The sequence below is a fragment of the Streptococcus pseudopneumoniae genome (assembly GCF_001072925.1).
Lineage (GTDB): Bacteria > Bacillota > Bacilli > Lactobacillales > Streptococcaceae > Streptococcus > Streptococcus pseudopneumoniae_Q.
In genome coordinates, this window is the sequence record NZ_JVHE01000125.1 from 1 (window position 1) to 40,888 (window position 40,888).

At 40.7% G+C, this 40,888-nt stretch carries 26 protein-coding genes and 3 pseudogenes; 16 read left to right on the top strand and 13 right to left on the bottom strand.

Annotated elements, in window-relative coordinates:
- A partial coding sequence (locus ADH81_RS09845) for a DUF389 domain-containing protein (RefSeq protein WP_049528746.1) occupies nt 1-882 on the top strand: 882 nt, incomplete at its 5' end.
- A gap of 206 nt (nt 883-1,088) precedes the next feature.
- Here ADH81_RS09845 and thrS read toward each other — a convergent pair.
- From thrS to ADH81_RS09855, 3 genes and pseudogenes are all read right to left on the bottom strand, one after another.
- The gene (gene thrS, locus ADH81_RS09850) at nt 1,089-3,032 is read right to left on the bottom strand and encodes a threonine--tRNA ligase (protein WP_049528748.1); all 1,944 of its coding nucleotides are present in this window, start codon (nt 3,030-3,032) and stop codon (nt 1,089-1,091) included.
- Nucleotides 3,033-3,105: 73 nt separating this feature from the next.
- A pseudogene (locus ADH81_RS11645) lies at nt 3,106-3,233 on the bottom strand (AAA family ATPase); the annotation flags it as partial.
- Nucleotides 3,234-3,354: 121 nt separating this feature from the next.
- The gene (locus ADH81_RS09855) at nt 3,355-3,729 is read right to left on the bottom strand and encodes a hypothetical protein (RefSeq protein ID WP_049528751.1); all 375 of its coding nucleotides are present in this window, start codon (nt 3,727-3,729) and stop codon (nt 3,355-3,357) included.
- A gap of 205 nt (nt 3,730-3,934) precedes the next feature.
- Between ADH81_RS09855 and rpsO the strand changes: the two genes are divergently transcribed.
- The 6 genes from rpsO to ADH81_RS09885 all read left to right on the top strand — a co-directional run bounded on the left by rpsO (nt 3,935) and on the right by ADH81_RS09885 (nt 10,171).
- Nucleotides 3,935-4,204, top strand: coding sequence for a 30S ribosomal protein S15 (gene rpsO / locus ADH81_RS09860; RefSeq protein ID WP_001018251.1), 270 nt, complete (start codon nt 3,935-3,937; stop codon nt 4,202-4,204).
- 954 nt (nt 4,205-5,158) lie between these two features.
- Complete coding sequence (locus ADH81_RS09865) at nt 5,159-6,205, top strand: FecCD family ABC transporter permease (protein WP_049528754.1); 1,047 nt, start codon at nt 5,159-5,161, stop codon at nt 6,203-6,205.
- 1 nt (nt 6,206) lies between these two features.
- Nucleotides 6,207-6,962, top strand: coding sequence for an ABC transporter ATP-binding protein (locus ADH81_RS09870; RefSeq protein ID WP_049528757.1), 756 nt, complete (start codon nt 6,207-6,209; stop codon nt 6,960-6,962).
- Nucleotides 6,963-6,984: 22 nt separating this feature from the next.
- Nucleotides 6,985-7,995 carry an ABC transporter substrate-binding protein gene (locus ADH81_RS09875; RefSeq protein WP_049528760.1) on the top strand — a complete coding sequence of 337 codons (1,011 nt, stop codon included), beginning with the start codon at nt 6,985-6,987 and terminating at the stop codon, nt 7,993-7,995.
- Nucleotides 7,976-8,671 carry an alpha/beta hydrolase gene (locus tag ADH81_RS09880; RefSeq protein ID WP_049528763.1) on the top strand — a complete coding sequence of 232 codons (696 nt, stop codon included), beginning with the start codon at nt 7,976-7,978 and terminating at the stop codon, nt 8,669-8,671. The genes ADH81_RS09875 and ADH81_RS09880 overlap by 20 nt, the downstream gene beginning before the upstream one ends.
- Before the next feature lie 156 nt (nt 8,672-8,827).
- A complete protein-coding gene (locus ADH81_RS09885; RefSeq protein ID WP_049528766.1) occupies nt 8,828-10,171 on the top strand; it encodes a DEAD/DEAH box helicase in 1,344 nt (447 codons plus the stop codon).
- 131 nt (nt 10,172-10,302) lie between these two features.
- On the opposite strand, the gene ADH81_RS09890 is transcribed toward ADH81_RS09885, so the two are convergent.
- The 5 genes from ADH81_RS09890 to guaA all read right to left on the bottom strand — a co-directional run bounded on the left by ADH81_RS09890 (nt 10,303) and on the right by guaA (nt 16,646).
- A complete protein-coding gene (locus tag ADH81_RS09890) occupies nt 10,303-11,304 on the bottom strand; it encodes a sensor histidine kinase (protein ID WP_049528768.1) in 1,002 nt (333 codons plus the stop codon).
- Nucleotides 11,294-11,977: a response regulator transcription factor gene (locus tag ADH81_RS09895; RefSeq protein WP_049528771.1), complete on the bottom strand. Its 684-nt coding sequence runs from the start codon at nt 11,975-11,977 to the stop codon at nt 11,294-11,296. The genes ADH81_RS09890 and ADH81_RS09895 overlap by 11 nt, the downstream gene beginning before the upstream one ends.
- 42 nt (nt 11,978-12,019) lie before the next feature.
- A complete protein-coding gene (locus ADH81_RS09900) occupies nt 12,020-14,074 on the bottom strand; it encodes an FtsX-like permease family protein (protein ID WP_049528773.1) in 2,055 nt (684 codons plus the stop codon).
- The gene (locus tag ADH81_RS09905) at nt 14,064-14,837 is read right to left on the bottom strand and encodes an ABC transporter ATP-binding protein (protein ID WP_004251193.1); all 774 of its coding nucleotides are present in this window, start codon (nt 14,835-14,837) and stop codon (nt 14,064-14,066) included. The genes ADH81_RS09900 and ADH81_RS09905 overlap by 11 nt, the downstream gene beginning before the upstream one ends.
- Nucleotides 14,838-15,083: 246 nt before the next feature.
- A complete protein-coding gene (gene guaA / locus ADH81_RS09910; protein WP_000182005.1) occupies nt 15,084-16,646 on the bottom strand; it encodes a glutamine-hydrolyzing GMP synthase in 1,563 nt (520 codons plus the stop codon).
- A gap of 140 nt (nt 16,647-16,786) precedes the next feature.
- On the opposite strand from guaA, the gene ADH81_RS09915 reads away from it, so the two are divergent.
- Together ADH81_RS09915 and metK are read left to right on the top strand one after the other, a co-directional pair.
- The gene (locus tag ADH81_RS09915; protein WP_045762883.1) at nt 16,787-17,485 is read left to right on the top strand and encodes a GntR family transcriptional regulator; all 699 of its coding nucleotides are present in this window, start codon (nt 16,787-16,789) and stop codon (nt 17,483-17,485) included.
- 238 nt (nt 17,486-17,723) lie between these two features.
- Nucleotides 17,724-18,914, top strand: a complete 1,191-nt coding sequence (metK, locus tag ADH81_RS09920) for a methionine adenosyltransferase (protein WP_049528778.1) — start codon at nt 17,724-17,726, stop codon at nt 18,912-18,914.
- A gap of 33 nt (nt 18,915-18,947) precedes the next feature.
- Here metK and ADH81_RS09925 read toward each other — a convergent pair whose 3' ends face one another.
- The 4 genes from ADH81_RS09925 to ADH81_RS09940 form a co-directional block, all read right to left on the bottom strand.
- The gene (locus ADH81_RS09925; protein ID WP_049528779.1) at nt 18,948-19,580 is read right to left on the bottom strand and encodes a GNAT family N-acetyltransferase; all 633 of its coding nucleotides are present in this window, start codon (nt 19,578-19,580) and stop codon (nt 18,948-18,950) included.
- Nucleotides 19,581-19,806: 226 nt separating this feature from the next.
- On the bottom strand, nt 19,807-20,106 hold the full coding sequence (locus ADH81_RS09930) for a DUF1827 family protein (RefSeq protein WP_049528781.1): 300 nt from the start codon (nt 20,104-20,106) through the stop codon (nt 19,807-19,809).
- Between the two features lie 63 nt (nt 20,107-20,169).
- Nucleotides 20,170-20,619 (bottom strand): NUDIX hydrolase, encoded by a 450-nt coding sequence (locus ADH81_RS09935; protein ID WP_049528784.1) that lies wholly within the window; start codon nt 20,617-20,619, stop codon nt 20,170-20,172.
- Nucleotides 20,620-20,707: 88 nt separating this feature from the next.
- Entirely contained in the window at nt 20,708-22,960 is a 2,253-nt protein-coding gene (locus tag ADH81_RS09940; protein WP_049528785.1) for an ATP-dependent Clp protease ATP-binding subunit, read from the bottom strand.
- 469 nt (nt 22,961-23,429) lie between these two features.
- Between ADH81_RS09940 and ADH81_RS09945 the strand changes: the two genes are divergently transcribed.
- On the top strand, nt 23,430-24,596 hold the full coding sequence (locus ADH81_RS09945; RefSeq protein ID WP_049528787.1) for an IS110 family transposase: 1,167 nt from the start codon (nt 23,430-23,432) through the stop codon (nt 24,594-24,596).
- A 242-nt stretch (nt 24,597-24,838) separates the two neighbouring features.
- Here the strand turns inward: ADH81_RS09945 and ADH81_RS09950 are convergent, their stop codons facing one another.
- The gene (locus tag ADH81_RS09950; RefSeq protein ID WP_000443576.1) at nt 24,839-25,069 is read right to left on the bottom strand and encodes a DUF1797 family protein; all 231 of its coding nucleotides are present in this window, start codon (nt 25,067-25,069) and stop codon (nt 24,839-24,841) included.
- 196 nt (nt 25,070-25,265) lie between these two features.
- Here ADH81_RS09950 and ADH81_RS09955 point away from each other — a divergent pair, with 196 nt between their 5' ends.
- The 6 genes and pseudogenes from ADH81_RS09955 to ADH81_RS09975 all read left to right on the top strand — a co-directional run.
- Complete coding sequence (locus ADH81_RS09955; protein ID WP_049528788.1) at nt 25,266-25,949, top strand: amino acid ABC transporter permease; 684 nt, start codon at nt 25,266-25,268, stop codon at nt 25,947-25,949.
- Nucleotides 25,949-26,683, top strand: a complete 735-nt coding sequence (locus tag ADH81_RS09960; RefSeq protein WP_045762888.1) for an amino acid ABC transporter ATP-binding protein — start codon at nt 25,949-25,951, stop codon at nt 26,681-26,683. Before ADH81_RS09955 ends, ADH81_RS09960 begins: the two co-directional genes overlap by 1 nt.
- A gap of 132 nt (nt 26,684-26,815) precedes the next feature.
- Nucleotides 26,816-27,670 (top strand): bifunctional methylenetetrahydrofolate dehydrogenase/methenyltetrahydrofolate cyclohydrolase, encoded by an 855-nt coding sequence (locus ADH81_RS09965; protein ID WP_049528790.1) that lies wholly within the window; start codon nt 26,816-26,818, stop codon nt 27,668-27,670.
- Nucleotides 27,671-27,908: 238 nt separating this feature from the next.
- On the top strand, nt 27,909-35,645 hold the full coding sequence (locus ADH81_RS09970) for an SIALI-17 repeat-containing surface protein (protein ID WP_049528793.1): 7,737 nt from the start codon (nt 27,909-27,911) through the stop codon (nt 35,643-35,645).
- Between the two features lie 170 nt (nt 35,646-35,815).
- Nucleotides 35,816-35,884, top strand: a pseudogene (locus ADH81_RS11650) (YSIRK-type signal peptide-containing protein); the annotation flags it as partial.
- A 291-nt stretch (nt 35,885-36,175) separates the two neighbouring features.
- Nucleotides 36,176-40,888: pseudogene (locus tag ADH81_RS09975) on the top strand (SIALI-17 repeat-containing surface protein); the annotation flags it as partial.

Consider the following 40,888-nt stretch of genomic DNA (forward strand, 5'->3'; position numbering starts at 1 on the left):
ATGACACCGATTGTTGGACTGGGATTCGGTTTAGCTATTTTTGATACGCGTTTAATCAAGCAATCTCTAGAGGTTTTATTTACTCAAGTATTGGTCAGTTTGCTTGTATCGACTCTGTATTTCTGGATTTCTCCCTTATCTTATGCAAGTAGCGAGTTGATTGCACGAACCTCTCCAACCATTTGGGATGTTCTGATTGCTATTGCTGGTGGGATTGCAGGTGTAATTGGTTCAAGGAAAAAAGAAGCAAATAATATCGTGCCTGGAGTAGCCATTGCAACAGCTCTGATGCCACCTATCTGTACTGCAGGTTATGGTTTAGCTAATGGGAATGTACGATTTTTATTGGGGGCTCTCTATCTTTTCTTGATCAACTGTGTCTTTATCATGCTAGCCAACATTGTTGGAACAAGAATTTTGATGAGAAAATCTCCTTTAACTTCATTTAAAGAGCTGAGCATTAAAATGAGAATTGGCTTGATTTCTTTGATTGTATTGTTGATTCTTCCAGCTAGCTATTCGGCAGTTACTCTGACAATAGAACAAGCGCGCAAAGAAGGGATCAAACAGTTTGTAGGAAAAGAGTTCGCCAATTATACGGTTATTAATCAAGTCTACAAGTCAAGTAACAATGAATTGGTCTTGACGGTTGTTGGAGATCCGATTTCAGAAGAAGAATTAGAAACACTCCACCAAAAACAAGCCTCTTACGGTATTCAATCTGTTCAATTGAAAGTGAATCAAGTTCAGAACTCGCCAACATTAGATAGTGAAGCGACCAAGGAATTTTATGAAAACATTGACAAGTATATTGATCAAAAACTCTCTGAAAAAGATTCACAAAAAGATCTCGTAAAAGAAAATGAGGCAGACAAGGACTGAGGATAGTCAACTTATCTAACTCGAGGAAGCAAATCTTGGGAGGATATCCTATATCCAAAAGTTAGTGGATAGAAAGGATCGTTGATGAGTCTACTATTTGTGGTGGTTTGATCAATCACTACTAGCTTAGGTTAAATAAAGAAGCAACAACGTTTTCAGTTGTTGCTTCTTTATTTAGCTGGAATTTTTATCCCAGGTTTTATCGTTTATTTTTCAACTCGTGATTTGTTGGCGATGTCTGCAAGAATCAATTCTACAAATGTGTCTACCGGCATGGTTTCTGTTTCTTTTTGACCATAACGGCGAACGTTTACAGCCTTCTCTTCCATTTCCTTGTCACCAACGATCAATTGGTAAGGAATCTTTTGTGTTTGAGAAGCACGGATCTTGAATTGCATTTTTTCATTGCGTTCATCCACATCGGCACGAACACCACGGTCACGGAGTTTCTTAGCTACTTCCCAAGCATAGTCCACGTGTTTTTCGTTAGAAACTGGGATAAGAGTTACTTGGTGTGGGGCAAGCCATGTTGGGAAGGCACCCTTGTAGTTTTCAATCAAGATAGCTGTGAAGCGTTCCATGGTTGAGATAACCCCACGGTGAATCATAACTGGACGGTGTTCTTCACCATCAGCTCCGATGTATTTAAGGTCGAAGCGTTCTGGAAGCAAGAAGTCAAGCTGGATAGTAGAGAGGGTTTCTTCTTTTCCAAGAGCTGTCTTAACTTGGATATCCAATTTTGGTCCGTAGAAGGCTGCTTCACCTTCAGCTTCAAAGTAGTCAAGTCCCATGTCATCCATAGCTGATTTCAACATACGTTGAGCATTTTCCCACATCTCATCGTTATCAAAGTACTTGTGAGTATCTTGAGGGTCACGATATGATAAACGGAAACGATAGTCAGTCAAGTTGAAATCTTCGTAAACGTCGATAATCAATTGAAGCGTACGTTGGAACTCATCTTTGATTTGTTCAGGTGTTACGAAAGTGTGACCGTCATTAAGTGACATTTCACGTACACGTTGAAGCCCTGTAAGAGCACCAGATTTTTCATAACGGTGCATCATACCGATTTCAGCAATACGGATTGGCAATTCACGGTATGAGTGAACGTGGTGTTTAAAGACCTCGATATGGTGAGGACAGTTCATTGGACGAAGAACGAATTCTTCACCATCACCCATATCCATGGTTGGGAACATATCTTCACGGTAGTGATCCCAGTGACCAGAAGTCTTGTAAAGTTCTACTGAGGCAATTGGTGGAGTGTAGACGTGTTGGTAACCAGCGGCGATTTCCTTGTCGACGATGTAGCGTTCCAATTCACGACGGATAGTGGCACCATTTGGCAACCAGAATGGAAGTCCTTGACCAACTTCTTGAGAAATCATAAAGAGATCCAATTCTTTACCAAGTTTACGGTGGTCACGTTCCTTAGCTTCTTCACGCATTTGAAGGTAGTTCTTCAAGTCTTTCTTGTCAAACCAAGCTGTACCGTAGATCCGTTGCATCATGGCATTGTCGCTATTTCCACGCCAGTAAGCACCAGCTACGTTGAGAAGGTGGAAGATTTGGATGCGACCTGTTGATGGGACGTGTGGGCCACGGCAAAGGTCTACATATTCACCTTGACGGTAGATAGTCAAACCGCCCTCATCTTCTGAGTGTTCTTCAATCAATTCCAACTTGTATGGATCATTTTTGAAAATTTCACGCGCCTCGTCTTTAGTCACTTCTTCACGGATTGATGGGAAGTTTTCTTTAACGATTTTCTTCATTTCTTCTTCGATACGAGGAAGGTCTTCGTTAGAGATTTGACCCGCTTGGTTGTCTGTATCGTAGTAGAAACCATCTTCGATAGCTGGACCGACACCCAAGTGAATGTCTGGGAAGAGGCGACGAGCTGCTTGAGCGAACAAGTGAGCTGCTGAGTGACGCAAGATTGGAAGGGCATCTTCGTGATCAGGTGTCACGATTTCAATGCTTCCATCTTCGGTGATAGCACGAGTTGTGTCAATCAGTTTGCCGTTAAATTTACCAGCAAGAGCTTTTTTAGCTAGGGAATTACTGATAGATTGGGCAATTTCAAAAGTTGTAACGCCAGATTCGAATTCACGAACAGCGCCATCTGGGAAAGTAATGTTAATCATGGTTTTCTCCTTATATTATTAGTTATCAATTATTTTTATAGCAGAAGTGTTTCCCTATTTCAGCAGTTTTAAATCAAGAAAAACAAAAAGCGACCTCCTCGAAAGGACGTCGCAACGTGGTTCCACCTTCATTTATGTACAACAAAAACTGTTGACACCTCTGATTGGCTTTAACGTGGCCACCGTTTTATGTTTGCATAAAAGTTAGTAGAGTAGTATCAGTTTAGACTTCCTATGCGTTCTCAGCAACCACGCACTCTCTAAAAGAAAGATTCTAAGTGACTTGTCTCTATGCATTATTATAGCATGATTGTGAGATTTTTCAAGGATTTTGTGAAAGTTTTTTCCTTTTCAGTTTTTGCACTAGATTCTTAATAGCTACACCGACAGCCATACCCGCGAGGGAAAAGATTTCATAGGCTAGGAAGTAGAGAAGGATAAATTCCCCGAAAGTAATGATGGTAAAGCAAAAGAGCAAGCCAACTCCGATTAACCACCAAACTGAGAACTTGAAACGATAAGAGTAGAATAGTGATACTATGAAAGTCACCAGTGGAGAGAAGATAATAACGTTGCCGATGGTGAGCTCCTTCAAGATATAGTTTTTAGTAATAGTCCATAATAACAGCTCATAAAGTGGCCAATAAAAGAAAAATATGACCAGATAGTAGGGGAGATATTGCGAGAATTTACGCATGGTAATCACCTCTCTTTTCAAGATGTCAACTTAGATATCCTTCCTATGACTATTATAGCACTTTTGTGGTAAGAATAGTAAATCAGTTGACAAAGAACTTAGTTATTGGTAGAATAGGAAATGTCGTAAAGACAAATAACTTCTTCTTGGTTACAGGCATGCCAACCTGTCACTCGGATGAAGCCAAATAAAAAGGAGAAACATCATGGCAATCTCAAAAGAGAAAAAAAATGAAATCATCGCACAATATGCACGTCACGAAGGTGATACAGGTTCAGTAGAGGTTCAAGTTGCTGTCCTTACTTGGGAAATCAACCACCTTAACGAACACATCAAACAACACAAAAAAGACCACGCTACTTACCGTGGATTGATGAAGAAAATCGGTCGCCGTCGTAACTTGCTTGCATACTTGCGTAAAAATGACGTTAACCGTTACCGTGAGTTAATTAACTCTCTTGGACTTCGTCGCTAATCTGCTTTATTTTCCACTTACATTGCGTTGTCACCTTACCTCGATATACTTAAGTATAATCTTCGGTTACGGTTCCTAGCACTGTAAGGTAAAATAAACCAGATCTTCTCCCTTCGGGGAGATTTTTTTGTTTCACTAAAATTTTTGTACAATCTTCGGCTTGCCGCCTAGTCTATAAACGTTTTATCCAGCAAGAATCAAGCTCTCTAATTTCAGAGAGCTTTTTTGTTTTTGCCAAGTGCTAATGCCGTGTTCAATTGAGCATATCTTGAAAGTAAGTCTACTCTTGTTGAGTAGCTTTTTTATTTTTGTCATCTTACCTCGATATACTCAAGTATTATCATCGGTTACGGTTCCTAGTACTGTAAGAAAAAATAAACTAGAAAGATCTTCCTTCGGGGAGATTTTTAAGTTTCACTAAAATTTTTGTACAATCTTCGGCTTGCCGCCTAGTCTATAAACGTTTTATCCAACAAGAATCATGATGCTAAGGGCGTTAAAAATCCGTATGAAAATAGGGAAAGGACACAGTGTTCGATGAACACAAGGAGTTTCATCTTTTTCACTAGGATTTTAGCCCGAGCTCAAATGAGTTCTCTGACTTCAGAGGGCTTTTTTGCTTTTGCCAAGTGCTAAGGCCGTGTTCAATTGAGCATATCTTGAAATAAGGCTACTCGATTGGGGAGTCTTTTTTTATTTTCGTTACCTTACCTCAATATACTCAAGTATGTTCTTCGGTTAGGATTCCTAGCACTGTAAGGTAAAATAAACCAGAAAGGTCTCCCTTCGGGGAGATTTTTTAGTTTCATTAGGATTTTAGCCTGAGCTCAATCAGCTCTCTAGTTTCAACAGTCTTTTTAGTCTGTATCTTTCTAGCCTTGTTCCAGATTTGGAAATGTGGTATACTATTTATGAAAATTGTCTAAATTTTTAATTTTATTAAGGGAGGGTTTCATGCTTTCCAAATCTTCTGGAAGCCATCAAAACCTGCGGTATGTTTTTCTCCTATCTCTGTTGCTGGGAGCTTTGGGAGTTTCTCTATTTTTGGCTGTTTCTATGGGTTCAGTTCAAATTAGCTTGAGTGATACTTATCGGATTATTTTGAGTAAGATGGGGGCCCCTCTGGATATAGGAGACCTTTCGAAGTCTACACTTGCTATTGTTTGGAATATGAGATTACCACGGGTTTTTCTTGGTTTGATAGTTGGTGCAGGCCTTTCCATGTGTGGTAGCGTTATGCAGTCCACAGTCAATAATCCAATCGCAGAGCCGTATGTGTTAGGAATTTCAGCTGGGGCAACCTTTGGAGCAACTTTGAGTATTATTCTTGGATTTAAAGTTTTGATTGGTCTAGCTTCTTTCCTTGGAGCGCTTGTGGCAACAGTTGCAGTCCTTCTGATTGCTTCCATGCAAGGCAGGATGACAACTTCCAGCCTGATTTTATCAGGAACGGTCGTGAATGCACTATTTTTGGCTTTTTCAAACTTTATTATCTCTATTGGTGCCAATGCTGATAGCGTTATGACTATCAAGTTTTGGACCATGGGTTCCTTAGCGGGGACCTCCTGGGCTCACTTAACTTTGCCAACAGTAGTAGTGGGAATAGCTTTCTTATTTTTCTCTACCCAATATCGTGTTTTTAATGCCATGATGATGGGAGATGAGGCGGCTTTGACCTTGGGAATTCCCTTGCGTTTTTACTGGTATCTCTATGTGACGATTGTGGCTATAATGACAGCAATCTTGGTATCGACCTGTGGGATTATTGGTTTTGTTGGCCTTATCACACCTCATCTAGCCCGAAGTTTGGTTGGGACAAATTACAGAAGGTTATTTCCGATAGCTACTTTACTAGGTGCCCTCTTTGTCGTTTGGGCAGATGTTCTTGCTCGTGTCTTGATTCAGAATGCTGAACTTCCGATTGGTATCTTCACAGCCTTAGTAGGTGCACCTTTCTTTATCTACATGGTTGCAAGTAGACGAAGGGAGGTGAGGGTCTGATATGGACTTAATGTGTCAGGATATTCACTTTGGAATCGGAGAGAAAAAAATTCTCAAAGGAGTCTCACTTAAACTTGAGGGCAAGCAGTTTCATACCATTTTAGGACCAAATGGCAGTGGGAAGACTAGCTTGCTTAAACTCCTCTATCGACAGGAAAAGCCTGATCAGGGCTTGATTTCTCTAGATGGAAAGCCACTGGAACAATTGAGCGTCAAGGAAACGGCAAAGCAGATGGCAGTTATCACGCAGTTTAATCAACTCCAGTTTGATTGTAGGGTTGAGGAAATTGTCATGCTGGGCAGAACACCCCATCTCGCTTTCTTACAAAAGGAAAAAGAAAAAGACTTTGCCTTGGTTGAGGATGCTCTGGTCAAGGTAGATATGTTCGAAAAGAGAAATCGACTCTACTCTTCTCTGTCAGGAGGAGAGAAGCAGCGGGTTTTGTTGGCACGTGCCTTGGCACAAGAACCGACTCTCCTGCTCTTAGACGAACCGACCAATCATTTAGATATCAAGTACCAGCTAGACTTGTTAACCATTGTCAAACATCTCAATATCAATGTACTAGCAGTATTACATGATATTCAGCTAGCTTGTCGCTATTCAGACTATCTCTACCTAATGAAAGAAGGAGAGATTGTTTACCAAGGGACTCCAAAAGAGACCATCACACCCGAGTCATTGCAGGCTATCTATGACGTCCAAAGTAAGGTAACTTGGACAGAAGATCAGCAAGCTATGATTCACTATTTATAAAAAATGAAAAGGAAAACAAAACATGAAAAAATCACTTAGTATATTGCTCCTAACAGTAGCTACCTTAACTTTAGCAGCTTGTGGAAATAGTGCAACAGAAAAAGCTACCACACAATCAAGCACAGAGACAAGTCAAAAGGCTAGTACAGAAACCAGCTATCCTGTAACCATCAAAACTTATGACGCTAAAGGAAATGAAGTCGAACAAGTATTTGAAAAGGCACCTGAAAAGGTCATTACCAACAATCTTTCAATAACTGAAATCCTACTTGAACTCGGTTTGAAGGATAAAATTGCTGGCATGCTCAATCCTGATAATGCCGTAACTGGTAAATACAAGGAAGCGATTGAAGCCATCCCTCATATTGGTGATAAAAAATCAGTCTCACAAGAAACTGTTCTTTCTTATGAACCAGATGCCTTGATGGGCCGCAACATGATGTTTTCTGAAAAGTCAATGGGAACCATTAGTGCTTGGAATGAAAACAAAATCCCTGTTTATACGCAAAAAGCTTCACTTTCAAATATCCAACAGGATTTAGGAAATATCGTAGAAGATGTGAAGAATCTTGGTACCATTTTCAATGTCCAAGACAAGGCTAATCAATACGCAGAGCAATTGCAAGCTAAAATCGATGCGGTTAAAAAAGCTAACCCAGAAACACAAGGTGAAAAGAAAAAGGCTTTGATTATGGTGGCCTACAATGACGAAACCTTTGGTGCCTACAAGTCAGCCCTTCAAGAAAGTTTGCTCAACCAACTTGGTTACACAAATGTCGCAACAGGAACATCTGGTTTGACCTTGGAAAACTTAGTATCAATGGAACCAGAGTTGATTATCTATGTAACCAGCGACCGCAATCAAAAGTTGGATGAAAAAGCAGTGGATTTGATGAAGGCAAATGCTGTTTTGGAAAATGTCCCAGCAATCAAGAACCAAAAAATCATGACTATCTCTTACGATGAGTTGATGGATTACGGTCCTGCAGTGATTGATTCCCTTGAAAAAATCAATGACTTTATCAAGAAATAAGGAGTTTAACTGGGAAGGGATTCAGGTTAGGGTCAGCCTTCCTTCAACCTATGACTCTAAACAAGCCTACCCAGTTGTGCTCTTAAACGATGGGGAACTGGATTATTTATCAGACCTATCCCAATTTGTGATCTTAGTAGGTTTGATTCCAGAAAATCGTCTGGATGACTTTACACCTTGGAAAGCTAGTGCGTTGAAAGAAGGGGCCCCAGATTTTGGTGGGAAGGGAGACGACTATCATCAGAAGCTCTTTCAAGGAATTCTAACAGCTCTAAAAAAAGACTACTTGATAGATGAAAGCAGGATTGCTTATGGAGGCTATTCACTGGGGGGGCTTGCTGCTGTCTATAGTCTCTATAGTAATCATCTTCCTGCGACCTGTATCTTTTCTATCTGTGGTTCTTTCTGGTATCCAGACTTTATAGACTTTTGCAGGGAGCATGACTCGATGCAGAGCCAAAGCCTTATTTATCTGCAAAATGGTCAGACAGAAGGTTCCAATCATTCCAACCGCCTGTCTAAGGCTCCTCTTTTTGCAAGGGAACTACATGATCTGATATCAGAGAAAGTTTCCTCAACTTATTCCACTTTTGATGCTTATGGGCATCATGAAGCTCTCGATCAACGCTATCATCAGTTTTGTGATTGGCTGAGAAAAGAGTGGGAGCTCACGTAAAAATCTAATACTCTCTGTTTATAATGGATAGAGAGTATTTTTCTTGTCTTTATTTGTCTATATTTTGAAATTTTCGTGGGTTTATGTAAAATGAAAGTTTAACTGAAATGCATCAAAATGTGGTATAATGAGTAGATAGATAGAATCGAGGATATTATGTCATTTACGAAATTTAAATTTAAAAAATATATAGAAGAAGCTTTGGAGGAGTTGAAGTTTACGACTCCTACCGAGGTGCAGGATAAGTTGATTCCTATTGTCTTGGCAGGTCGTGACTTGGTTGGTGAATCAAAAACAGGTTCAGGGAAAACTCACACCTTCTTGCTTCCAATTTTCCAACAGTTAGATGAAGAGAGCGACAGTGTACAGGCAGTTATCACAGCTCCTAGTCGTGAATTGGCGACTCAGATTTACCAAGCTGCTCGCCAGATTGCAGCACATTCAGAAGTTGAAATTCGTGTTGCCAACTATGTGGGTGGGACAGACAAGGCGCGTCAGATTGAAAAACTGGCAAGCAACCAGCCCCATATTGTTATCGGAACACCTGGTCGTATCTATGATTTGGTAAAATCAGGCGATTTGGCTATCCACAAGGCTAAAACTTTTGTAGTTGATGAAGCCGACATGACCTTGGATATGGGATTCTTGGAAACAGTCGATAAGATTGCAGGAAGTCTTCCAAAAGACTTGCAGTTTATGGTCTTCTCAGCGACTATTCCGCAAAAATTGCAACCATTCTTGAAAAAATACTTGTCTAATCCAGTTATGGAAAAAATCAAGACCAAAACAGTTATCTCAGATACCATTGATAACTGGTTGATTTCGACTAAAGGTCGTGACAAGAATGCCCAGATTTATGAATTGACTCAAGTCATGCAACCATATCTAGCCATGATTTTTGTCAATACTAAGACACGTGCAGATGAATTGCATACATACTTAACAGCCCAAGGCTTAAAGGTGGCTAAGATTCATGGAGATATTGCTCCTCGTGAGCGCAAACGGATCATGAATCAGGTCAAGAACCTTGATTTTGAGTACATCGTTGCGACTGACTTGGCTGCGCGTGGGATTGACATCGAGGGGGTCAGTCACGTCATCAACGATGCCATTCCTCAAGACTTGTCCTTCTTTGTCCACCGTGTTGGACGAACTGGACGTAATGGTCTGCCTGGTACAGCCATTACCCTTTACCAGCCTAGTGACGACTCAGATATTCGTGAGTTGGAGAAACTAGGGATCAAGTTTGTGCCTAAGATGGTTAAAGACGGAGAATTCCAAGATACCTATGACCGTGATCGCCGTGCCAATCGTGAGAAGAAACAAGAAAAATTGGATATCGAAATGATTGGCTTGGTTAAAAAGAAAAAGAAAAAAGTCAAACCAGGATATAAGAAAAAAATCCAGTGGGCTGTCGATGAAAAACGTCGTAAAGCCAAGCGAGCAGAAGGTCGTGCTCGTGGACGCGCAGAACGAAAAGCTAAACGTCAAACGTTTTAAAATTGAAACAAACACCCTGAGACAAGTATTTCAGGGTGTTTTTATGATATCAAAAAGGAAAGCAGAAGTGCTTTCCTTTTTGGTATAAAATATGTGCTTTCTATGACTAGGCAATTTTCTTAATCGAAAAATTACGAAATAGAAAGAGAGATTTCAAATCCATGCATCCATTCGGATTTTACTACGATGTCGATTTTTAAAGCATCTGCTAATTGTTTGACAAGATAGAGACCCATGCCTGTTGATTTTTTCCTTGTCTCTCCTGAATCACCTGTAAATCCTTTTTCAAAGATATGAGGGAGGTCGCAAGCTTTAACTCCACACCCATTATCCCTAATAATCAGGGTTTTGCGCCCCTTGTCAATTGACATAGAAATCTTGAGTTCTGGTTTGTCAGAGCAATATTTAAGGGCGTTGGCTAATATTTGAGACAGGATAAATCCAAAACTGCGTTGATCGGTGTAGCAGATTCCTTGTATGTTTTCTAACTTAATCGTAAAATTCTTTTCTTTGAGCAAGGGATCAAAGTTCTCCAAAAGATCTTGGATACACTCTTCTAGGTCAAGGTCTTCAAATAGAAAATCATTTTTCTCACTTTTCACCCTGTAGTAGAATAGGATCTGTGATACATTTCCTTGGATTTGATTTTTCACATAGTCCAATTTAAAAGCAGTATCCTCAGGTAGTTGGTCACTTTGATTGTCTAAAAGGAGGGAAAGAAGAGATAAAGGAAGTTTAATCTCATGCGCCCATTTTTCAACATAGTCCTCGTACTCGGCTAGTAATAAGTTGAGTTTTCCTATTTGAACCTGCTTTTGATAAAGTGTATCTGCTATTTTTTCAATGCTTTCTTTCTCTGAGGCACTTGATAAATTCAATAATTCAAGCTCAGTATCGATTTTAGGATTGGCTATGAAGGATTTATAAGCAGCGGATTTTTTTCTTTCTTTTCTTATAAGTAAGAATGATAGGATGAAAAAAAGCAGGACGGTGGCTAAAATATAGAGAAGGACGAGAGCTTGAAACATTCTCACATCTGAAAGCCAAAGTAGGATAGCTGTAAATAGATCAAATGCTAAGAGAACAAGTAACCAAGGCAGATAACTAGCTAGATATTTTAGATTATGTTTCATCTGGACTTACCTCTTCTAGCTTGTAACCAATACCTCTGACGGACTTGACTTGAAGAGCAATGCCAGCCTGTTTCATCACCTTTTTCAGCCTTGCAATGTTTACTTGTAGGGCATTTTCATCGATGAACTCAGTTGTATTCCACAGTTTCATACTTAGTTCTTCTTTTGTGACGACTGAATCAGTTGCCACTAATAAGGTTTCTAACAATTTCCCTTGATTTTGAGGGAGTAAAATCGAATGTCCGTTGATATAAAGAGTATAGGTATTTCTATCCAGCAGGAAATTATCTTTTTCAAGCAAATTTTGTCTACCTTCATAGCGTTTCAAGATGTTTTCTATACGAGCCAAGAATCTTTCTTTCTTGAATGGTTTTGTTAAGTACTCGTCAGCCCCTAATTTTAGGGCGTAAATCTCATCTTTTAGTTGTTCACGGGAGGTGAGAACCAATATGGGCACAGAGCGTTTGGACTTGAGATTTTTACAAATTTGAAAACCTGTTTCTCCTGGCAAATTCAAATCCAGTACGATTAAATCCGTATCGTATTGCAATACTTGCTGGCTTGTATCTTTGAAGTCAGTCAACTTATCAACTTGATAACCCGCTTTCTCTAACAAAATGACAATTTCATCTCGAATCAAGGCTTCATCTTCAATAACCAGAATATGCTTCATATCGGCTCCTCCTTTTCCTATTTTATTCTACCTTATTCTACCTTATTCATCTCTTTTGGGTTCCATTAATGACAACAAGTACTTGTTGCTATTTTTCTTTACAATTCTTATATAGATGACTTCAAATCCAGCTAACAGCAGTATTATCAGCATGGCTATGATAAATTTCTGCCCCATGGCCATTCTTGCACTGGATGGTACTATTCCTGTGAGGAGGGAGCTCACTCCGAAGCTACTACTGATAAGTGCAAGAGCTATTGGTAGACCAAAATACCAATTGATTTGCTTTTCTGAAGATTTACAAAGAGTTTCGTAGTTTGCTCCGAGATGGATTAAGGTCTGGTATCGCCTGTAGGATTGTCTTTGTCCCATCAAAAACTGAACGCCGATAATTGTATTTGCGACAACAAGGAAGATGATAGCCAGATAGATGGTGATATAGCTGGCAGAGATAATGTAAAATAATTGTCTTCCCATATTTTGCATATAACTTTCATAGCCAAGAGGGCTTTGATTCAGCTTTTTATTGGTATCTGAGATAGCTTTCACCAGGCCTTTTTCCTTGACCAGCTCAGGAGCCAAGATACCACTAACATAATTTGAATACCGACCATCTGTATAGCTCATAAAGGTCTCATCTGGGACTATGAGGGCTACAGAAATGTTTATTTCACGATCCGTTACAATCGGTAAAGACTGAACCTCTCCAATCAATTTTACATCATTTCCCATGACTTTGATTTGAGGATTTGTTTTCAGAACAGAGTTAACTAGATTCTCATCCGGGAGAAAATCTCTTCCCATATACAAGTAGGCTTCCTTGTTTGTTAATTCTAGAGGAGGGAGACTGGCAGCCTTTCTAAGCTCATTGTATTCAGAGAGTGGCAAAAGGTGGCAACTTATATACTTCTGGAAATTATGGACTAAGACTTCCTTGTTTTTACTTTCTTTTTGCTCTTTCAATACCTTGATGAACTGTTCAAAGGACACGGACTCGTGTTCTTTCGGTTTGCCCACTTTGATTTGTAGAATCTTTGAAAACTGTGATGCCAGTCCAGCAGCTTCAAGCTCTTTTTTAACTGTATTCATATCAAGATTTTCATCTGTTTCCTGCTTGCTATCACTAAATGTATAATCCAAAACGTGGGTTTGATTGCCTGAATTGCCACTTGCAATGGCAACACCTGCTCCAAAGAGGGACAAGGCAGAGAAGATTAAGAGGGAGCAGATAGCCAGTATAGTTGAGCGCTGGATAACTAATTCCTGAATCTGTCTAAAATTATAGGTGTGGAGTTTTCGATTGCTTCCAAGCTTGACCAAAAAGTCTATAAACAAACGCATACCAAAGAAGAGTAGTATAGTTCCTAGAGTCCCCAAGAGAACAGTGATGCCCATTGTTATGACATTTTCCCAAGCTCGTCCACTCATCCCCAAGTAATAGGCTGTTCCTAGAAGCAAAATTCCGAGGACAGAAGCAAGAAGGTACACACCCTTGGGGAGTAGTTTCTTCATGCCAGAAGGAGAATAGGATAGCAGATCTCCGATTTCCTTATTGGCTGTTTTTGCACTTAAAAGAATAAAGACAGCAAATTTTACAGCTAGGAAACCGATGATTGTATAGAATAGAGCTGTAGTAGATAGAGAAAATTGATGTTCAATAATCCCTAGCCCAACAATTTTAGCGGTTATTAGGCTAATCAGTTCTGAAATCAAGATTGAAATTGGAAGGCCTATTCCAAGAGCAAGGATACTGTTTCTCAAATCCTCGAGTAGGAGCAGCAAGAACAGTTTGCTTCTTCGCATCCCTAGCGTTAGATAGACACCAAATTCATGTTTTCTCCTTTCCATCTGCATACTGCTTGCGAAGTAGACTAGAAAAAAGAGAATAAAGAGAGTTGCTACATAAAGAATGGGAATCATGCTAAAGAGTTTATTTATAGCGTCACTCTCTATTTGTTTGAGAAAAATCATCACATCTTGATGGGACAAAGAAAGGATGATGTAAAAGGAGATAATAGAAAGAACCATGGAACTGAAATACAAGCCATTATTCTTTCGATCCCTCTTGCTATTTCTTGAGACTAATTTAGAAAACATTGCCATCACCTCCAGCCAGTGCAGACATGACCTTTAGTATTCTGTGGTAAAAATCTTCTTGACTTTCTCTTGGATAATCGCGTCGAATTTCATGGAATAGTTTTCCGTCTTGGATAAACAAGATGCGGTTGCAAAAGCTGGCAGCGACTGAATCGTGGGTCACCATGAGAATGGTGGTTTCTTCCACTTGATTCATTTCGGATAATTTTTGCATCAAAATGGTCGCATTTTTTGAATCCAAAGCTCCTGTGGGCTCATCTGCAAATACAATCTTAGGGTCTAAAATCAAGGCACGCGCAGCAGCTACCCTTTGCCGTTGACCACCTGATAATTGAGATGGGAACTTATCCAGAAGTTCAGAAATATCTAGATATTGGGAAAGCAATTCTAACCGAACCTTGCTTTCGTTGGCATCGACCTTGTGCAAAGACAAGGGGAGTAAAATATTTTCTTTGGCTGTCAGATTGTCCAAAAGCTCAAAATTTTGAAAGAGGTAACCAATTTCCTTGCCACGATAATCAGCTAACTGACTACCTTTTAACTGACCTAAATCTTTTTCTTGCATTTGAATGGAGCCGTCAGTTGGTTTGATGATAGTAGCGAGACAGTTAAGAAGGGTTGTTTTCCCAGAACCACTGCTCCCCATAATCCCTAAGAACTCACCTTTGACAACTTGAAAAGATATACCGTTCAAGGCTTTGGTGATATTCGGCTCTTTTCCATAATGCTTTTTTAATGATTCTACTCGTAAAATTGTTTCCATGTGAAACACCTCCATCTTTTGTTACTTTCATTATAATATGAATCAGAGTAGAATAACACTTACGGATGATGTAAGAAATCTTTATCATTAGGTTATTGGAGCTATACTTACTATATTATAGCATGGTTTCAAGGATTTAAAAAGAGGAGTTGAGAGTCGAGAAATTTTCCTAATATTGAAATTATAAAAAATAATACCACTGTAGTCCATGCTCCAGCAGTATTATTTATTATTTTATAGGAAACTTTACTCCCACTCAACGGTTGCAGGTGGTTTACTTGTGATATCGTAGACGATACGGTTAACGTGGTCAACTTCGTTTACGATACGTACAGAGATTTTTTGGAGAACTTCCCAAGGAATCTTGGCGAAGTCAGCTGTCATACCATCGATAGAAGTGATAGCGCGGATAGCGATTGTGTAGTCATAAGTACGACCGTCACCCATAACACCTACTGAACGAACGCCAGTATTAACAGTGAAGTATTGCCAGATATCGCGGTCAAGGCCAGCTTTAGCGATTTCTTCACGCAGGATAGCATCTGACTCACGAACAGTTTCAAGTTTTTCTTCAGTGATTTCACCCATGACACGGATAGCAAGACCCGGTCCTGGGAATGGTTGGCGCCATACGATGTGGTCTGGCATGCCAAGTTCAGTACCGAGGGCACGAACTTCATCCTTGTAAAGAGTATTTAAAGGCTCGATGAGTTCAAACTGCATATCTTCAGGAAGTCCACCCACGTTGTGGTGAGACTTGATAGTTTGAGCAGTATCAGTACCAGACTCAATCACGTCAGTATAAAGAGTTCCTTGAGCAAGGAATTTCACGTCTGTTAGTTTGCTTGCCTCATCGTCAAAGACATAGACAAATTCGTTACCGATAATCTTCCGTTTTTGTTCAGGATCAGATACACCAGCCAATTTATCAAGGAAACGTTTAGCAGCATCTGCTTTGACAATGTTCAAACCAAACTTACCACCAAGCATATCCATAACTTGGTCAGCTTCACCTTTACGGAGAAGACCGTGGTCTACAAAGATACAGATCAATTGATCCCCGATGGCTTTTTGGAGAAGAACCCCAACAACAGAAGAGTCAACACCACCAGAAAGTCCGAGGAGAACACGTTTGTCTCCAACTTTCTCACGGATTTGTTTGATTTGCATCTCGATGAAGTTATCCATTGTCCAGTCACCTTTGGCACCACAGATGTTCAAGGCAAAGTTACGGAGGATATCATAGCCGTGTACTGAGTGGCGAACTTCAGGGTGGAATTGGATACCATAGATTTTCTTGTCTGGATTTTCAATAGATGCGTAAGGACAGTCAGCAGAAGTTCCAGTACGGACAAAATCAGCAGGAATTTCTGTAACAGCATCCCCATGGCTCATCAAGACAAGTTGCTCATCTGGAGTACCCGCAAAAAGAGCTGATTCTGTGTGAGTCAATGTTGATTGACCGTATTCACGGTTACCAGCATCGCCTGCAGGAACAACCTTACCACCAAGCTTGTGAGTTAATAGCTGCATACCGTAGCAGATTCCTAAAATTGGAATTCCAAGTTCAAAAATCTCTGGATCAATATCAAATGATCCTTCTTCGTAAACAGAGTTTGGACCACCTGAAAGTACAATCCCGATAGGATTGATAGCGCGGACTTCGTCAGCCGAAATCTTGTGACTTTTTAGTTCTGAAAAGACACCAATCTCACGGATACGACGTGAGATAAGTTGGTTATACTGGCTACCATAGTCCAGTACGATGATCTTTTCGACATCTTGCAAATCAGTTGAAATGTTGGTCATCTTTTCCCTTTCTTAAAAGAAATATCTTCTTGAATATTCTATCATAAATGCCCCAGAATTACCAACCAAACAAGTACAGTTTGACTTTTCCCCATGATATAGGGTACAATGGAAAAAATAAAGAAAAGAAGTGAGCAAGCATGTTACCAGCTTATATGAAAATTCACGACCAAATCAAAAAAGGTATTGATGAGGGAAATTGGAAAATTGGAGAGAGACTCCCAAGCGAGAGAGACTTAGCTGAGGAATTTGAGGTTAGCCGTATGACCCTTCGTCAAGCCATCTCCCTTTTGGTCGAGGAAGGAGTTTTGGAGCGTCGTGTGGGTAGCGGGACCTTTGTTTCTAGTACTCGTGTTCAGGAAAAAATGCGTGGAACGACCAGTTTTACGGAAATTGTGAAGGCTCAGGGGAAAACACCATCGAGTCATCTGATTTCCTATCGTCGGACTATTCCTAATGAGCAAGAAGTTGAAAAATTAGGGATCAAGGCCACTGAAAATATTATTCGGATGGAACGTGTTCGTTATGCAGATCAAGTTCCGGTAGTCTACGAGGTGGCTTCTATTCCTGAGAAATTTATCAAAAATTTCAAGAAAGAAGAAGTAACCAAGCACTTCTTTCAAACCTTACAGAAACATGGTTATCGGATTGGGAAATCTCACCAGACTATTTATGCTCGCTTAGCCAAGGAAAAAATTGCTCATTATCTGGAAGTAGAAAAGGGGCATGCTATTTTAGGGCTTACTCAGGTTTCTTACTTTGATGATGGTACAGCTTTTGAGTATGTAAAGAGCCAATACGTCGGAGAACGTTTTGAGTTTTATCTAGAAAATAATTAGTTTTTAAGAAATCTCTTGAAGTTGGAAATCCTATCCACTTTAAGAGTTTTTATTTGGTTAAGATTAGAAAACAGTTTCCGATTAAGAAAAATAGTAATCATACGAGTATTTTTGAAAGATTCGTGTTATAATAGTTAGGTTATATGGTCCCGATAAGGTGGTAGTGAACGTCGTTTATCGATTCTCTACCAGTACTTTGTAACTCTATAACGAATATTTTTTAAGGGGGGACATTTTTATGTCAGAACGTAAATTATTCACGTCTGAATCTGTATCTGAGGGGCATCCAGATAAGATTGCAGACCAAATTTCAGATGCTATCTTGGATGCTATTTTAGAGCAAGATCCAGAAGCCCACGTTGCTGCTGAGACAGCTGTTTATACTGGTTCAGTTCATGTTTTTGGTGAAATTTCAACCAATGCCTATGTAGATATTAACCGTGTGGTACGTGATACGATTGCAGAGATTGGCTATACCAATACAGAGTATGGTTTTTCTGCTGAGACAGTAGGAGTTCATCCATCATTGGTAGAGCAATCTCCTGATATCGCCCAAGGTGTTAATGAAGCCTTGGAAGTTCGTGGAAATACAGATCAAGATCCACTTGATTTGATTGGAGCTGGAGACCAAGGTCTCATGTTTGGTTTTGCGGTTAATGAAACTGAAGAACTCATGCCATTGCCAATCTCACTCAGCCACAAGTTGGTTCGTCGTTTGGCAGAACTTCGTAAGTCTGGTGAAATTAGCTATCTTCGTCCAGATGCTAAATCACAAGTTACTGTTGAATACGATGAAAATGACCAGCCAGTGCGCGTGGATACAGTTGTTATTTCAACTCAACATGATCCAGAAGTTAGCAATGAACAAATTCATGAAGATGTGATTAACAAGGTTATCAAGGAAGTGATTCCAGCTTCTTATCTTGACGACGAAACTAAATTCTTCATCAATCCAACCGGTCGTTTCGTTATCGGAGGACCTCAAGGAGACTCAGGTTTGACTGGTCGTAAGATCATCGTGGATACTTATGGTGGTTACTCACGCCACGGTGGTGGTGCCTTCTCTGGTAAGGATGCGACTAAGGTTGACCGTTCAGCTTCTTATGCAGCTCGCTACATCGCCAAAAACATCGTTGCAGCAGGACTTGCTAAGAAAGCAGAAGTGCAATTGGCTTACGCAATTGGTGTAGCCCAACCTGTATCTGTTCGTATCGATACCTTCGGTACTGGAACAGTAGCTGAAAGCAAGCTTGAAAAAGCAGCGCGTCGAATCTTTGACCTTCGTCCAGCAGGAATCATCCAAATGCTGGATCTCAAACGTCCAATTTACCGTCAAACAGCGGCTTATGGACACATGGGACGTACAGATATCGATCTTCCATGGGAACGCTTGGATAAGGTTGATGCCTTGAAAGAAGCAGTTAAATAAACTAAAAAGGAGTTGATTTCAACTCCTTTTTAGTTATTTATTGATAGTTTTTAAAAAAGCCCAGTTTCCAATGGACTTAGTCCCATACTCTAACTCCATAAAATCTAGCAATTCATAATCATTCTTTTTATAGAATGGAACATTTTTTTCTGTACTGGTAATGAGTCCTAAGCGCTTGCAGCCCTTGGATTTGACATAAGGCTCAACTGCGTCTCTAAGAAAAGCACTGCCCACTCCTTGTCCTTTAACGGATGAATTGACTGCAAGGAGCATCAAATACCAGTCAAAGCTATTAGATTTTTTCAAATGTTCTTCGGAACGGTCTACTAAATCAAGATACTTCAAAAAATTTCGTGGGCTAATGTAGTGAAACAGTTTTATGACACCATTTAGCAAGTAAGATAAGATAGAAAAATCATTTTGTTGTAATAAGGCGACAGCTAGGATTTCTCCGTCTTGTTCAGCTACTAAACAGGTTTCTTTTTTGATATAGAGGCGAGTAAGGAGACTTTCCAAGAGTTCTAAAAAAGCAGGATAGTTTTCAGGCTTCTTGAGATCATCTATGATTAGAGTTAAAAATGGATAATCAAAGAAGCTATCGGCTATTACTTTTCCAATTTTTTGGTATTCGTCTAGCCTTGCTTTTCTGTATACTAATTTTTCCATTTATGAGCTCCTTTTTTAATGTTACAAAACAATGATAGTAGAATTTGCTATTTTTTTGATTAAAGTACCGAGTTATTACAAAAATATTACCAAATTTAGTAAGTTGAAGGATTGTTAGAAAACTCTTTCTGTAACACTGAATCTGATTCTAGAATATAGGATCAGACAGACAAAGAACACTCTAAAAAGTTAGAATTTTAGAGTGTTGTCCAAATATTGCTAAGTTTTATTTTGTTGGGATTGAGATTTCAATCAATTTTTCAGAGTAGAGGGTCTTGATATTAGCTTCATCGATATTTTGCTTATCAATCTTACGATTTAAGAAAAATTCTTGGATTTTCTCCATCTCTTTTTCGCGGATAGCGCGATGCTTATTTGAAATGAGGATTTCGTAATGAAGCGGTGCCTGGGTAAAAATAACATCTGTATTACCCGCAGAATAAACCTCTACAAGTGTTGCATCGGTGCTTTCTAACTGACTTTTAACAAGTTGCGAGTGTGAATTAGTAGTGTTGATGAGCTTCATAGGGTTTCCTCCTGAGTTTCTATGTCTATTATAGCACTTTTTGGAAAAATTGGGAAAGTTAATTTAAATTTGATGTTGTTTTTTCCAAGATTCGATAGCCCATTTATGACTTCCACGTTTGAGGTTAGCAATAGCTTCATCAATTGGGAACCAGGCTAGATGATTGAAGTCTTCCAAGGGTTTTTGAACTTCTTGGAAAGAAGTTGCTTCATAGAGATAGGCTGGATTGTAGTAGTGAGTATCGCGATGGCTAGAATAAAAATACTCGTCAGCCTGGCCATAATAGCTACCGATTTCAGCCGTAAAGCCTAATTCTTCAATCAATTCTCGTTTGAGAGCTTCAAAGTGGTCTTCACCTTCTTCGATTTCGCCACCTGGCAAGAACCAAGCACCATTTGGAGCTTGAACGAGTATAATCTTTTCATGTTTTGAATCAGGAATGACTGCATAAACACCGTAGCGAGTCTTGTAGGTTACGCCCTCGATTTTCTCTCCAAATGTAGGATTTGTCATAAATGTCTCCTTCGTGATTGCGCTTTCTTTCTATCATATTAAAGAATGCTCTTACTGTCAAGTAAGAACATTCTTTTAGTATGTGGAATTAGTCATTTGAGTCAACTGTTTCCAATTTATTTTTTGATTTAATCATGATTTTACCATTGCTAGTCATGACGGCTTTGAGGTTTTTCTCGCTTGGATTTTCAAGGTAGTAGTCTGTAATCGCATCTTCGATGTAGTCTTGGATGGTACGACGGAGTGGACGAGCTCCCATTTTTGGATCGTAACCAAGGTCTACAAGTTTTTCTTTAACCTTATCTGTTACATCTAAATGGATATTATTACTTGAGAGACGTTGATTAACATCATCTAGCATGAGGTCAACGATTTGAAGGAGATTTTCCTTGCTGAGAGCCTTGAATTCGATAATGCCATCAAAGCGGTTCATGAATTCTGGACTAAAGAAGTTACCTAATTCTCCAAGAACAGAGTTAGTACGGCCCTCTCTAGCAGCACCAAATCCAACACTAGCTTCTGCCTTACCTGTACCTGCATTTGAGGTCATGATTATGATGGCGTCTTTAAAGCTAACGGTACGACCTTGCCCATCCGTTAAACGACCATCATCCAAGACTTGAAGGAACATATGCATAACATCTGGATGGGCTTTTTCAACTTCATCCAAGAGGATCAGTGAGTAGGGGTTACGACGAACTTTTTCAGTCAATTGACCAGCTTCATCATAGCCTACGTATCCTGGAGGGGCACCGACGAGTTTAGCCACACTGTGTTTTTCCATGTATTCACTCATATCAAAGCGAATCATGCTGTCAGCAGAGCCAAAGAGTTCGATAGCCAGTTGTTTAGAAAGTTCTGTTTTACCGACACCAGTAGGACCAACAAAGAGGAAGCTACCGATTGGACGGTTTGGAGTACCGAGTCCAACACGGTTACGACGGATAGCCTTAGCGATCTTATCAACTGCATCATCTTGACCAATAACATGAGCCTTGAGGTCATCTGCTAGGTTGATCAGTTGAGACTGTTCTTTTTCCTTAAGGTCACCAACTGGGATATTAGTCTTTTGTTCGATGATGTGTTCAATCGTCTTTTCGCTGATGATTGGGGTATCCTGATCCGTTACCTTGGTCTTTTGCATTTCCTTATATTTGGCAATCTGGTCACGGAAGTAGGCTGCTTTTTCAAAATCTTCATCGCGGGTTGCTTGTGCCTTGAGATTTTCTGCTTCGATTAAGCGTTGGTCGATGACTTTAGGATCTACAAAATTCAAGGTTAAGTTCATTTTTGAACCAGCTTCATCTAGAAGGTCTATGGCCTTGTCTGGCAAGAAACGATCTTGGATGTAGCGGTTAGAAAGGGTAGCGGCCGCTTCGATAGCCCCATCAGTATAGTGAACATGATGGTAATCTTCGTATTTCTTTTGAATGCCTTTAAGGATAATAATGGTTTCTTCCACAGTTGGTTCATCAACTTTGACCGGTTGCATACGACGTTCAAGGGCAGCATCTTTTTCGATGATGCGGTACTCATTGAGGGTAGTAGCACCAACCAGTTGGAGTTCGCCACGAGCGAGAGCTGGTTTGAGGATATTTCCTGCATCCATATTCCCTTCTCCTGCTGAACCAGCACCGACAATTTCATGAATTTCGTCAATGAAGAGAATAACATCCTCGCGCTCACGAATTTCTTCCATGAGTTTTTGCATGCGTTCTTCAAATTGACCTCGGATTCCTGTACCTTGAACAAGGCTAACGACATCTAAGCGGATGACTTCTTTGCCTTGAAGCTTATGGGGAACATCACCGTCAACAATTTTCTGAGCTAAACCTTCGACAACAGCTGTCTTACCAACACCGGGCTCACCGATGAGGACAGGGTTGTTTTTTGTTCTGCGGTTGAGGATTTCAATGACACGGATAATCTCTTCGTCACGGCCAATTACAGGGTCAATATTTCCACGACGGGCAATCTCAGTGACATTGATACCATATTCATCCAAGAGTCCTTTTTCCTGGATTGGTGGTGGTGTTTGGGCAGGACCACGATTTTGGGAACCATAACCACCATTTCCACCGTATCCACCCCCTGACTGAGTTGGGGGGATATTGTTGTTATTAGAAGAAGGTCTAAAGTTGTTGAGATCGTTAAAGAAGTCTCCAAAGGGATCAAAATCACGGTTGTTTAAATCTGTAATGCCCTTGAATAAGCTATTGTTAGGATCTGTTTTGATAATTTTATAGCAATTTTGACAAAGGTCGATTTGCTTTTGTTGTCCATTGAGATTGGTATAAAGATGAATCGTTGAGTCATTGATTTTACAGTTTTGACAGAGCATACCGCCACCTCATTTCTTTCTTAGTCTTGACTAAATTTAAAAGGTCAAAAATAGTCAAACAAGTATATAATTTAATTATATCATGATTATTGGGCAATTCAAGTAAAAAGATTGGATACTAGCACTATAAATAGTAGAGCGCTAATCTGGAGAAGATTTTGATAGCAAGAAAAAAATCCAATTTGTCATGCAAAAAGGATTCTCGTTGGTGAAAGGCGGTGGGACAGACAGCCATGACGACATAGCCGTCACCCACAGAAACACGAAAATAAAGACAAGAGCCCTCATTTAGAAGTATAATCTAAGTGAGGGCTTTGTGGTTGATAATTTCTTGAATATCACTTTCGCGGGACAAACTAATCCACTCTACCGACGAGTACCCCAAAATATCGCCTTGAGCATGAGTATAAAAATACGACAACGTTATCGGTAGACAAGCTCTCTGACTTTATAAATGGAGGGAATCACAATGGATGTTCTCTATCAATCTTGTGCAGGTATTGATGTCCATCAAGCTACTGTTGTGGTTTGTATTCTACATGGGCCGCTCACTTCTACTCGTCCAAAGCGTGAAATGGCTCAGTTTGATACAACGACAAAAGGATTAAAAGCCTGTCATGATTTTCTCACTCAATTTCATGTAGAAGCCGTCGGCATGGAAAGCACAGGAGTTTACTGGAGACCTGTCTGGCATGAACTCTGTGATGACTTTGAACTCATCCTAGCACAGCCTGCTCATATGAAAGCTATTCCAGGTCAAAAAACAGATAAGAAAGATGCTCACTGGATTGCCCAATTAACACGAATCGGCCTGCTCCCTCGCAGTTTCGTTCCTGATGAAACCATTCAAGAATTGAGAGAGCTAACACGACAACGGAAACACTATGTAGAGAGCCGTAATCGTGAGACCAATCGGATCCATAAAATCCTCCAATCAGGAGGTATTAAGCTGACAACCTACATAGAAGATATCATGGGTGCTTCTGGTCGAAACTTACTGCAGCTGCTTATTGATGAGACGCCCCTTACCCCAAGAATGATCCATCAATCTGTTTATACCAGTTTGAAAAGAAAAGTTCCCCAACTCCTTGAGGCACTTGATGGGTACTTTTCGGCTCATCATCGTTTTATGTTAGGTCAGTCCTTAGAGATTTACGATTTTTATCAAAAACAAATCGATTGTTTGGAAGAGCGTATAAACGGCTATCTAAATCTCTATGAGAGACCAGTGGAAATCCTAGATTCTATTCCTGGTATGGATCTTATTACAGCCTCTGTGATCATAGCGGAAATTGGGGTAGACATGAGCCAGTTTCCAACAGCTGGACATCTCGCTTCCTGGGCTGGTTTGTGTCCTGGAAATAATGAAAGTGCCGGTAAAAAGAGGAGCACAAAAATCAGACATGGCAATTCCTATTTAAAAAGGTGTCTCTGTCAAGCAGTTTTTGCGGCAAAAAGACAAAAAGGAAGTCCACTAGCAGAGCGTTATTACCAAATTCAAAGTAGGAGAGGACCGCAAAAAGCAACTATTGCACTCGCACATCAACTTCTTAAAATAGCTTATATCCTTTTGAAAGAAAATCTCACTTATCAGGAGTTTGTGCTACAAAAAAGGCTACTAGAGACGAGCCAGTAGCCTAATACAATTTTTTCACCTTCATTATATCACAAGGGGAGTCTTTTTGCGCTCTTTTGAGTTTTCGTATAAGAAATCGATAGACAAAGTCTCGATTTCGTAGTCCCAGCCCCGCGAAGATGATTAGGAGTTTTGGGAGTCTAAAAGACGAACGAAAAGTCCAATCAGCTACCGCGTCAAAGTTTGATTGCTAATAAAAAGTGAGGTCGGGATCTTTTGTCCCAACCTCTGTATATCTATTATTAGTATAGAAGTTCGTAAATTTCCATCGCAATCAAGTCGATGCTGTCAAAAGTATATGTTTCACGAGCTTCAACATCACGAAGTGTAAAGATTGGGCCATTTTCTTCATCATGGTTAAAAGCAACTTCAGCTACAACAACTCCCTCGCGCTCAAAGTTACGTTTTAAGTTACCACCATCTTTTGTCATTGCTTCTAGGCGGTTGATGATTCTAACCAAATGTGATTCCATTTTGATTCTCCTCCATTTCTTATCGTTACTATTTTACCATAAAGAGTATCCACTTGACTAGAAAAAACTAAGATTTCTCGCTATTTCTGTTTTCTTTGAAATTTTATTGAAAATAAAAAGAAAAAGATTGCATTTTTATTCAAAACATGTTATACTCATACAAGTTTTAAGTTAGAAATTAGAAAGTAGTGGATTTATGAATTTTTCTTTTTTACCGAAATATCTGCCATACTTTAACTATGGTGCTGTTGTTACGATTATTATCTCGATCTTAGTTGTCTTTTTGGGAACCATTTTAGGGGTAGTGTTGGCCTTTGCGCAACGTTCAAAGATTAAGCCACTTGCTTGGTTCGCTAATCTTTATATCTGGATTTTCCGAGGAACTCCGATGATGGTACAGATTATGATTGCCTATGCATTGATGCATATTAGTGCTCCAACGATTCAAATTGGAATTTTGGATGTCGATCTCACTCGTTTGATCCCAGGGATTATCATTATCTCTATGAATAGTGGTGCCTATGTATCAGAAACTGTTCGTGCTGGGATTAATGCTGTGCCAAAAGGTCAGTTAGAAGCAGCTTATTCGCTAGGTATTCGTCCTAAAAACGCTATGCGCTATGTTATTTTACCACAGGCTATCAAGAATATTTTACCAGCCTTGGGGAATGAGTTTATTACCATTATCAAGGATAGCTCGCTCTTGTCAGCAATCGGTGTCATGGAATTGTGGAATGGAGCTACTACGGTGTCAACAACCACCTACTTGCCTTTAACTCCACTCTTATTTGCTGCCTTTTACTACTTGATTATGACCTCTATCTTGACACTAGCCTTGAAAGCTTTTGAAAATCGTATGGGACAAGGAGAGAAAAAATAATGACTGAAACGCTTATAAAAATTGAAAACCTTCATAAAAACTTTGGGAAGAATGAAGTTTTAAAAGGGATTGATCTTGAAATCAAAAAAGGGGAAGTTGTGGTGATTATCGGACCATCTGGTAGCGGTAAGTCAACCCTCCTTCGCTCTATGAATCTCCTCGAAGAAGCGACAAAAGGAAAGGTTATCTTTGAAGGAGTAGACATTACAGATAAGAAAAACGACCTCTTTGCCATGCGTGAAAAGATGGGAATGGTTTTCCAACAGTTCAATCTCTTCCCCAATATGACAGTGAAGGATAACATCACGCTTTCTCCTATCAAGACCAAAGGGGAAAGTAAGGAAGTTGCTGAGAAAAGAGCGCATGAGCTCTTGGAAAAGGTTGGTTTACCAGATAAGGCAGATGCTTATCCACAAAGTTTGTCTGGTGGGCAGCAACAACGTATCGCTATTGCTCGTGGTCTTGCCATGGAACCAGATGTCCTACTCTTTGATGAACCGACTTCTGCCCTAGACCCAGAAATGGTAGGGGAAGTACTAGCGGTTATGCAAGAACTTGCTAAGTCAGGAATGACTATGGTCATCGTGACGCATGAGATGGGCTTTGCGCGTGAAGTGGCAGACCGCGTCATCTTTATGGCTGACGGTGTTGTTGTCGAAGATGGAACTCCAGAGCAAGTCTTTGAACAAACCCAAGAACAAAGAACTAAGGATTTCTTGAGTAAGGTTTTGTAAGAATATCATGAAAAGCTCCAAGTGGGCTTTTTCTTATAGTTTCAGACTATAAGGTCTCTTAGGTAAGAAGTGTTAGAGGGACAAGTGTTTTTTTGATATAATAGAAGATATTTGTTAGAAAAGAGAAAACACATGACACAGATTATTGATGGCAAGGCTTTAGCAGCCAAGCTACAAGGACAATTGGCTGAAAAGACTGCGAAATTGAAAGAAGAGACAGGTTTGGTGCCTGGTTTGGTGGTTATTTTGGTTGGGAACAATCCAGCCAGTCAGGTTTACGTTCGTAACAAGGAACGTTCAGCGATAGCTGCAGGTTTCCAAAGTGAAGTCGTGCGAGTTCCTGAGACCATTACCCAAGAGGAATTGTTGGACTTGATTGCCAAATACAATCAAGATCCAGCTTGGCATGGTATTTTGGTGCAGTTGCCATTACCAAAACACATCGATGAAGAAGCTGTTTTATTGGCTATTGATCCAGAAAAGGACGTGGATGGTTTTCATCCGCTCAACATGGGGCGTCTTTGGTCTGGTCATCCAGTTATGATCCCATCAACTCCAGCTGGCATCATGGAAATGTTTCACGAGTATGGGATTGAACTAGAAGGTAAGAATGCAGTTGTTATTGGTCGTTCTAATATTGTCGGTAAACCAATGGCCCAGTTGTTATTAGCTAAGAATGCAACTGTAACCTTGACCCACTCACGAACACATAATCTTGCCAAGGTAGCTTCTAAGGCGGATATTCTTGTCGTAGCAATCGGTCGTGCTAAGTTTGTGACTGCTGACTTTGTCAAACCTGGAGCAGTTGTCATTGATGTGGGGATGAACCGAGATGAAAATGGCAAGCTCTGTGGAGATGTTGACTATGATGCTGTTGCGCCAATCTCTAGCCATATCACACCTGTACCTGGTGGAGTTGGACCTATGACCATTACTATGTTGATGGAGCAGACTTATCAGGCTGCATTGCGTAGTTTGGTTAGATAATACAAGCATTGATTTTATATAGTGAAGAAACAAGTTCTAAAAAACGAACTTGTTTTTTTCTTGCACTTATTTTAATAAAATTACAGTAAAACTTCTACAAATTATTGAAAAAACTCTACTATTTTGATATATTAAAAGCATCAATATTTATATGGATAAAATAAGTAAGCGTCTAGAGGGAGGTTTATTTTTTGGAGTAAAATGTAATCGCTTACTAGAACATTGGAAAGGAACAATAATGGATAAGAGATTTTTTGAAAGACGGTGTCATTATAGTATTCGTAAATTTGCCATTGGTGCAGCTTCAGTTATGATTGGAGCTAGTATATTCGGTCTTCAGGTGGCTCAAGCAGCTGAAACCGAAGCAGCAAGTCCCAGCGAGGAAACGATTCATCAAGTTCAACCTTTAGATAAGCTTCCAGATGATATTGCTACAGCAATTGCAAAAGCTGAGCAAAATGGCCCACAAGATTCTGCCACTGAAGAAGAAAATGATACTGTTGAATCCACAAAACCAGCAACTGAAGAAAAGGTGACTGAGACAACAAGTCCTAAGGTAGAAAAGGAAGCAGAAGTAGTCAGCCCTAAAGAAGATAAAGTTGAAAAAACTGAAAAACCTGCTGCTGAAGCGAATGGGAAAGAGTCTACAGTTTCAGAAGCAAGTGCTGAAAAGCCAGTAGTTCGAGAAGAACATACAGATACAACTAACCAGAATAAACCTGTAACGGACGATAAAAGCAAGGAAGAAAAAGCTTCTGCAAGTGAATCACCTCAAGCTACAAAAGAGAAGGAAAAAGAAAATCAGCTCCTTGAAGAAAGAAAACAAAATTTCAACAAAGACTGGTATTTTAAACTAAACGCTCAAGGTGACTTTTCTAAGAAAGATGTGGATGTTCATGACTGGTCTAAGTTGAACCTTCCTCATGACTGGAGTATCTATTTTGATTTTGACCACAAGTCTCCTGCCCGAAATGAAGGTGGTCAATTAAACGGGGGTACTGCCTGGTATCGTAAGACCTTCACTGTAGACGAAGCTGCTAAGGACAAGGATGTTCGGATCAACTTTGATGGTGTCTACATGGACTCTAAGGTCTATGTAAATGGTAAATTTGTCGGTCATTATCCAAGTGGGTACAATCATTTTTCATACGATATTACTGAATTTTTAAATAAAGATGGTAGTGAAAATACCATTGCTGTCCAAGTTACCAATAAACAGCCAAGTAGTCGTTGGTACTCAGGAAGTGGTATCTATCGCGATGTGACTTTAAGCTATCGTGATAAGGTACAGGTGGCTGAAAATGGAAACCATATTACCACTCCAAAATTGGCTGAACAAAAAGATGGCAATGTTGAAACACAAATCCAAAGCAAGATCAAAAATACTGCCAAGACTCTAGCTAAGGTATATGTAGAGCAACAGATTTTTACCAAAGAAGGTAAGGCTGTTTCAGATTTGGTTCGTTCTGTAACTAAGAGTCTATCAGGAAATGAGACAGCTGACTTTAAGCAAACGATTTTGGTTAATAAACCAACTCTCTGGACAACAAAAAGCTACCATCCTCAGCTCTATGTTCTAAAAACCAAGGTTTATAATGAAGGTCAGTTAGTTGATGTAACAGAAGATACTTTTGGTTATCGTTATTTCAACTGGACAGCTAAAGAAGGCTTCTCTCTTAATGGCGAGAGAATGAAATTCCATGGAGTTAGTATTCACCATGATAATGGAGCCTTGGGGGCAGAAGAAAACTATAAGGCAACCTACCGAAAATTAAAACTCCTAAAAGATATGGGAGTTAACTCTATCCGTACAACACACAATCCAGCAAGTCCACAGTTGCTAGATGCTGCTGCTAGTCTAGGACTTTTGGTCCAAGAAGAAGCCTTTGATACTTGGTATCGTGGCAAGAAAACTTATGACTATGGACGTTTCTTTGACCAAGATGCAACTCACCCAGAAGCCAAGAAGGGTGAGAAGTGGTCTGATTTTGATCTTAGAACCATGGTTGAACGAGATAAAAATAATCCTTCAATCATCATGTGGTCACTCGGTAATGAGGTTGATGAGGCTGATGGTGGAGCTCGTTCACTAGAAACAGCCAAGCGTTTGAAAGCTGTCATCAAAGCTATCGATACAGAACGCTATGTGACTATGGGTGAAAATAAATTCAGTCGTGCTTCTACAGGCTTGTTCTTAGAATTAGCAGCAATCATGGATGCTGTAGGTATGAACTATGGAGAGCGTTTTTACGATGCAGTTCGTAAAGCGCATCCAGACTGGTTGATTTACGGTTCTGAAACTTCTTCAGCAACTCGAACTCGTGATTCTTACTTTAATCCTGCTCAAAATCTCTGGCACGACAATCGCCCAAATCGTCACTATGAACAATCAGACTATGGTAATGACCGTGTAGCCTGGGGTAGAACAGCTACTGAATCATGGACCTTTGACCGTGATCGTGCTGGCTATGCAGGTCAGTTCATCTGGACTGGTTTTGACTATATCGGTGAGCCTACACCTTGGCATAACCAAGATAATACACCAGTGAAAAGCTCTTACTTTGGTATCATTGATACGGCAGGCTTGCCTAAGAATGATTTCTATCTCTATCGCAGTGAATGGTATAGTGCCAAAGAAAAACCAACTGTTCGCATTATGCCTCACTGGAATTGGACAGAAGAAACGCTCAAGGAACGTAATATGCTCATCAATGGCAAGGTTCCAGTTCGGACCTTCTCAAATGCCGCTAGCGTAGAATTGTTCTTGAACAATGAGTCCCTCGGTAAGAAAGAATTTGTTAAGAAAACAACTGAAGATGGGCGCCCTTATCACGAGGGAGCTAAACCAAGTGAATTGTATCTTGAGTGGTTGGTTGACTATAAACCAGGTACCTTAACTGCCATTGCTCGTGATGAAAATGGCAAAGAAATTGCGCGTGATAGTGTGACAACAGCAGGGGAACCAGCTAGAGTTCGACTCACCAAGGAAGAACATGTCATCACTGCAGATGGCAAAGATTTGTCTTATATCCATTATGAAATCGTTGATGAAGACGGCAATGTTGTACCAACTGCCAATAATCTTGTTCATTTCAATCTTCATGGCCAAGGCCAAATCGTCGGTGTGGACAATGGGGAACAAGCTAGCCGTGAACGTTATAAGGCTCAGAAAGATGGTACATGGCAAAGAAAAGCCTTCAATGGTAAAGGTGTTGTCATTGTAAAATCTACTGAAAAAGAAGGTAAATTCACTCTTTATGCGGATTCTGCAGGCTTGGCTTCAGATCAGGCAACAGTCACAACCGTTTCAGGCAAGAAAGAAAATCGCCATTTTGTCGCTTTTGCCCCTGTGAAAGCAAGAACTGATGTCAGCGAAAATCCTAAATTGCCAGAGACTGTGACAGCTATTTATAGCGATGGTAGTGTCGAAGAAAAAGCTGTGACTTGGGACATCCCAGAAGATCTCCTTTCAAGTGCTGGTGAGAAAAAAGTCCTTGGTAGTGTGGAAGGACTCGAAGCCAAGGCTGAAGCCCTTGTCAAGGTAGTTGCGCTTGATAAGTGGTTGCCAAAAGTAGCAACTGTCCCAGTTGGTACAGCTGTTGAAAATTTGGACAAGACTGTTACGGCTGTTTTATCAGATGGTAACTTGGTTGATGCGGATGTCGTTTCTTGGACCTTGAAAGATCCATCTGCCTTGACCAAAGAAGGTGGACGTACTGAAGCAACTGGTAAATTGGAAGGCAATGACTACGAGGTTACGGCAACCTTTATCGCAAGTGATAAGGAAACAGAAAATACTGTTACAGGTCTCACGGTTGGAGATAAGACTCTTGAAAACTTTGAGCCTGGAAAGACCTACTACCGAGTATCCCTTCCTTATACTTCTAAGATTCCAAATGTTGGTGCACAGACAACAGGCTATCAGGTAACAGTTCAACAAGCCTCAGCTGCCAATGATTATCAGGCTTCTGTATTCTTGAGTGACCAGAAGGGCGATTTAGTTCAAACTTACTTGATTCAGTTTGTGAAAGAAGCGCCTGCCTTGACACGCTTGGAAGTAAGTGTTGAAGGAAAAGAAAATGCAACAGAAGACCAAGTTCTCCCTTATCATGTCATTGGACATTATGAGGATGGTTCACAGACTGAATTTTCAGCGTCAGATATCCATTTGGAAGTTAAGTCAGCTGATGGTGCTCATCTTGAGGTGAATGGTCAGAACTTGCTTCTTTACAAGAAAGGTAGTGTAACCCTCACTCCTCGTATTGACAATCAAACTGATAAGACTCAGTCTGTAGCAACTGAACTTGTGATAAAAGAAAATACAGTAGACAAGAAAATTGTCAAGCTTCATCCTGTTTCAATCTCTACAGATATCAATCAGCAACCGAATTTGCCTGATCAAATCGGAGCAGAATTTGATAAGGGCTTACCTCGTAAAGTTTCTGTAACTTGGGACAAGGTAGATGCCAAAGAACTTGGTTACTATCATAGCTTTACCCTTAAAGGTCATGTCGAAGGTACAGATATTGAGGCTCTTGCCAATGTAACTGTTGAAGGTTTGCAGGTTGCAGAAGAAATCAGCCTTACTCTTCCTAAGGGTGAAACTGTTCAATTGCCATCTAGTGTTCGTGCTTATCATTCTAATGGAACAACTGTCTATAAAGATGTCCTTTGGGACAAGGTTCCTGAGAACTTTAGTCAGACTGAAGGTATCTATGAAATCAAGGGTCAATTAGTGGGTAGCCATCTGACTACCAAGGCCCATGTCCGTGTTTCTAGTCAAGTTGTTGCTGGAAATAATATCTCTAAACAGTGGACTGGTTCTCAATTGCCAGCTGCTATTGTATCCAATACGGGTGGTGATGATTCGGCAAGTACCCTGAACGACTTGACAGTTTCAAGAGCCAATACAGATGTTAAGAATCGATGGACTACATGGCAAACAGGCACAGATAATGATTGGGCGTCTATCTTGTTTGGTAATTCAGGTGATTTGACCAAACGATTTGTCGATAATCTTTCCGTTGATTTCTATACAGATGGTGCAATCGGACTTCCAAAAGAATATGTCATCGAATACTATGTTGGTCAAGAAGTTCCAGATCTTCCAAACGATGTCAATAATGCTCAGCGTGATACCAAGCATCCATTCAACAATGCTTCCAACTGGAAGGCTGTAGAAAATCTTCACGCTCCTGGACAATTATCTGCAGGTCAAACAAACCACTTTACATTTGATAAGGTTGAAACTTATGCTGTTCGTATGCGTATGAAGAAGGCAGATGGAAAGGCTGGTGTTGGTTTAACAGAAATTACTATTTTAGGAAGTAAGGTTCCAAGTGCTACCAGCTCAGAAATTTCTATCCAAGTAGATGGTAAGAAGCTCGAACATTTCAATCCATCTAAGACAGATTATTATATTCCTCAAGCAAGCAAGGAAATCACTGCAACAGCCAGCAACAATGGCTTGGTAACGGTTGTTCCTGCAACAAGTGAAAAAGGTGCGACACGTCTTATCTTGAAAGCTGAGGATGGAACTGTTCTTAAAGAATATCGTATCTTCCGTGATGACGAAAAAGAGTCAACACAACCAGTAGCTGCGGAAAATAGTGCCCAGACCTTGAATGTTGGCGATCAGCTTCAATTGCCTGCCGAAGTAACAGTCTACTATCCATCACAGACTGGCTGGGTTAAAGCTAACCTTGCTGTCCAATGGGATGCAATTCCAGAACATGCGACTGCCCAAGAAGGTAACTTTGAAGTGCTTGGTCATGTTCTAGGAACAGACTTAACAACCAAGATGCAAGTAACAGTTGTTACAAAAGGTAATCAAGTCATCTCAGAAAATGCAAGCAATAATGCGACAGATTCTAAAGCCTTTGCGTCTACTACAAATGATACACAAGCAGCTTCTCGGGATAAGATTTTCTATATCAACGATGGTCACTTTAACGAAGATGGACGTTGGACTAACTGGTCTCGTACTCCGAAAGATCAAGAAACATCTGTGGGAATTCTCTTTAAGAAGAATGGTCAGATTACACCTCAGTCTGTTGGAAAAGTAGCCATTCAGTTTTTTAAAGACAGTGGAACAGACGCACCAGCGACAATGGTATTAGAAAGATATGTTGGGCCTGCCTATACAGAACCAAGTACCATTTCTCGCTATGAAGAGAATGCGGATCATCCATTTAACAAGGCAGAAAACTGGCAAGAAATTCCTTATAAGGCATCTGGAGAAATCGTGGCTGGTAAGCCAATCGAATTTACCTTTGATCCAATTCAGACAACAGCTATTCGAGCACGCATGACTCGTAAATCGACAACTAATGGTCTAGCAATGGTCGAATTTAGTGCTTACTCTCCTGCTAAAGCAAACGATGTGGAAACTCCTTCAGTGACTATTTCGGTTGCTGGAAAAGCATTGGAAAACTTTGATCCTGCGGTTTCAGATTATACAGTGAACTTAAATGGCACTAAACCACAGGTGACTGCTCAAGCAAGTGGTCACGGTGTGACAACGGTTGTTGAGTCTAGTCAGGCTAACCTTCCTAGCCTTGTTCGTCTTCTTGCTAAGGATGGTAGTCTTGTCAAGGAATATCGTATTCACTTTAAGCCTAGTCACCGTATTGTTCCTGAAGAAGGCGACCAAAGTCCTGTTCTCGAACGACCAAGTTTAGAAGTTGTCAAGACTGAAATTCCATTTAAGGAAATTATTCGTGAAAACAATGACTTAGCTCAAGATGAACGTCGTGTAATCTCAGAAGGTAAGAAGGGTGAAAGAGTTGATTATGTTGAGGTTCTAGGATCTAACCGTACCACTGTTCATACGGATACGACAGAGGCGCAAGATCGAGTTGTTGAAGTTAAGGTCAAACCAGCCATTACTACAAGTAAGGGTGATGAGCCAGCTCCAGTGGTAGAAGTCCCAGAATTCAAGGGTGGTGTCAATGCAGTAGAGGCAGCTAAGAATGAGTTGCCAGAATACACAGATGCAATCGGGACAGCAGGTGATGAGCCAGCACCAGTAGTAGAAGTCCCAGAATTTGAAGGTGGTGTCAATGCAGTAGAAGCCGCTAAGAATGAATTGCCAGAATACACAGAGGCAGTTGGCACAGTAGGCGACGAGCCAGCACCAGTAGTAGAAGTCCCAGAATTTAAGGGTGGTGTCAATGCAGTAGAAGCCGATAAGAATGAATTGCCAGAATACACAGAGGCACTTGGCACAGTAGGCGACGAGCCAGCACCAGTAGTAGAAGTCCCAGAATTTGAGGGTGGCGTCAATGCAGTAGAGGCAGCTAAGAATGAAGTCCCAGAATTTACAGGTGGCGTCAATGCGCTAGAAGCCGCTAAGAATGAATTACCAGAATACACAGGAACAGTGGCTACAGCTGGAAATGAGCCAGCACCAAATCTTGTTAAACCAGCCGAAGAGGTTCGAATTTTGACTGATAAGGAAACTGGAGTTCTGGTAGCAGGGCTAACTACAGAGTTATCTAAAGACCTCAAGCTTCAAGTTCAAAAGGTTCTACGTCAAGAATTAGCTGGTAAGCACTACGATGCTTATCAAGTGAAATTGCTGGATAAGGACAACCAAGAAGTTGAACTCAAGGGTGCTGTCCTAGTGAGATTACCAGTCAAGGGACAGGTTCAAGGAGTTTATCACATGAGCTTAGATCAAGGCTTGCAGGTTCAAAAGGTGACGCTTGTAGGTGACATGGTTGAATTTGTCACCAAAGATCTAGGACTTTATGCGATTGTCTATAAAGAACAAAACCAAGAACCAGTAAAACCAGTAGAACAAGCTCATGAACCAGCAGTTAAGGGAGAAAACTTTGAAAATGCTTCAGAGAAAGTAGATTCAGCAAGACTTCCAGAAACAGGTGAAAGTCGATCTGATACAGCTGCCTTCCTAGCAAGTCTCAGTCTTGTTTTATCAGTAGCTCTACTAACTGTTAAACGTAAAGAAAAATAGAGTTTGGAACTCTACATTGCTGATTGATTGTAGAAATACTTGGACTATTCCAGTGGATAGGATCGAAAAATGCTACAACCATATGGAGAGGACCTCTGGGTTCTCTCCGTTTTTTAAAATAGGGATGAAACCGCTTAGATGAGTGGTTGGAGGAAAGGAATAGAAGAAAGATGGATCATCAATTTTTTGAGAAACGTTGTCATTATAGCATTCGAAAATTTGCAATAGGAGCAGCTTCAGTAATGGTTGGTGCGAGTATCTTTGGAGCCAGCATGGTACAAGCTGCAGAGACAGAGCCCGCACTAGAAGCAGAAACAAGTCTTACACAGCTTCCACCAGAGGATAAGTTATCACCAGAATTGGCAGGTGCTATTAAAGATGCAGAGGCAGACTTAGTTTCAGAGACTAAAGTGGAAGAGGTAGCTACTAAGTCCCAAGCTCCTGAAGAAACTTCTTCAAAACCAGTAGAAACTAAAAATTCTACAGTAGAGAAGGGAGTAACAACCGTAGAAAATGCTTCTACAGAAGTAGCTCCTACTGAGACCAATGCAGTAACAGAACCCACGAAGCCAGCTGAAGTAAACGGAACGGTGGAGAAAGCTGATTCATTTACAGCAGACAAACCTGCAAGTAAAGCAGAAATTGATGCCGCAAAATCTCAAGTAGCTAAAAAGGAATATACGGTATTTCCAAGACCTCAAAAGGTTACTTATGGCGATGGGGTCACTGCTCTAGAAGGAAAGGTAAACCTTGTCTTTAGCGATGGCTTAGATATCTATACACGTAACCGTGCCAAAGAAGTTCTCCAAGCTAGTAATGTGTCTTACACTACCAGTACAAAAGCTACAGAAGGGGCAACCAACATTTTCCTTGGAGTGCGTGGGAAAGCTCCTCTGGCAGAAAAAGAAGTCCAAGATATTTCGTCTGATCTATACGATAAAATTGATGCCTATGTCTTGCGCGTGAAAGACAATAAGATTTCGATCGTCGGAAAAGATACGGATGCTGTCTTCTTTGGACTGACAACTTTGAAACAAATGCTGAAGGAGAGTCCTGTCCCAGTTCTTCGAGATGTGACAGTAGAAGACTATGCAGAAGTGAAGAACCGTGGCTTTATCGAAGGCTATTATGGAAATCCTTGGACCAAAGAAAACCGTGAAGAGCTGATGCGCTATGGTGGCGACTTGAAGTTAACTCAGTACTTTTTTGCGCCAAAAGACGATCCCTATCACAATGCAAAATGGCGTGAACTCTATCCAGAAGAAAAAATGTCAGAGATTCGTGATCTAGCTCGTATGGGGAATGAAACAAAGACTCGTTATGTATGGACCATCCATCCATTTATGCATAATAAGATGCGTTTTGACACGGATGAATTATATAAACAAGATTTAGATGTCATTAAAGCGAAATTCACCCAATTGCTGGATGCAGGTGTGCGTGAATTTGGGGTTCTAGCTGATGATGCGGCCTGGCCTGTTGGTGGCTACAATAGTTATGTTCGGTTAATGACCGACCTGACAAATTGGCTAACTGAACAAGAAACAAAATACAGCGGACTTCGTAAAGATATGATTTTCGTTCCAGCCTGGTATATGGGACAGGGGACAGAAGATGAACTTCGCACGCTCAATGAACGCCTTCCAGAAACGGTTCATTTAACCCTAACAGGGGGTAAGGTATGGGGTGCAGTTGACCAAACCTTCCTAACAAATTTGAAGAAGAATTTGACAGAAGGTGGCAAGAAGTATCGTCCGATTCATTTCTGGATTAACTGGCCTTGTAATGATAATACCAAGCAACACTTGATTCTAGGTGGTGGTGAAAAATTCTTACATCCCAATGTTGATTTGTCCTTGGCTCAGGGCATTATGCTAAATCCGATGCAACAATCCGAAGCTTCAAAGGTAGCCCTCTTTGATGTGGCTCAGTATGGTTGGAAACAATGGAGAAGTGCGGAAGAAGCTGAAAAAATCAATGATGTAGCCTTTAACTATGTGGTCAATGGAAACTTTGAAGAAAGCGAAGTATCAAAAGCCTTTCGTGAACTTGGCAAGCATATGCGCAACCAAAACCGTCCTCCACATGTCACAAAATTGGAAGAATCTGTTGAGCTTGCACCTAAATTGACAGACTTTTATAACAAATTGAAGGCTGGTCAAAATGTAGACGCAGAGAGAAAAGAATTAAAGGGTATCTTTGCAAACTTGAAAGCTGACGCCCTCCTTCTGAAAGAAAAAGGGGATAAGAAGCTTATTGACCAAATCCACTACTGGTTAGACAATACAGTGGATCAGATGGATGCTTTAGAAGCCTTGCTGACAGCGACAGAAGGTCTGGCTGAAAAGAATGATGCTAAGGTTTGGGAGCATTATTATGCTGGGGTTAAGTATTACGATCAGTCCATTAGTTATTCCTTCTTCTATGTAGACCATTATGAACGGGCAGAGTTTGGAGTGCAACATATTCGTCCATTTATCAATAACTTAAAGGAATACTTGGCAACACATATCCAGACCATGCTGCATCCAGATAAACTTGTGACCACTTTTATTACCAACCGTGCGGGGATTGAAGGAGGTCTTGCAGAAGTAACAGATGGCGACTTGGATACTCATGCGATTGTCAAGACGACAACCGTTATTGAACGAGATGATTATGTAGGTCTTCGTTTCAATAAAGCCATTAAGGTTCATACGCTAGGTTTTGCTACAGGTACAAAGACAGCCGATAATTATACCTTTGGAAATGCCCTTGTGGAATATCAAAACGAACAGGGCGACTGGGTGGCTCTCACAAGTCCAGCCTACACAGGTAGAGAACGTACGCTTGAATTTACTAATCTTGATATTACGGCACAAGCAGTTCGTATGCGTGCCACTGCTAAGAAAGATAATGCTTGGCTTGCCATGCGTGAGATTGCCGTCAATAGACCGCTCGAACTTGGAAGCAAGAAGGTAAAAGGAACCATTACCCTAAGTCCAAATCTGGTTTACAAGTATGGAACCAGTGTGCTTCAAATGCAAGATGGCAAAGATAACACCGAATCTATGATGGCTCATGCCAATCAAACGAATGTGACTCCAGAAAATGCTTGGGTTCAAATGGACTTGGGTGGAGCTAAGAAAGTGAAACATGTTCATCTAGTTCAAGGGGAAGGTGACAAACTAGCAGCTGGTGTCATCGAATATTCTACAGACGGTACAAACTGGAAGACACTTCAGACCTTAGCTGGGGATCGAATTTCAGATATTAGCCAAAACTTCACAGCCCAATACGTTCGTGTCCGTAATACACAAGTTCTCAGCAAATGGTGGAGAATTGCGGACTTTAGAGTTGACGTCGATACACCAAATACTGATTTGACCGTCACCAATGTCGACAGCCTGAAGGAAACGCCAGTAGTGGACAGTCGTGGTCGTTATGAAATGGCCTTACCTCAAGGGAATCATCTTCCAGCAAATGGCTATCTTGGCTTGAAATTGGATCGCCTCCATGAAGCTAGTTCAATTGCACTTGAAGGTGCAGGAGAAACAGGATTGACGCTGGAATATTCAGCAAATGAAGTGGAATGGATGAGCGCTGACCAACTTCCAGAACACGCCTTGGTACGCTATGTACGCATCGTGAACACGACAGATAAGGATCAAGCGCTTCCTACTGGAAAATTAGTCGTCAAGACAAAAGAAGTGGATCCAACTGAGCTCTTATCAACCACTATGGGTATCCACCAATATTATGGTGCTAATGATGTTCGTCGCGTACACAACCTTGGTCAACTGTTTGATGGAGACTTTAATAATTTTGTAGAATTTTCTGATTACCAACGTAAAAACGGGGAAATTGTCATGAAACTTGGCACAACTCGTCAAATCAAGAAGATTCGTGCCTATATTCAGGATGCTCAGCGTAATTATTTGCGTGATGGGAAGATTCAAGTCAGTGAGGATGGTAAGAACTGGACAGATGTTGTAACAGTCGGGGACGGCGTGGAAAATGAAATTCGTGATAATTCATTGACCGACGGCTGGACACATGATTCTGCCAACCCAGGAAATCGTTATATCGAAGGTGTTCTGGATAAACCTGTAACCGCTAAGTTTATGCGTGTTCTCTTTACAGCGGATTATAATGCTCGTTTTGTAGGATTTAGCGAAATCGTGATTAATGATGGTGAATTTATCAATCCTGAAAATAATCCTACAGTGACAGGAACGGGTAGCGAAGAAGCGGATAACCTGAAGAAAAATATGACTGACGGAAATGTCTTGACAAGCTATGCAGCTACTGAAGATAAAGGAGAGCTTGTTTATCATTTATCTGAAGAAACCAAGGCCAATCATGTTCGCTTGATAGCTGACTTGCCTGAAGGTGCAAAAGTAAACGTCCAAGTTCGTACCTTGAATGAAGCTGGTGAATCAGTTTGGAAAAACTTAGGTGAAGTGAAATCAAGTTTCCAAACCTTTACCCTTTCAGGAAAAAATCCACGGATTCTCGATGTAAAAGTTTCTTGGGAAGGTGGAGAACCAGAGTTCTACGAAATGACTACTTTCTATCAAGAAGCGGTAGAAGAGCCAGCGCCGACATCAAGTAAAGGCGACGAGCCAGCTCCGGTAGTAGAAGTTCCAGAATTTGAGGGTGGTGTCAATGCAGTAGAAGCAGCTAAGCATGAGTTGCCAGAATACACAGATGCAATTGGGACAGCAGGCGACGAGCCAGCTCCAGTAGTAGAAGTCCCAGAATTCAAGGGCGGTGTCAATGCAGTAGAAGCCGCTAAGAATGAGTTACCAGAATACACAGATGCAATCGGCACAGTAGGCAACGAACCAGCTCCGGTGGTAGAAGTTCCAGAATTCAAGGGTGGTGTCAATGCGGTAGAAGCCGCTAAGCATGAGTTACCAGAATATACAGGAACAGTAGCTACAGTGGGGAACAAGCCAGCACCAAGTCTTGTTAAACGAGCCGAAGAGGTTCGAATCTTGACTGATAAGGAAACTGGAGTTCTGGTAGCAGGGCTATCTCAAGACTTAGATGTTAATCTCAAGCTTCAAGTGCAAAAGGTTCTACGACAAGAATTAGCTGGTAAGCACTATGATGCTTATCAAGTGAAATTGCTAGATAAGGACAACCAAGAAGTTGAACTTAAAGGTGCTGTTCTAGTGAGATTGCCAGTCAAGGGTCAGGTTCAAGGAGTTTATCACATGAGCTTAGATCAAGGCTTGCAGGTTCAAAAGGTGACGCTT

Coding starts and splice junctions, on each gene's coding strand:
- thrS (WP_049528748.1), bottom strand. CDS start 3,032: ATGATTAACATTACTTTCCCAGATGGCGCTGTTCGTGAATTCGAATCT.
- ADH81_RS09855 (WP_049528751.1), bottom strand. CDS start 3,729: ATGCGTAAATTCTCGCAATATCTCCCCTACTATCTGGTCATATTTTTC.
- rpsO (WP_001018251.1), top strand. CDS start 3,935: ATGGCAATCTCAAAAGAGAAAAAAAATGAAATCATCGCACAATATGCA.
- ADH81_RS09865 (WP_049528754.1), top strand. CDS start 5,159: ATGCTTTCCAAATCTTCTGGAAGCCATCAAAACCTGCGGTATGTTTTT.
- ADH81_RS09870 (WP_049528757.1), top strand. CDS start 6,207: ATGGACTTAATGTGTCAGGATATTCACTTTGGAATCGGAGAGAAAAAA.
- ADH81_RS09875 (WP_049528760.1), top strand. CDS start 6,985: ATGAAAAAATCACTTAGTATATTGCTCCTAACAGTAGCTACCTTAACT.
- ADH81_RS09880 (WP_049528763.1), top strand. CDS start 7,976: ATGACTTTATCAAGAAATAAGGAGTTTAACTGGGAAGGGATTCAGGTT.
- ADH81_RS09885 (WP_049528766.1), top strand. CDS start 8,828: ATGTCATTTACGAAATTTAAATTTAAAAAATATATAGAAGAAGCTTTG.
- ADH81_RS09890 (WP_049528768.1), bottom strand. CDS start 11,304: ATGAAACATAATCTAAAATATCTAGCTAGTTATCTGCCTTGGTTACTT.
- ADH81_RS09895 (WP_049528771.1), bottom strand. CDS start 11,977: ATGAAGCATATTCTGGTTATTGAAGATGAAGCCTTGATTCGAGATGAA.
- ADH81_RS09900 (WP_049528773.1), bottom strand. CDS start 14,074: ATGTTTTCTAAATTAGTCTCAAGAAATAGCAAGAGGGATCGAAAGAAT.
- ADH81_RS09905 (WP_004251193.1), bottom strand. CDS start 14,837: ATGGAAACAATTTTACGAGTAGAATCATTAAAAAAGCATTATGGAAAA.
- guaA (WP_000182005.1), bottom strand. CDS start 16,646: ATGACCAACATTTCAACTGATTTGCAAGATGTCGAAAAGATCATCGTA.
- ADH81_RS09915 (WP_045762883.1), top strand. CDS start 16,787: ATGTTACCAGCTTATATGAAAATTCACGACCAAATCAAAAAAGGTATT.
- metK (WP_049528778.1), top strand. CDS start 17,724: ATGTCAGAACGTAAATTATTCACGTCTGAATCTGTATCTGAGGGGCAT.
- ADH81_RS09925 (WP_049528779.1), bottom strand. CDS start 19,580: ATGGAAAAATTAGTATACAGAAAAGCAAGGCTAGACGAATACCAAAAA.
- ADH81_RS09930 (WP_049528781.1), bottom strand. CDS start 20,106: ATGAAGCTCATCAACACTACTAATTCACACTCGCAACTTGTTAAAAGT.
- ADH81_RS09935 (WP_049528784.1), bottom strand. CDS start 20,619: ATGACAAATCCTACATTTGGAGAGAAAATCGAGGGCGTAACCTACAAG.
- ADH81_RS09940 (WP_049528785.1), bottom strand. CDS start 22,960: ATGCTCTGTCAAAACTGTAAAATCAATGACTCAACGATTCATCTTTAT.
- ADH81_RS09945 (WP_049528787.1), top strand. CDS start 23,430: ATGGATGTTCTCTATCAATCTTGTGCAGGTATTGATGTCCATCAAGCT.
- ADH81_RS09950 (WP_000443576.1), bottom strand. CDS start 25,069: ATGGAATCACATTTGGTTAGAATCATCAACCGCCTAGAAGCAATGACA.
- ADH81_RS09955 (WP_049528788.1), top strand. CDS start 25,266: ATGAATTTTTCTTTTTTACCGAAATATCTGCCATACTTTAACTATGGT.
- ADH81_RS09960 (WP_045762888.1), top strand. CDS start 25,949: ATGACTGAAACGCTTATAAAAATTGAAAACCTTCATAAAAACTTTGGG.
- ADH81_RS09965 (WP_049528790.1), top strand. CDS start 26,816: ATGACACAGATTATTGATGGCAAGGCTTTAGCAGCCAAGCTACAAGGA.
- ADH81_RS09970 (WP_049528793.1), top strand. CDS start 27,909: ATGGATAAGAGATTTTTTGAAAGACGGTGTCATTATAGTATTCGTAAA.